General features: G+C 72.5%; 51 protein-coding genes (2 of these 51 cut by a window edge). 40 read left to right on the plus strand and 11 right to left on the minus strand.

Annotation, left to right across the window (positions count from 1 at the left end; genetic code table 11):
* The 13 genes from AB0F77_RS28085 to AB0F77_RS28145 all read left to right on the plus strand — a co-directional run.
* Nucleotides 1–786 carry the 3' end of a polyamine aminopropyltransferase gene (locus AB0F77_RS28085; protein WP_361954362.1) on the plus strand. The gene continues 855 nt to the left of window position 1, outside the view, so 786 of the gene's 1641 nt are visible here — the last part of the coding sequence; its start codon lies off the left edge, out of view; its stop codon occupies nucleotides 784–786.
* A 52-nt stretch (nucleotides 787–838) separates the two neighbouring features.
* Complete coding sequence (locus AB0F77_RS28090; protein ID WP_361954364.1) at nucleotides 839–1732, plus strand: SRPBCC domain-containing protein; 894 nt, start codon at nucleotides 839–841, stop codon at nucleotides 1730–1732.
* Nucleotides 1733–1759: 27 nt separating this feature from the next.
* Nucleotides 1760–2548 carry an aldose 1-epimerase gene (locus tag AB0F77_RS28095; RefSeq protein WP_361954366.1) on the plus strand — a complete coding sequence of 263 codons (789 nt, stop codon included), beginning with the start codon at nucleotides 1760–1762 and terminating at the stop codon, nucleotides 2546–2548.
* Between the two features lie 10 nt (nucleotides 2549–2558).
* Nucleotides 2559–3107, plus strand: a complete 549-nt coding sequence (gene pyrE / locus AB0F77_RS28100) for an orotate phosphoribosyltransferase (RefSeq protein ID WP_361954368.1) — start codon at nucleotides 2559–2561, stop codon at nucleotides 3105–3107.
* Between the two features lie 168 nt (nucleotides 3108–3275).
* Nucleotides 3276–4298: a class II fructose-bisphosphate aldolase gene (fbaA, locus tag AB0F77_RS28105; RefSeq protein ID WP_361954370.1), complete on the plus strand. Its 1023-nt coding sequence runs from the start codon at nucleotides 3276–3278 to the stop codon at nucleotides 4296–4298.
* A gap of 62 nt (nucleotides 4299–4360) precedes the next feature.
* Complete coding sequence (locus tag AB0F77_RS28110) at nucleotides 4361–5812, plus strand: MFS transporter (protein WP_361954372.1); 1452 nt, start codon at nucleotides 4361–4363, stop codon at nucleotides 5810–5812.
* A 45-nt stretch (nucleotides 5813–5857) separates the two neighbouring features.
* Nucleotides 5858–6271 carry a DUF3151 domain-containing protein gene (locus AB0F77_RS28115; protein ID WP_361954374.1) on the plus strand — a complete coding sequence of 138 codons (414 nt, stop codon included), beginning with the start codon at nucleotides 5858–5860 and terminating at the stop codon, nucleotides 6269–6271.
* Between the two features lie 146 nt (nucleotides 6272–6417).
* Nucleotides 6418–7266: a tryptophan 2,3-dioxygenase family protein gene (locus tag AB0F77_RS28120; protein ID WP_361954376.1), complete on the plus strand. Its 849-nt coding sequence runs from the start codon at nucleotides 6418–6420 to the stop codon at nucleotides 7264–7266.
* Nucleotides 7259–8440 (plus strand): kynureninase, encoded by a 1182-nt coding sequence (gene kynU, locus AB0F77_RS28125; protein ID WP_361954378.1) that lies wholly within the window; start codon nucleotides 7259–7261, stop codon nucleotides 8438–8440. The genes AB0F77_RS28120 and kynU overlap by 8 nt, the downstream gene beginning before the upstream one ends.
* A gap of 109 nt (nucleotides 8441–8549) precedes the next feature.
* Nucleotides 8550–9428 (plus strand): alpha/beta hydrolase, encoded by an 879-nt coding sequence (locus AB0F77_RS28130; RefSeq protein WP_361954380.1) that lies wholly within the window; start codon nucleotides 8550–8552, stop codon nucleotides 9426–9428.
* Between the two features lie 96 nt (nucleotides 9429–9524).
* On the plus strand, nucleotides 9525–10865 hold the full coding sequence (locus AB0F77_RS28135) for a histidine kinase (protein ID WP_361954382.1): 1341 nt from the start codon (nucleotides 9525–9527) through the stop codon (nucleotides 10863–10865).
* Nucleotides 10862–11527, plus strand: coding sequence for a response regulator transcription factor (locus AB0F77_RS28140; RefSeq protein ID WP_361954384.1), 666 nt, complete (start codon nucleotides 10862–10864; stop codon nucleotides 11525–11527). The genes AB0F77_RS28135 and AB0F77_RS28140 overlap by 4 nt, the downstream gene beginning before the upstream one ends.
* 43 nt (nucleotides 11528–11570) lie before the next feature.
* Nucleotides 11571–12791, plus strand: a complete 1221-nt coding sequence (locus tag AB0F77_RS28145; protein ID WP_361954386.1) for a cytochrome P450 — start codon at nucleotides 11571–11573, stop codon at nucleotides 12789–12791.
* Between the two features lie 20 nt (nucleotides 12792–12811).
* On the opposite strand, the gene AB0F77_RS28150 is transcribed toward AB0F77_RS28145, so the two are convergent.
* Nucleotides 12812–14428 carry an ABC transporter permease gene (locus AB0F77_RS28150; RefSeq protein ID WP_361954388.1) on the minus strand — a complete coding sequence of 539 codons (1617 nt, stop codon included), beginning with the start codon at nucleotides 14426–14428 and terminating at the stop codon, nucleotides 12812–12814.
* Entirely contained in the window at nucleotides 14425–15378 is a 954-nt protein-coding gene (locus AB0F77_RS28155; RefSeq protein ID WP_361954390.1) for an ABC transporter ATP-binding protein, read from the minus strand. The genes AB0F77_RS28150 and AB0F77_RS28155 overlap by 4 nt, the downstream gene beginning before the upstream one ends.
* Nucleotides 15379–15482: 104 nt before the next feature.
* Here AB0F77_RS28155 and AB0F77_RS28160 point away from each other — a divergent pair, with 104 nt between their 5' ends.
* Nucleotides 15483–15974: a MarR family transcriptional regulator gene (locus AB0F77_RS28160; protein WP_361954392.1), complete on the plus strand. Its 492-nt coding sequence runs from the start codon at nucleotides 15483–15485 to the stop codon at nucleotides 15972–15974.
* Between the two features lie 80 nt (nucleotides 15975–16054).
* On the opposite strand, the gene AB0F77_RS28165 is transcribed toward AB0F77_RS28160, so the two are convergent.
* Nucleotides 16055–16873 carry a diacylglycerol kinase family protein gene (locus AB0F77_RS28165; RefSeq protein WP_361954394.1) on the minus strand — a complete coding sequence of 273 codons (819 nt, stop codon included), beginning with the start codon at nucleotides 16871–16873 and terminating at the stop codon, nucleotides 16055–16057.
* 211 nt (nucleotides 16874–17084) lie between these two features.
* On the opposite strand from AB0F77_RS28165, the gene AB0F77_RS28170 reads away from it, so the two are divergent.
* Nucleotides 17085–18368 carry an adenylosuccinate synthase gene (locus AB0F77_RS28170; protein ID WP_361954396.1) on the plus strand — a complete coding sequence of 428 codons (1284 nt, stop codon included), beginning with the start codon at nucleotides 17085–17087 and terminating at the stop codon, nucleotides 18366–18368.
* Nucleotides 18369–18414: 46 nt separating this feature from the next.
* On the opposite strand, the gene AB0F77_RS28175 is transcribed toward AB0F77_RS28170, so the two are convergent.
* The 3 genes from AB0F77_RS28175 to AB0F77_RS28185 all read right to left on the minus strand — a co-directional run bounded on the left by AB0F77_RS28175 (nucleotide 18415) and on the right by AB0F77_RS28185 (nucleotide 21383).
* Entirely contained in the window at nucleotides 18415–19065 is a 651-nt protein-coding gene (locus AB0F77_RS28175) for a hypothetical protein (RefSeq protein ID WP_361954398.1), read from the minus strand.
* 170 nt (nucleotides 19066–19235) lie between these two features.
* A complete protein-coding gene (locus AB0F77_RS28180) occupies nucleotides 19236–19928 on the minus strand; it encodes a GntR family transcriptional regulator (protein WP_361954400.1) in 693 nt (230 codons plus the stop codon).
* Nucleotides 19929–20021: 93 nt separating this feature from the next.
* Nucleotides 20022–21383, minus strand: a complete 1362-nt coding sequence (locus AB0F77_RS28185) for an aspartate aminotransferase family protein (RefSeq protein ID WP_361954402.1) — start codon at nucleotides 21381–21383, stop codon at nucleotides 20022–20024.
* Between the two features lie 197 nt (nucleotides 21384–21580).
* Here AB0F77_RS28185 and AB0F77_RS28190 point away from each other — a divergent pair, with 197 nt between their 5' ends.
* Both AB0F77_RS28190 and AB0F77_RS28195 read left to right on the plus strand, forming a co-directional pair.
* Nucleotides 21581–24445: a protein kinase gene (locus AB0F77_RS28190; RefSeq protein WP_361954404.1), complete on the plus strand. Its 2865-nt coding sequence runs from the start codon at nucleotides 21581–21583 to the stop codon at nucleotides 24443–24445.
* A gap of 130 nt (nucleotides 24446–24575) precedes the next feature.
* Nucleotides 24576–26105, plus strand: a complete 1530-nt coding sequence (locus AB0F77_RS28195; protein ID WP_361954406.1) for a substrate-binding domain-containing protein — start codon at nucleotides 24576–24578, stop codon at nucleotides 26103–26105.
* A 204-nt stretch (nucleotides 26106–26309) separates the two neighbouring features.
* On the opposite strand, the gene AB0F77_RS28200 is transcribed toward AB0F77_RS28195, so the two are convergent.
* Complete coding sequence (locus AB0F77_RS28200; RefSeq protein ID WP_361954408.1) at nucleotides 26310–27062, minus strand: SLATT domain-containing protein; 753 nt, start codon at nucleotides 27060–27062, stop codon at nucleotides 26310–26312.
* A 248-nt stretch (nucleotides 27063–27310) separates the two neighbouring features.
* On the opposite strand from AB0F77_RS28200, the gene AB0F77_RS28205 reads away from it, so the two are divergent.
* From AB0F77_RS28205 to AB0F77_RS28215, 3 genes are all read left to right on the plus strand, one after another.
* Nucleotides 27311–27655 (plus strand): YbaB/EbfC family nucleoid-associated protein, encoded by a 345-nt coding sequence (locus tag AB0F77_RS28205; RefSeq protein WP_361954410.1) that lies wholly within the window; start codon nucleotides 27311–27313, stop codon nucleotides 27653–27655.
* A gap of 95 nt (nucleotides 27656–27750) precedes the next feature.
* Nucleotides 27751–28350 carry a recombination mediator RecR gene (gene recR, locus AB0F77_RS28210; RefSeq protein WP_361954412.1) on the plus strand — a complete coding sequence of 200 codons (600 nt, stop codon included), beginning with the start codon at nucleotides 27751–27753 and terminating at the stop codon, nucleotides 28348–28350.
* A complete protein-coding gene (locus AB0F77_RS28215; protein ID WP_361954414.1) occupies nucleotides 28343–29002 on the plus strand; it encodes a DUF5063 domain-containing protein in 660 nt (219 codons plus the stop codon). Before recR ends, AB0F77_RS28215 begins: the two co-directional genes overlap by 8 nt.
* A 72-nt stretch (nucleotides 29003–29074) precedes the next feature.
* Here AB0F77_RS28215 and AB0F77_RS28220 read toward each other — a convergent pair whose 3' ends face one another.
* A complete protein-coding gene (locus tag AB0F77_RS28220; protein ID WP_361954416.1) occupies nucleotides 29075–29707 on the minus strand; it encodes a TetR/AcrR family transcriptional regulator in 633 nt (210 codons plus the stop codon).
* A 147-nt stretch (nucleotides 29708–29854) separates the two neighbouring features.
* Here AB0F77_RS28220 and AB0F77_RS28225 point away from each other — a divergent pair, with 147 nt between their 5' ends.
* The 5 genes from AB0F77_RS28225 to AB0F77_RS28245 all read left to right on the plus strand — a co-directional run bounded on the left by AB0F77_RS28225 (nucleotide 29855) and on the right by AB0F77_RS28245 (nucleotide 35525).
* Entirely contained in the window at nucleotides 29855–30769 is a 915-nt protein-coding gene (locus AB0F77_RS28225) for an NmrA family NAD(P)-binding protein (protein ID WP_361954418.1), read from the plus strand.
* Between the two features lie 171 nt (nucleotides 30770–30940).
* On the plus strand, nucleotides 30941–32218 hold the full coding sequence (locus tag AB0F77_RS28230) for an aspartate kinase (protein WP_361954420.1): 1278 nt from the start codon (nucleotides 30941–30943) through the stop codon (nucleotides 32216–32218).
* On the plus strand, nucleotides 32218–33297 hold the full coding sequence (locus AB0F77_RS28235) for an aspartate-semialdehyde dehydrogenase (protein ID WP_361954422.1): 1080 nt from the start codon (nucleotides 32218–32220) through the stop codon (nucleotides 33295–33297). Before AB0F77_RS28230 ends, AB0F77_RS28235 begins: the two co-directional genes overlap by 1 nt.
* Nucleotides 33298–33774: 477 nt before the next feature.
* Nucleotides 33775–34362, plus strand: coding sequence for a SigE family RNA polymerase sigma factor (locus AB0F77_RS28240; RefSeq protein WP_361954487.1), 588 nt, complete (start codon nucleotides 33775–33777; stop codon nucleotides 34360–34362).
* Nucleotides 34363–34475: 113 nt separating this feature from the next.
* On the plus strand, nucleotides 34476–35525 hold the full coding sequence (locus tag AB0F77_RS28245) for a hypothetical protein (protein WP_361954424.1): 1050 nt from the start codon (nucleotides 34476–34478) through the stop codon (nucleotides 35523–35525).
* 456 nt (nucleotides 35526–35981) lie between these two features.
* Here AB0F77_RS28245 and AB0F77_RS28250 read toward each other — a convergent pair whose 3' ends face one another.
* Nucleotides 35982–36794, minus strand: coding sequence for an SURF1 family protein (locus AB0F77_RS28250; RefSeq protein WP_361954426.1), 813 nt, complete (start codon nucleotides 36792–36794; stop codon nucleotides 35982–35984).
* 197 nt (nucleotides 36795–36991) lie between these two features.
* On the opposite strand from AB0F77_RS28250, the gene AB0F77_RS28255 reads away from it, so the two are divergent.
* Nucleotides 36992–38779, plus strand: coding sequence for a prolyl oligopeptidase family serine peptidase (locus AB0F77_RS28255; RefSeq protein WP_361954428.1), 1788 nt, complete (start codon nucleotides 36992–36994; stop codon nucleotides 38777–38779).
* A 72-nt stretch (nucleotides 38780–38851) separates the two neighbouring features.
* Here the strand turns inward: AB0F77_RS28255 and AB0F77_RS28260 are convergent, their stop codons facing one another.
* Nucleotides 38852–40744 carry an NAD-binding protein gene (locus tag AB0F77_RS28260; protein WP_361954489.1) on the minus strand — a complete coding sequence of 631 codons (1893 nt, stop codon included), beginning with the start codon at nucleotides 40742–40744 and terminating at the stop codon, nucleotides 38852–38854.
* Nucleotides 40745–40905: 161 nt separating this feature from the next.
* Between AB0F77_RS28260 and AB0F77_RS28265 the strand changes: the two genes are divergently transcribed.
* From AB0F77_RS28265 to AB0F77_RS28305, 9 genes are all read left to right on the plus strand, one after another.
* Nucleotides 40906–41916, plus strand: a complete 1011-nt coding sequence (locus AB0F77_RS28265) for a permease (protein WP_361954430.1) — start codon at nucleotides 40906–40908, stop codon at nucleotides 41914–41916.
* Nucleotides 41913–42701, plus strand: a complete 789-nt coding sequence (locus tag AB0F77_RS28270; protein ID WP_361954431.1) for a TIGR03943 family protein — start codon at nucleotides 41913–41915, stop codon at nucleotides 42699–42701. The genes AB0F77_RS28265 and AB0F77_RS28270 overlap by 4 nt, the downstream gene beginning before the upstream one ends.
* A 69-nt stretch (nucleotides 42702–42770) precedes the next feature.
* Nucleotides 42771–43574, plus strand: coding sequence for a Crp/Fnr family transcriptional regulator (locus AB0F77_RS28275; RefSeq protein ID WP_361954433.1), 804 nt, complete (start codon nucleotides 42771–42773; stop codon nucleotides 43572–43574).
* A gap of 138 nt (nucleotides 43575–43712) precedes the next feature.
* Nucleotides 43713–44417 (plus strand): hypothetical protein, encoded by a 705-nt coding sequence (locus AB0F77_RS28280; RefSeq protein ID WP_361954435.1) that lies wholly within the window; start codon nucleotides 43713–43715, stop codon nucleotides 44415–44417.
* Complete coding sequence (locus AB0F77_RS28285) at nucleotides 44410–46686, plus strand: hypothetical protein (protein WP_361954437.1); 2277 nt, start codon at nucleotides 44410–44412, stop codon at nucleotides 46684–46686. The genes AB0F77_RS28280 and AB0F77_RS28285 overlap by 8 nt, the downstream gene beginning before the upstream one ends.
* On the plus strand, nucleotides 46683–47756 hold the full coding sequence (locus tag AB0F77_RS28290) for a hypothetical protein (RefSeq protein ID WP_361954439.1): 1074 nt from the start codon (nucleotides 46683–46685) through the stop codon (nucleotides 47754–47756). Before AB0F77_RS28285 ends, AB0F77_RS28290 begins: the two co-directional genes overlap by 4 nt.
* Before the next feature lie 193 nt (nucleotides 47757–47949).
* On the plus strand, nucleotides 47950–49209 hold the full coding sequence (locus AB0F77_RS28295; RefSeq protein WP_361954441.1) for a DUF4407 domain-containing protein: 1260 nt from the start codon (nucleotides 47950–47952) through the stop codon (nucleotides 49207–49209).
* Between the two features lie 86 nt (nucleotides 49210–49295).
* Nucleotides 49296–49835 (plus strand): Pycsar system effector family protein, encoded by a 540-nt coding sequence (locus tag AB0F77_RS28300; RefSeq protein ID WP_361954443.1) that lies wholly within the window; start codon nucleotides 49296–49298, stop codon nucleotides 49833–49835.
* Between the two features lie 66 nt (nucleotides 49836–49901).
* Nucleotides 49902–50833, plus strand: a protein-coding gene (locus AB0F77_RS28305; protein WP_361954490.1) for an IS5 family transposase whose coding sequence is annotated in 2 segments (ribosomal slippage) — nucleotides 49902–50279 and nucleotides 50282–50833 — 930 coding nt in all. Because the reading frame shifts where the segments join, the coding sequence is not laid out codon by codon here.
* 383 nt (nucleotides 50834–51216) lie between these two features.
* On the opposite strand, the gene AB0F77_RS28310 is transcribed toward AB0F77_RS28305, so the two are convergent.
* Nucleotides 51217–51852 carry a LysE family translocator gene (locus AB0F77_RS28310; RefSeq protein ID WP_361954445.1) on the minus strand — a complete coding sequence of 212 codons (636 nt, stop codon included), beginning with the start codon at nucleotides 51850–51852 and terminating at the stop codon, nucleotides 51217–51219.
* 90 nt (nucleotides 51853–51942) lie between these two features.
* On the opposite strand from AB0F77_RS28310, the gene AB0F77_RS28315 reads away from it, so the two are divergent.
* From AB0F77_RS28315 to AB0F77_RS28335, 5 genes are all read left to right on the plus strand, one after another.
* Nucleotides 51943–53289, plus strand: a complete 1347-nt coding sequence (locus AB0F77_RS28315) for a PLP-dependent aminotransferase family protein (protein ID WP_361954447.1) — start codon at nucleotides 51943–51945, stop codon at nucleotides 53287–53289.
* Between the two features lie 495 nt (nucleotides 53290–53784).
* On the plus strand, nucleotides 53785–56181 hold the full coding sequence (locus AB0F77_RS28320; protein WP_361954449.1) for a glycoside hydrolase domain-containing protein: 2397 nt from the start codon (nucleotides 53785–53787) through the stop codon (nucleotides 56179–56181).
* The gene (locus AB0F77_RS28325; protein WP_361954451.1) at nucleotides 56182–56559 is read left to right on the plus strand and encodes a hypothetical protein; all 378 of its coding nucleotides are present in this window, start codon (nucleotides 56182–56184) and stop codon (nucleotides 56557–56559) included.
* Complete coding sequence (locus AB0F77_RS28330) at nucleotides 56556–57227, plus strand: hypothetical protein (protein WP_361954453.1); 672 nt, start codon at nucleotides 56556–56558, stop codon at nucleotides 57225–57227. Before AB0F77_RS28325 ends, AB0F77_RS28330 begins: the two co-directional genes overlap by 4 nt.
* Nucleotides 57224–57671: the 5' portion of a hypothetical protein gene (locus AB0F77_RS28335; protein WP_361954455.1), read on the plus strand. 476 nt of this gene lie beyond the right edge of the window; 448 of the gene's 924 nt are visible here — the first part of the coding sequence; its start codon is at nucleotides 57224–57226; its stop codon lies off the right edge, out of view. The genes AB0F77_RS28330 and AB0F77_RS28335 overlap by 4 nt, the downstream gene beginning before the upstream one ends.

Here is a 57671-nt window from a genome sequence, read left to right on the forward strand (position 1 = left end):
CGGCCGCTCGACCTGTTCCTGGACGGGCGGCTGCGGGTCGGCGGGCACGACGAACGCCGGTACCACGAGGCGCTGGTCCACCCGGCGATGAACGGTCCCCACGCACGGGTGCTGGTCCTGGGCGGCGGGGACGGGCTCGCGGCGCGGGAGGCGCTGCGCTGGAGGGACGTGCGCCGGGTCGACGTGGTCGAACTCGACGCGGGGCTGGTGCGGTTGGCGCGCGGCGACCCGGGTCTCTCCACGCTCAACGAGCACGTGTACGACGACCCGCGCGTGCACGTCACGATCGGCGACGCGTTCCGGTGGCTGCGCGGGGCGCCCCGGGCGTCGTACGACGTGGTGATCGCCGATCTGCCCGATCCCGGGATCACGGACAGCACGAAGCTGTACTCGCAGGAGTTCTACGGGCTCGCCCGGCAGGTGCTGCGGCCCGGTGGGCGGATCGCCGTCCACGCGGGGCCGGTGTCGACGCGCCCGCGCGTGTTCTGGACGGTCGAGGCGACGATGCGGGCGGCGGGACTGTGCGCACGGCCCTACCGGGTGCCGGGGCGCGACGCGGGGTTCCCGTCCGGGCCCGACCGCTCGGCGGGGGCGTCGGGGACACCGCACGACTGGGGGTTCCTGCTGGCGGGGGCCGGGGCGGTGCCGCCGAAGCTGCTGCTTGACCCGCGCGGGCCGCGGGCGCGCACGCTGACCGAGGCGGAGCTGAGCGCGGACGCGTCGGAGGCGGCGGGAACGCGGGTACGGGAGTTGCCGGCGTCGACGCTGGTGCACCCGCGGTACTGAGGGGGTGACGACGGGGGTACGTTCCGGCCACACGTGGGTAGGCTCAGCCGACATGGAGCACGAGGTCTTCGTTCCGGTTCCGGCCGAGCGGCTCAGGGAGGCGCTGGCCGATCCCGCGCGGGTCGCGCGGGCGGTGCCGGGGCTCCAGCAGGACGCGGGCGCGGACCCACTGACCGGCCGCCTGAAGGTGCGGTTCGGCAATCACTCGGTGACGTACCGCGGGACGCTGCGCCTCGACGAGCGGGCCGACGGCACGTACGTGATGGAGGCCGAGGCGACGGAGGCCCGGGGTTCGGGGACGGCGGCCCTGACCGTGACGCTCACCCTGACGGCGGCCCCCGGTGGCACGAACGCCCGGTTCACCACGGCGACGCGGGCCACGGGCAGGGCCACGGACCTCCGCCCGGACACCATCGCGACGACGACGGTCCGCCTCCTGACCCGCTTCACGGAGAACCTGGCGGAACAGCAGGGGCAGGCGGGGCAGCAGGGACAGGCAGAGCAGCCGGGGCAGCCGGAACAGCCGGGTCAGGCAGAGCGGCCGGGGCAGCCTGAACAGGCGGAAGAGTCGGGACGGCCGGGGCAGGCCGAGGAGTCGGAGCCACTGCCGCCCGCCGAAGCGGCTGCCTCGGCGGCGGACGAAACCCCCGAGACCGTCGAGAGCGAGCCCGCTCCCCAGGAGACCCCCGCTCCCCAGGAGCCCCCCGCTCCCACACCCGCCCCCACCCCCGCCGACGGCGGAGCCGAGGCGGGGCATGCGCGGCGGACCATGATCGGTCGCAGCGCCGAGGAAGTCGACCACGCCCCGCCCCGCGGCCGCTACGCCCCCGTCCCCGCCCCCCAGACCGTCGCCGCGACCAACACCCTCCGCTGGGCCGCCCCCGCCGCCGCCCTCGTCGTCGCCTCCGCGATCGTCGTTGGCCGGGCCCTGCGCAAACGCCGCTGAGGAACCGGCCCCCAGTAAAGTCGCCCCGTGAGCAACGAAGACATCACGCTGAGCGTGGGCGACGTGGAAGCGGCCGTACAACCCGGCAACGGCGGCCGTGTCGCGAGCCTCCGGATCGCCGGCACCGAACTCCTCCGTCAGGGCGACCGCTTCGGCTGCTTCCCGATGGTCCCCTGGTGCGGCCGGATCAGGGACGGCCGCTTCCTGAACGGCGCGACCCTCCACCGGATGCCGCTCAACTCCCCGCCGCACGCCATCCACGGCACCGCCCGCGACGGTGCCTGGAAGACCGCCCGCGTCACGTCCGACGAGGCCGTCATCACGTACGACCTGGTCGACCCCTGGCCGTATCCCGCCCGGGTGACCCAGGTCGTCGGCCTCACCGAGGACTCCCTGACGCTGACCATGTCCGTGGAGACGTACGACTCCTCCTTCCCGGCCCAGATCGGCTGGCACCCCTGGTTCAACCGCACCCTCGACGGTCGCGACGCACGGCTCGACTTCACCCCCGCCTGGCAGGAGGAGCGCGGCGACGACCACCTCCCCACCGGCAACCGCATCGACCCGGAGCCCGGCCCCTGGGACGACTGCTTCGGCATGCCCGGCGGCGTCGGCGTCACCCTCACCTGGCCGGGCCTGCTGGAGCTGGAGGTGACCAGCCCCGAGGAGTGGGTCGTGGTGTACGACGAGCAGGAGGCGGCCGTCTGCGTGGAGCCGCAGACCGGCCCGCCCAACGGCCTCAACACCCTCCCGCGCCTGGTCACACCGCTGGAGCCGCTGGAGGCCACCACCACCTGGTCCTGGCGCCGCCTCTAAGCTGGTCGGCATGACGGACGTGCGTGGGACGCTGCTTCAGCAGATCAAGGACAAGGCCGTGGTGCACGGCAAGGTGACCCTGTCGTCGGGCCTGGAGGCCGACTACTACGTCGACCTGCGCCGCATCACCCTCGACGGAGAGGCCGCCCCGCTCGTCGGCGAGGTGCTGCTCGACCTGGTCGCCGACCTGGAGTTCGACGCGGTCGGCGGCCTCACCATGGGCGCCGACCCGGTGGCCGCGGCGATGCTGCACGCCGCCGCCGCGCGAGGCCGCCGCCTCGACGCGTTCGTCGTGCGTAAGGCCGCGAAGGCGCACGGACTGCAGCGCCGGGTGGAGGGCCCGGAGATCAAGGGCCGCCGGGTGCTGGTCGTCGAGGACACCTCCACCACCGGCGGTTCGCCGCTGACCGCGGTGGAGGCGGTGCGCGAGGCCGGCGCCGAGGTGGTCGGCGTGGCGACCATCGTCGACCGGGCGACCGGCGCCGCCGAGAAGATCGAGCAGGGCACCGGAGTGCCCTACCGGTTCGCCTACTCCAAGGACGACCTCGGTCTCGACTGAGCTCCCTGGGAAACCGCCCCGTCCGCCCCTCGGCCGGGGCACCGGGCAGCGGCCCATGTCTGGAAAGATGGGGACGACGACGATGTCACCCCAAGGTTCTAGGTCAGGGCCGCAGCACGCAGCACGCAGCACGCAGCACGCAGACCCGCACACCCAAGGAGCGGACAGATGCCCATCGCAACCCCCGAGGTCTACAACGAGATGCTCGACCGGGCGAAGGCAGGCAAGTTCGCCTACCCGGCCATCAACGTCACCTCGACCCAGACCCTGCACGCGGCGCTGCGCGGCTTCGCGGAGGCGGAGAGCGACGGCATCGTCCAGATCTCCACGGGTGGCGCCGAGTTCCTGGGCGGCCAGTACAGCAAGGACATGGTCACCGGCTCGGTCGCCCTGGCCGAGTTCGCGCACATCGTCGCCGAGAAGTACCCGGTGACGGTCGCCCTGCACACGGACCACTGCCCCAAGGACAAGCTCGACGGCTACGTCCGTCCGCTGCTCGCGGTCTCCGCGGAGCGCGTGAAGGCCGGCCGCAACCCGCTGTTCCAGTCGCACATGTGGGACGGCTCGGCGGAGACCCTGGCCGACAACCTCGCGATCGCGCAGGAGCTGCTGGCCCAGGCCGCCGCCGCGAAGATCATCCTGGAGGTCGAGATCACCCCGACCGGCGGTGAGGAGGACGGCGTCTCGCACGAGATCAACGACTCCCTCTACACCACGGTCGACGACGCGATCCGCACCGCCGAGGCGCTGGGCCTGGGCGAGAAGGGCCGCTACCTGCTGGCCGCGTCCTTCGGCAACGTGCACGGCGTCTACAAGCCGGGCAACGTCGTCCTGCGCCCGGAGCTGCTGAAGGAGCTGAGCGACGGCGTCGCCGCCAAGTTCGGCAAGCAGTCCCCGTTCGACTTCGTCTTCCACGGCGGCTCCGGCTCCAGCGAGCAGGAGATCGCGACCGCGCTGGAGAACGGCGTCGTCAAGATGAACATCGACACCGACACCCAGTACGCCTTCACGCGTCCGATCGCCGACCACATGTTCCGCAACTACGACGGCGTCCTCAAGGTCGACGGCGAGGTCGGCTCCAAGAAGACCTACGACCCGCGCACCTGGGGCAAGCTCGCCGAGGGTTCGATGGCCGAGCGGGTCGTCGAGGCCACGCGGAACCTGCGCTCCGCGGGCAACAAGATCAAGTAGTTTCCCGCCTTTTCGCAGCGAGCCCGCGCCCCCACGGCCGGGCTCGCTGTATACCTGGGGGCATGCCAGACGTCCGGTTGGCCTCGCCCCAGGGCAGATGGATCCTGTTCACCACGGTGCTCGGCTCCAGCATGGCCATGCTGGACTCGACCGTCGTGAACGTCGCGCTGCCCACCATCGGCCGTGACCTCGGCGCCGACCTCGCCGCGCTCCAGTGGACGGTCAACGCCTACATGCTCACGCTGGCCGGGCTGATCCTGCTCGGCGGCTCCCTCGGCGACCACTACGGCCGGCGCAAGGTCTTCGTCATCGGCGTCGTCTGGTTCGCGGCGGCCTCCCTGCTGTGCGGGCTCGCCCCGAACGCGGTCGTGCTGATCGCGGCCCGCGCCCTCCAGGGCGTCGGCGGCGCCCTGCTCACGCCCGGCTCGCTCGCCCTCATCCAGGCGTCCTTCCACCCCGACGACCGGGCGCGCGCCGTCGGCCTGTGGTCGGGGTTCGGCGGCATCGGCGCGGCCGTCGGCCCGTTCCTGGGCGGCTGGCTGGTGGACGGCCCCGGCTGGCGCTGGGTGTTCCTGCTCAACGTGCCGCTGGCCCTGGTGTGCGCCCCCGTCGCGCTGCGGCACGTCCCCGAGTCGCGCGACAGCCGCGCCCACGGCCGCTTCGACGTTCTCGGCGCCGTCCTCGCCGCCCTCGCGCTGGCCTTGGTGACGTACGCGCTGATCGAGGCGACCGAGGGCTCCCTCGCCGTCGCGCTCACGGCGCTCGCGGGGGTCGTGGCCGGGGTGGCGTTCGTGTACGTCGAGCACCGCAGGGCCGACCCGATGATGCCGCCCGACATCTTCGCCTCGCGCCAGTTCACGGCTGTCAACCTGGTCACCCTGTGCGTGTACGCGGCGTTCGGCGGCTTCTTCTTCCTCACCGCGCTCCAGCTCCAGGTCGTGGCCGGCTACTCGGCGCTCCAGGCCGGCACGGCCCTGCTGCCGACCACCGCGCTGATGCTGCTGTTCTCGGCCCGCTCCGGTGCCCTCGCCGACAAGATCGGCCCGCGGATCCCGCTCACCGCGGGCCCGCTGCTGTGCGCGGCGGCGATGCTGCTGATGCTGCGCGTGGGCGAGGACGCCGACTACCTGGCCGACGTGCTGCCCGCGCTCCTCGTGATGGGCGCCGGCATGGTGACCCTGGTGGCCCCGCTGACCGCCACCGTGCTGGCCTCGGTCGACACCGACCGGGCGGGCCTGGCCAGCGGCATCAACAACGCGGCGGCCCGCGCGGCCGGCCTGATCGCGGTGGCGGCGCTGCCGCTGCTGGCCGGGATGGGCCCGGAGGCGTACCGCTCGGCGGCGGCCTTCGACGCCGCGTTCGACCGGGCCATGCCGATCTGCGCGGGCGTCCTCGTCGTGGGCGCCGTGATCGCCTTCACGACGGTCCGCAGGCCGACCCCGGACTGCCGCCACCCCGAGTGCCACACCCACGGCAACGTGACCTCCCCGCCCCTGGAACGGCCCCGCGGCTGACGGCCGGGGCTCCCCTTCGCCGCGTCGTGCACCAGACTGGAGGCCATGAGCATTCACGAGAACCTCCTCGGGGGCCCGCCCCCGACCCACCTGCCCGACGACCCGGAGCCGCGTGAGCTCCTGGCGGGCGGCACCGCCCCCGCGGACGTCGCCGCGAAGTACCCCACCTCCTCGCTCGCGTGGGCCCAGCTGGCCGACGACGCGTTCGAGCGCGGCTCGGTCGTCGAGTCGTACGCGTACGCCCGTACGGGCTACCACCGCGGCCTCGACGCGCTGCGCCGGGGCGGCTGGAAGGGCCACGGCCCGGTGCCGTGGGAGCACGAGCCCAATCGCGGCTTCCTGCGCGCCCTGCACGCGCTCGCCCGCGCCGCCCAGGCGATCGGCGAGCAGGAGGAGTACGAGCGCTGCACGCAGTTCCTGAAGGACTCCTCGCCGACCGCGGCCCAGACCCTGGGCTGAGCGGCGGGTGACCGGTGCGGCCCGTCCGGCACAGGGCGGGCCTTGCCGTATCCAGGGGGATTACGGAGGATGCCGGTGGGGACCGGGGCCCCCGTGCCGGAATCGGCAGGGGCGGACCGCCACCCGGAGTACAGCAGGAGACAGCGATGTCCCAACAGGCTCATCGGTCCGTGGAGACTCAGGAGCCCGAGACCCCGCATCTCGACTTCGCGGGCACGACCCCGTACGAGGACTACGTACGGGCGGACGTGCTCACCCATCTCCAGCACACCCTTTCGGACGATCCCGGAGAACTGGTCTTCCTGGTCACGACCCAGGTCATGGAGCTGTGGTTCACGGTGATCGTGCACGAGTGGGAGACCGCCTCGCGGGCGCTGCGGTCCGACGACGTGCCGGTGGCGATCGACGCGCTCAAGCGGTCGGTCCGTGAGCTGGAGGCGCTGAACGCCTCCTGGAGGCCGCTCGGGCAGCTCACCCCGGCCCAGTTCAACTCGTACCGCTCCGCCCTCGGCGAGGGCTCCGGCTTCCAGTCGGCGATGTACCGGCGCCTGGAGTTCCTGCTCGGCGAGAAGTCCGCGTCCATGCTGGTGCCGCACCGGGGCGCCCCGCGCGTCCACGCCGAGCTGGAGAAGGCCCTGCACGAGCCGAGCCTGTACGACGAGGTGGTACGGCTCCTCGCGCGCCGCGGGCACCGGATCCCCGACGAGGTGCTGACCCGGGACGTGGCACTGCGCCACGAGCCCTCGCCCGCCGTGGAAGCCGCCTGGACGGCGGTCTACTCCGGTGACCAGAACTCCGAACTCGCCCGTCTCGGCGAGGCGTTGACCGACGTCGGCGAACTGGTGTGGCGCTGGCGCAACGACCATCTGGTCGCCACCCGCAGGGCGATGGGCGCCAAGCCCGGCACGGGCGGCTCCGCCGGGGTGGCCTGGCTGGAGAAGCGCGCGCAGAAGAACGTGTTCCCGGAGCTCTGGACGGCGAGGTCCCATGTCTGAGATCGCCCTGCGCGCGGAGAAGCTGGACGCCGCCGACGAACTCGGCCCGCTGCGGGGGCGCTTCGTCCTGGACGACGTGGTGTACCTCGACGGCAACTCGCTGGGCGCGCTGCCCGCGCACGTCCCCGGCCGGGTCGAGGACGTGGTGCGCCGGCAGTGGGGCGACCTGCGCATCCGCTCCTGGGAGGAGAGCGGCTGGTGGACCGCGCCGGAGCGGATCGGCGACCGGATCGCCCCGCTGGTCGGGGCGGCGCCGGGGCAGATCGTGGTCGGCGACTCCACGAGCGTCAACGTCTTCAAGGCCCTGGTGGGCGCGGTGCGGATGGCGGGCGCGGGCCGGGACGAGATCCTGGTCGACGCCACCACCTTCCCCACGGACGGGTACATCGCCGCCTCGGCGGCCCGGATGACCGGGTGCGCGCTGCGCCCCGTGACACCGGACGAGGTGCCGGACGCGGTCGGCGGGCGGACGGCGGCGGTGCTGCTCAACCACGTCGACTACCGCACCGGCCGGCTGTACGACCTGCCCTCGCTCACCGCGGCGGTGCGCGCGGCGGGCGCGGTGTCGGTGTGGGACCTGTGCCACACCGCGGGCGCGCTGCCGGTGGGGCTCGACGAGCACGGGGTCGACCTGGCGGTGGGCTGCACCTACAAGTACCTGAACGGCGGCCCGGGTTCACCGGCGTACCTGTACGTCCGCCGGGGTCTCCAGGACCGCTTCGACTCCCCGCTGCCCGGCTGGAACTCCCACGCGGAGCCCTTCGGGATGCGGGCCGAGTACACCCCGGCGGACGGGGCGCTGCGCGGGCGCGTGGGCACGCCGGACATCCTGTCCATGCTCGCGCTGGAGGCGGCGCTGGAGGTCTGGGAGGGCGTGCCGGTGGCGGCCGTGCGCGCCAAGTCCCTCGCGCTGACGGACTTCTTCCTGGAGTGCGTCTCGGCGTACGTCCCCGAGGGCGCCGTGGAGTGCCTGACCCCGCTCGCCCACGCGGAACGGGGCAGCCAGATCGCGCTGCGCTGCGCCGGGGCGGCCGACGTGATGAAGCGGCTGATCGCCCGCGGTGTGGTCGGCGACCACCGGGAGCCGGACGTCCTCCGCTTCGGCTTCACCCCGCTGTACGTGGGCTTCGCGGACGCGGAGCGTGCGGCGAGGATCCTGGGGGAGGTGCTCTGACCCCGGGGCCGGCGTGACCACCGCCAGATCGGCCAGGTCGCTGGCCTGATACCGTCACCGCCATCTCACCTGGTCCGCCAACACCATTACGCCGCTGAGAGGTTGGAGCATGCCGGACGACGCCGCCGCTGCCCGGGCAGCCGCCGAAGAGGAGTCCGCCTTCTCGCACCCGCCCGTCGCCCCCGACGTCACGGCGGCGTACGGCGACCATCCCGACCAGGTGATCGACTTCTACGCCCCGCGCGCGGCGGAGCCGGCGGCCCCGGCCCCGCTGGTCGTGGTGCTGCACGGCGGCGCCTGGCGCGCGCCCTACGACCGCCGCCACATCACCCCCTTCGCCGGTTACCTGGCCCGCCGCGGCTTCGCCGTGGCGAACGTGGAGTACCGGCGCGGGGCGGCTCCGGAGCAGGCCGGAGGCGCCCCCGTCGCCGGCCGCTGGCCGGACACCTTCGACGACGTCGCCGACGCCCTGGACGCGCTGCCCGCGCTGGTCGGCGGTGCCCTCCCGCAGGCCGACCCGCGCCGCACGGTGATCACCGGCCACTCGGCCGGCGGCCACCTCGCGCTGTGGGCGGCGGCCCGCCATGTCCTGCCCGCCGACGCCCCCTGGCGCACCCCCGCCCCGGCCGCCCTGCGCGGTGTCGTCGCGCTCGCCCCGATCGCCGACTTCGCGACGGCCGGGCGGCTCGCCGTCTGCGGTGACGCGGCGCTCCAACTCCTGGGCGGGAAGGACCTGTTCAAGGAGCGCCAGCCGTACGCCGACCCGGCCCAGCTGCTGCCCACCGGCATCGCGACCACCCTGGTCCAGGGCCGCACGGACGACGTCGTGCCGCAGGAGGTGGCCGACGCGTACGCGGAGGCGGCCGCCGCGGCGGGCGAGGTCGTGGGCCTGACGCTGCTGGAGGACGTCGGCCACTTCCCGCTGATCGACCCGGCCGCCGACGCCTGCGCGGTCGTCGCCGAGGAGATCGCCCAGCTCGCCTGGTGAGGTCCGGCGTCGCCGCCGTAGTACCTGAGAAGGACCCCGCATGACCCGACTCACAGGTGACGACGGCGACCGCGGCCCCGGCCTACCGTTTCGGACGTGACCGAGACGACGCACACGCAGCCGATGCCGCCGCGTCCAGCCAGGCCGCGCAGCCCGGAGTTCCGGGCCGCCGCGGACGCCCTGCGCGGGCTGCGGCAGGACCTGTTCCACGACGCCTTCGCCTACCGCCCGCTGCCCCCGACGGGCGTCGACGGCCCGATCACCGGGCGGCTGCGGGGCCGGGCCCGGGAGTGGGCGGCCTGGACCCCGCACGCGGCGGTCGCCGCGTGCGGCGCGGTGGCGATGCTGGCCGCCCTGTCGAGCCTCGGCGGCGGCACGGACGCCCTGCTGTGCGGCCTGCTCGCCCTCGCCCCGGTCCTGCTCACCCTGGTCCGCCCGATCGGCGCGTTCTGGCTGTCGCTCGCGTCGACCACGATCGTCGCCCTGCTGGGCTCGTCCTGGGGCGGCTGGCCCTGGCAGGCGGGGAGCTTCGTCTCCCACCTGGTGGTGCTCACCGTCGTCGCCCTGCGCACCCGCCCCCGCACGGCGGGCTGGATGTGGGTGATGACCGGCGCGTACGGCTTCCTGCTCGACACCCTCTTCGGCTGGAGCCACTACGACAGCAACATCGCGCCCATGCTGGTCGTCTCCGCGCTCCTGCTGCTGGCGGTCACCGTCGGCCACATACGCCACGATGCCCGCCGGGAGATGACCGCCCAGCGCACGGTGACCGCGCACGAGCGCTCCCGCCGCACCCTGCTGGAGGAGCGCACCACCATCGCGCGCGAGCTGCACGACGTGGTCGCCCACCACATGTCGGTCGTCGCCATCCAGGCCGAGGCGGCGCCCTACCGGGTCGAGAACCCGCCCGAGGAACTGGAGAAGGCGTTCGCCACGATCCGGGAGAACGCGGTCGCCGCGCTCACCGAACTGCGCCGTGTCCTCGGCGTCGTGCGCGCCGAGGACTACGCGGCCCCGGACGCCCCGCAGCCCACCCTCGCCGACCTGGACGCGCTGCTCGCCAATGTGCGCGAGGCCGGCCTCGCGGTGGAGAAGGCGGTCACCGGCGCGGTGCGCGAACTCCCGCAGGGCGTCGAGCTGTCGGCGTACCGGATCGTGCAGGAGGCACTGAGCAACACACTGCGGCACGCGCCGGGCGCGAGCGCCCGGGTGGAGATCGGGTACGTCCTCGGGGGCCTCGGCGTCCGGGTCGTCAACACCGCCCCGCCCGCGCCGTCCCTCGTCAAGCCCTCGCCCGGCGCCGGGCACGGCATCACCGGGATGCGGGAGCGGGTGTCCATGCTGGGCGGCGAGATGACGGCCGGGCCGGTCGACGAGGGCGGTTACGAGGTGGCCGTGTTCCTGCCGGTCGCCCTGACGAGCGAGGGTGGGGCATGACGATCCGGGTCCTGATCGCGGACGACCAGATGATGGTCCGTGAGGGCTTCTCCGTGCTGCTGGGCGCGATGCCGGACATCGAGGTCGTGGGCGAGGCGGTCAACGGGCGGGAGGCGGTCGAGCGGGTGCGGGAGCTGGCACCCGACGTCGTCCTCATGGACATCCGCATGCCCGAGCTGAACGGCATCGAGGCGACCCGGGAGATCGTGGCGGCGGACGGCTCGGCGAAGGTGCTCGTCCTGACGACGTTCGACCTCGACGAGTACGTGTACGAGGCGCTGCGGGCCGGGGCGTCGGGGTTCCTGCTCAAGGACGCGTCGGCGCGGCAGCTCGCGGACGGGGTGCGGGTGGTGGCCGCGGGGGAGGCGCTGCTGGCGCCCTCGGTGACGAAGCGGCTGATCACCGAGTTCTCCAAGCTGTCCGACGGGCCGCGGCTCACGCCCACGGCGCAGGCGGCGTACGGCGACCTGACGGAGCGGGAGACGGAGGTCCTGGTCCTCATCGCCCAGGGGCTGTCCAACGCGGAGATCGCGGAGCGGCTGGTGGTGGCCGAGTCGACGATCAAGACCCATGTGAGCCGCGTCCTGGTGAAGCTGGGGCTGCGGGACCGGACGCAGGCGGCGGTGTTCGCCTACGAGGCGCGGCTGGTCACGCCGGGCTGAACCAGCCTGGTCAGGGGCGGGGACGGCGGGTTAACGTCCGCGTATGGGTGTTGTTTCCGAGCTCGTCTTCGATCCGTGGGACCCGGCGTTCCTCGCCGACCCGTACCCGGCCTACGCGGAGCTGCGCGGCAGGGGACGGGTCGTCCGCTACGAACCCACGGACCAGTGGCTGGTGCCGCACCACGCCGACGTCTCCGCGCTGCTGCGGGACCGGCGGCTGGGACGGACGTACCGGCACCGGTTCTCGCACGAGGACTTCGGGCGCACCGCACCGCCGGCCGCGCACGAGCCGTTCCACACGCTGAACGACCACGGGATGCTCGACCTGGAGCCGCCGGACCACACGCGGATACGGCGGCTGGTGTCGAAGGCGTTCACCCCGAGGACCGTGGAGCGGTTGCAGCCGTATGTGAACCGGCTGGCGAACGACCTGGTGGGGCGGCTCGTCGAGGCGGGCGGGGGCGATCTGCTGGCCGACGTCGCCGAACCGCTGCCGGTCGCGGTGATCGCCGAGATGCTGGGCGTCCCGGAGGCGGACCGGGGGCAGCTGCGGCCCTGGTCGGCGGACATCTGCGGGATGTACGAGCTGAACCCGTCCGAGGAGACGGCCGCGCGGGCGGTGCGGGCGTCGGTCGAATTCTCGGCGTTTCTGCGGGAGCTGATCGCGGCGCGGCGCGCGGAGCCGGGCGAGGACCTGATCTCGGGGCTGATCGCCGCGCACGACGAGGGCGACCGGCTGACCGAGCAGGAGATGATCTCCACGGTCGTGCTGCTGCTCAACGCCGGCCACGAGGCGACCGTCAACGCCACCGTGAACGGGTGGTGGGCCCTGTTCCGCAACCCCGGCCAGCTGGCCGCGCTGCGCGCCGACCACTCCCTGGTCCCGTCGGCGGTGGAGGAGCTGATGCGGTACGACACCCCGCTCCAGATGTTCGAGCGGTGGGTGCTGGACGACATCGAGATCGACGGGGTGACCCTGCCGCGCGGCGCCGAGGTCGCGCTCCTCTTCGGCTCCGCCAACCACGACCCCGAGGTCTTCCACGACCCCGCGCGACTGGACCTGGGCCGCGCGGACAACCCCCACATCTCCTTCAGCGCCGGCATCCACTACTGCCTCGGCGCCCCCCTGGCCCGCATGGAACTCACCGCCTCCATGACCGCCCTCCTCCGCCGGGCCCCCACCCTCCGCCCCACGACACCCCCCGAACGCAAACCCAACTTCGTCATCCGCGGCCTGGAGAGCCTGGACGTCGAGATGGGGTGATCATCCCTGCCCCGCCCCCCTCAGGTGATCAGGTCTCGTCTGCGCAGGGCGATCAGGCCGGTGGTCACCAGGGCTGCGGACAGTGCCGTCAGGGTGAGGACCGGGGGCCAGGACATGGCGGCGCCGGGGAGCTTCGGCAGGTGGGCGAAGGGGGAGAGGTTCAGGACGGCTCGGGGGGCGTTCAGGGCGGGGCCGACCCAGCCGATCAGGAGGACGGCTCCGGCGACGGCCCAGGACGCGGTGGCGGCCCGGGGGACGGCGCCGTGGAGGAGCACCGCCACGCCGCCGATCGTCCACACCGCCGGGACCTGGACCAGGCAGGCGGCCAGGATCGGGCCGGTGTCCTTGCCGTAGCCCGCCGCGAGGCCCAGGGCCGTGAGGACCATGAGCAGGGCCGCGCCGCCGAAGGCGATCACCAGATGACCCGCCGCCCAGCGCAGCCGGCCCACCGCGCCCGCCAGCAGCGGTTCGGCGCGCCCCGAGGTCTCCTCGCCGTACGGCCGCAGCACCGACGCGACCACGTACAGCGCCGCGACCAGGCCCATCAGACCGGTCATCGACGCCAGGAACGCGTCCGTGAGCGCCGCGTGGCCGCCCATGCGCTCGAAGACGTCCCGGGCCTGCCGGTTGTCGCCGACCAGGTCCGTGACCCCGTCCGTCAGCCCGCCGTAGACCACCCCGGCCAGGAAGAAGCCGACCGACCAGCCGAGGACGGACCCGCGCTGGAGCCGCCAGGCCAGGGCGGCGGCCGAGCCGAGCCGGCCGCGGGCGGGGCCCGGCCGGGTCGGCAGGAAGCTCATGCCCAGGTCACGGCGGGCGGCGAGGGCGTAGGCGACCCCCGCCTGCACGGCCACCGCCGCCCCGAAGAGGAGCAGGACCCACCACCGCTCGCCCGCGAAGGCCCGTACGTTCTCCAGCCAGCCCAGCGGGGACACCCACGTCAGCACCGAGGACCCGTCGGCCGCCGCCGAGTCGCCCGCCGCGCGCAGCACGAACGCCGCGCCCAGCAGCCCCGCCGTCAGCCCCCGGGCCAGCCGGGCGCTCTCGGTGAGCTGGGCGACGATCGCCGCCATGGTCGCGAAGACCATGCCCGCGCCCGCGATGCCCAGCCCGAAGGCGAACGCCCCGGCCGTGCCCTGGGCGGCCAGCCCCGCGGTGATCAGCAGGGCCAGGGCGGTGTTGCCGGCCGCCGCCGTCAGCAGGGCCGCCGTCAGCGGGGCGCGGCGGCCCACCATGCCGGACGACACCAGTTCCTGACGGCCGCTCTCCTCCTCGTCCCGGGTGTGCCGGACCACGACGAGCAGACTGGTCACGGCCGCCAGCGCGCCCGCGTACACCCCCACGCGCCAGGCCGTCAGCGCGCCCAGCGAGTCGTCGAAGGCCGGGCCGATCAGCGCGCGCAGCGAGGCGTTGGCCGCCAACTGGTCCAGCAGGTCGGCGCGTTCGGCGGGCGTGGCGTACAGGGTCCGCAGGGACTGCGGCATGGACAGCACCATGAGCAGGTTCACCGCGGTCCACACCGGGAGCATCAGCCGGTCGCGGCGCAGCGCGAAGCGCACCAGGACGGCGGTGCCCGCGAGGGGGCGGGTGCCGCCGGACCGTACGGCGAAGGCGGTCGACGGCGCGGCGGCGGTCATCGGGTCACCTCGGCCGGGGCGGAGCCGGCCGGGTCGGCGCCCTCGGCGTTTTCGGCGCCCTCGGCGCCCTCTTCCTGGTAGTGCCGCAGGAACAGCTCCTCCAGGGTCGGCGGGGTCGACGTCAGCGAGCGCACGCCCGACGCGCTCAGCGCCCGCAGGACGCCGGTCAGCTTGTCCGTGTCGACCTGGAGCCGGACGCGTCGCCCCTGGACGTCGAGGTCGTGCACACCGGGCAGGGCCGCCAACCCGTCGGGCGGGGCGGCGAGTTCGGCGGTGACGCTGGTGCGGGTGAGGTGGCGCAGCTCGGCCAGCGAGCCCGACTCGACCGTGCGGCCCCCGCGGATGATGCTCACCCGGTCGCACAGCTCCTCCACCTCGCTGAGGATGTGCGAGGACAGCAGGACCGTACGGCCCCGCTCGCGCTCCTCCTCCACACAGCGCTGGAAGACCTCCTCCATCAGCGGGTCGAGTCCCGAGGTCGGCTCGTCCAGGATCAGCAGGTCCACGTCCGAGGCGAAGGCGGCGACCAGGGCGACCTTCTGGCGGTTGCCCTTGGAGTAGGTGCGGCCCTTCTTGGTGGGGTCCAGCTCGAAGCGTGCTACCAGGTCGGCGCGGCGCCGCTCGTCCAGGCCGCCGCGCAGCCTGCCGTACAGGTCGATGACCTCGCCGCCGGAGAGGTTGCGCCACAGGGTGACGTCGCCGGGGACGTACGCGATGCGGCGGTGCGCCTCCACCGCGTCGGCCCACGGGTCGAGGCCGAGGACCTGGGCGGCGCCCGAGTCGGCCCGCAGCAGGCCCAGCAGGACGCGGATGGTGGTGGACTTGCCGGCTCCGTTGGGGCCGAGGAAGCCGTGGACCTCGCCCGTCTCGACGTCCAGGTCGAGGCCGTCGAGGGCGTGGGTGCGGCCGAAGGACTTGTGCAGTCCCGAGACGGTGATGGCCTTCGTCATGGTTCAGAACGTACGCTTCTTTCAGAAATTTGTGAAGTTAAGGAAGCGTATAAAGCGCTGGATAGACTGGGGAACGGCGCCTGAGCAGGGGAGATGATCAGACGATGACGGACCTCGCGGGACGGGACACGGAGGCGGTCTCGAAGTTCGTGGAGGGCTTCGCGGCGCAGCTGGTCGAGGCCGGGATGCAGCGGATGCCGGCCCGGGTCTTCGCGGCGCTCCTCGCCTCCGACTCCGGCTCCCTGACCTCGGCCGAACTGGGCGAGCAGCTCAGGGTCAGCCCGGCCGCGGTCTCCGGCGCGGTGCGCTACCTCGCCCAGCAGCACATGGTCTCCCGCGAACGCGAGCCCGGCTCCCGGCGCGAGCGCTACCGCGTGCACAGTGACCAGTGGTACGAGGCCCTGACCAGCCGTGACGCCATCCTCCAGCGCTGGGAACGGGCTCTGCGCGAGGGCGTCGAGAGCCTGGGCGAGACCACCCCGGCGGGGCGCCGCCTCGCCGAGACCCTCGCGTTCTTCGAGTTCATCGAGGGCGAGATCACGAAGATGATGGAACGCTGGCGCGCCCACCGCGCCGACCTCTTCGGCGAGGACTGAAGGAGGACCGAAGGAGGGTTGAAGGAGGGCTGACGAGGGGGCGAGGACCGAAGAGCGCCCGGACCCCTCGGCGCCCCGGGTCAGCCCGGGGACGGGACCGTCAGGGCCCAGGCCGACTCCCGTACGGACCAGGTGCGGCGGCGGACCGGTCCGGTGACCGTCGCGTCGGCCCGGTAGCGGAAGTCGGTGCCCGTGACCGTCACCGTGCGGCCGGTCGCGCGCAGGGCCGGGGCGCCGGGGACCGTCGGCCGGACCTCCACCTCCGCCAGGCCGCAGGACCCCGGCGTCACCGAGACCGCCGAGACCGGGTGGTCCAGGTCCGCGAGCGTCGTGCCGTCCACCTCCACCCGCAGCCGCGCGGGCACCGGCGGGGACTCCGGCGGCGCGGGGCGGGTCGCCAGGGTGCGCACCAGGGACTCGTAGCGCGTGCGCAGCCAGGGCCGGGCGGGCACCGCGGGCACCGCGACCCCGTCCACGCCGAGCGGCGGAATGCTCAGCTCGCCGAGCACCACCCCGTCGCTGTCGTCGACCAGCAGGTCCAGCCGGCGCTCCACCCCGTCCAGGACCGCCCGCGCCGCCGCCACCGCCCCCGTCGGCACCCCCAGCCGCTCGGCCAGCGTCACGGCGCCCCCGACCGGCACCACGGACAGCGCGCATCCGGCCAGCTCCCGCTGCCGGTGCAGCAGCGACACCGCCCGCACCAGCGCCCGGTCGTCGCCCACCACCACCGGCCGGCGCGCGCCGCGCCGCGCCAGCGCGCGGGCGAATTCCTCGGGCCCCTCCGGCAGGCACACCTTGGTGGTCGCCCCCGCGCTGAGCACGTCTTTCGCGATCCGCACCGACTCGCCGTCCGTCCGCCGGGCGACCGGATCGATGATCACCAGCAGCTGATCGGACATCGCGAAAGTCGCCACCTCGGTCCTGCCTCGCTTCCTCGGGTAGCATCTTTGTGCAAGAGCCCCTTGCGCTATTGCGCCAGGGGCTTCGTCTATTCCGGGGCATCCGGTCCGACGGTTTGCGGCCAACGACGGCCGCGGTGGTGCGCGGCGGTGAACCCTACGCGTACGCCCCTGACCTTGGACATGCCCCGCCCGGAAGGGGTGTACGCGCGTGCCCGCACTTGTGCTGCTCGGTGCTCAGTGGGGTGACGAAGGCAAGGGGAAGGCCACCGACCTGCTCGGTGGTTCGGTGGACTACGTCGTCCGTTACCAAGGCGGCAACAACGCCGGCCACACGGTGGTCGTCGGTGACCAGAAGTACGCCCTCCACCTTCTCCCCTCCGGGATCCTCTCGCCCGGATGCACGCCTGTCATCGGCAACGGAGTCGTCGTCGACCCGTCGGTCCTGCTCTCCGAGCTGAGCGGTCTGAACGAGCGGGGAGTCGACACGTCGAAGCTCCTCATCAGCGGAAACGCACATGTCATCACGCCGTACAACGTCACCGTGGACAAGGTGACCGAGCGCTTCCTCGGAAAGCGCAAGATCGGCACGACCGGGCGCGGCATCGGCCCGACCTACGCCGACAAGATCAACCGCGTCGGCATCCGCGTCCAGGACCTCTACGACGAGTCGATCCTGACGCAGAAGGTCGAGGCGGCCCTCGAAGCCAAGAACCAGATCCTCACCAAGCTCTACAACCGGCGCGCGATCGCGGTCGACCAGGTCGTCCAGGAACTGCTGGGCTACGCCGAGCAGCTCAAGCCGTACGTCGCCGACACCGTCCTGGTCCTCAACCAGGCCCTGGAGCAGGACAAGGTCGTGCTGTTCGAGGGCGGACAGGGCACCCTGCTCGACATCGACCACGGCACGTACCCCTTCGTCACCTCCAGCAACCCCACCGCGGGCGGCGCCTGCACCGGCTCCGGCGTGGGCCCGACGAAGATCAGCCGGGTCATCGGCATCCTCAAGGCGTACACCACCCGCGTCGGCGCGGGCCCCTTCCCGACGGAACTGTTCGACGAGGACGGCGAGGCGCTGCGCCGCATCGGCGGCGAGCGGGGCGTCACCACCGGCCGTGACCGCCGGTGCGGCTGGTTCGACGCGGTGATCGCGCGCTACGCGACCCGGGTCAACGGCCTCACCGACTTCTTCCTCACCAAGCTCGACGTCCTCACCGGCTGGGAGCAGATCCCGGTCTGCGTGGCGTACGAGATCGACGGCCGCCGGGTCGAGGAACTCCCCTACTCCCAGACCGACTTCCACCACGCCAAGCCCGTCTACGAGAACCTGCCGGGCTGGTCCGAGGACATCACGCAGGCCAAGTCGTTCTCCGACCTGCCGAAGAACGCCCAGAACTACGTCAAGGCGCTGGAGGAGATGTCCGGCGCCCCGATCTCCGCGATCGGCGTGGGTCCGGGCCGGGACGAGACCATCGAGATCAACTCGTTCCTGTAGGAACGGCGTGACCCGGGGCCGGCCCGTACCGGCCCCGGGTGTCGCGTCAGCTGAACACGATCATCGAGCCCTGGGCCAGGCTGCGGGTCGCCGCCGCGTGCAGCCCGAGCCAGACGTGGCGCTCACGGGCGAAGGGGCTCGGGTCGTACGGCGGGGCGAGCGCCGGCTCCTCCAGCTCCGTGGGGGCGCGCGGCGGCTCGGGGGCGGCGGGCGGGTTGGCCGGGTCGATGCCGATGGCCGGCGCCACGAACTCCAGTTCCCGCAGCAGGGTGTGCGAGGAGCCCAAGGGGCCGCCGCCCGCGAGGAGTTCGTCGTTCGACAGCGGGTGCGGGAAGTCCACCGGGACGTAGGCGCCCGCGTGGTCGTAGTGCCACACCAGGTGCGACTGCTGGGCCGTCGACTCGAACATCTCCAGCAACTGCTCGTAGTCGCCGCCCAGTTCGTCCACCGGCGCCACCGGCAGCCCGCACATCTGGAGCAGGTAGATCCGGCGCAGGAAGTGCAGGGCGTCGTAGTCGAAGCCGGCCACCGGGGCGACGTCACCCGACAGGCCCGGCATGTACTGGTACACCGGTACGGGTGGCAGCCCGGCCTCGGCCAGTGCCTTGTTGTATTGCGCGAGTTCCTCGGCGAAGGGGTTGTCGGGGGTGTGGCACAACACGTCGACGAGCGGTACCAGCCACAGGTCACAGGCCAAAGAAGGGCTCCTCACACAGCGCGGTGCTCAAGGCACGGACAAGCAGAGTAATCGGTGCGGCGCGAGGTCAGCTCCCCTCGTGCAGGTCCCATACCCACACGCCGCCGCTCCACCTACCCGACCGGCCAAGGTTCCCGGCGCGGCCCGGCAGTTCGCGCGTCCGCCGTTGATCAGGGCCGGGCGAGGTTCGCGATCAGGGTGAGCGAGTGGTCGTTGTACTCGGCGACCACCGTGCGGGCCTCGTCCGCGTCGCGTCGGCTCAGTGCGTCCACCAGTCGGGTGTGGTCGGCCCACAGCCTGCCGCGCAGGTCCGGTGTCCGGCGCAGGTGCTGCACCGCGCACACCCAGGACTGCACCCGCAGCCGGTGCAGGAAGTCGCTCAGATAGGGGTTGCCGAACAGGGTGCTCAGCTCGCGCCAGAAGCGCAGGTCGTAGCCGATGAGGACCCCGAGGTCGCCGGCGTTCGCGGCGCGCTGCGCCTCCTCGCCGCGCCGTCGCACCGCGGCCAGCGCCGCCGTCGTACGGGAGTCCTGCGGGTCCTTGAACGCCGGGTGGCCGGCGACGAGTGCGTGGAACATGCCGTCCGTGACCAGGCTGCGGGCCTCGACGATGCCCCGGAAGTCGTCGAGCGTGTACTCCGGGACGCGGAAGCCGCGGTGCTGGTCCGCCTCCAGGACCCCCTGCGCGGACAGATCCACCAGCGCCTCCCGGACCGGGGTGGCCGAGACGCCGTACTGGTCGGCGATCTCCTTGACCGTGAACTCGCGTCCCGGCTGGAGCCGCCCGGCCAGCACCTCGTCACGAAGCGCGTCCGCGATCTGCTGGCGCAGGGTACTGCGGGTCACGGCACCGTTGCCGGGCATGGTCGGGCCCTCTCCTCACACGAACGGGTGACGCACTCGCCTATGTCTACGAGCACGCCACCTTACGCGTTCGAGTTGCCCGAGTTGATGCCCCTACTGCCGGCCGGTGTACTCGTCGGCCACGGCCAGGGCCGCGTCCAGGGCCGCTAGGCCCTCCTTCAGTTCCGCTTCCGTGACGGTGCACGGCGGCACGACGTGCGTGCGGTTCATGTTCACGAACGGCCACAGCCCGTGCCGCTTCGCGGCGGCGGCGAACGCCGCCATGGGGGCGTTCGCCTCGCCCGTGGCGTTGTACGGCACCAGCGGCTCCCGCGTCTCGCGGTCCCGGACCAGTTCCAGCGCCCAGAACATGCCGACACCGCGCACGTCGCCGACGCTCGGGTGGCGCCCGGCCAGCTCGCGCAGCGCGGGTCCGAGGACGGTGTCGCCGAGGTTGCGCGCGTGCTCGACCGTGCCCTCCTCCGCCATCGTGTTGATGGTGGCGACGGCGGCGGCGCACGCCAGCGGGTGCCCGGAGTAGGTGAGGCCGCCGGGGTAGGGGCGGCGGGCGAAGGTCGCGGCGATCCGCTCCGAGATCGCGACGCCGCCCAGCGGCACGTACCCCGAGTTGACGCCCTTGGCGAAGGTCATCAGATCGGGCACCACGTCGTACAGATCGGCCGCGAACCAGGTGCCGGTGCGTCCGAAGCCGGCCATCACCTCGTCCAGGACGAACACGATGCCGTGCCGGTCGCACAGCTCGCGCACCCCGGCGAGGTAGCCCGGCGGCGGCACCATGATCCCGGCCGTGCCGGGGACGGTCTCCAGCACGATCGCGGCGACGGTGTCAGGACCCTCGAAGGCGATCGTCGTCTCCAGGTGCTCCAGCGCCCGCGCGCACTCCTCCCCCTCCGTGCGCGCGTAGAAGCGGGAGCGGTACAGGAACGGCGCCCAGAAGTGGACGGTGCCCGCGGTGCCCGTGTCGGAGGCCCAGCGGCGCGGGTCGCCGGTGATGTTCACCGCCTGCTGGGTGCCGCCGTGGTACGAGCGGTACGCCGACAGCACCTTGGGCCGGCCCGTGTGCAGCCGGGCCATGCGCACCGCGTGCTCCACGGCGTCGGCGCCGCCGTTGGTGAAGAAGATCCGGTCCAGGTCGCCGGGCGTGCGCCCGGCGATCAGCCGGGCCGCCTCCGAACGCGCCGCGACGGCGAACGCGGGCGCGAACGTGGTCAGGGTGGCGGCCTGCTCCTGGATCGCGGCCACGACCCTGGGGTGCTGGTAGCCGAGGTTGGTGAAGACGAGCCCGCTGGTGAAGTCCAGGTACCGCCTGCCGTCGAAGTCCCAGAAGTACGAGCCCTCCGCGCCGGCGACGGCGAGCGGGTCGATGAGGTCCTGCGCGGACCAGGAGTGGAACACATGGGCACGGTCGGCGGCCAGCACGGCCGCGCCGTCGGCGGGGTTGGGCTGAGGGGTCATGCCGGGGAGCGTAGGGGCGGGCGGCGCGGCGGCGACATCGGCGGTCTGTGCCGGGGCCGGGGCGTTTTCGCGACAAGGTGTCGAGCGTGGCGCGGGCGGGTGCGGCCGGAACCGGGGGCACCTCGCGCCGCGACTCCTCTCGGGGCGGCACTATTGTCTGGCTGTTGCTCACGGGCGGGGGGAAGGCGGCGCGGCCGATGGAGAAGCTGGGGACCGGGGATCCGAAGAAGATCGGGGCGTACCGGCTGCTGGCGCGGCTCGGCGCGGGCGGCATGGGGTACGTGTACCTCGCGCGCTCGGACCGGGGGCGCACGGTGGCGGTGAAGCTCGTGCGCGAGGAACTGGCCGCGCAGGAGGAGTTCCGGGCGCGGTTCCGGCACGAGGTGCGGGCCGCGCGGCGGGTCGGCGGGTACTGGACGGCGCCCGTGCTCGACGCGGACACCGAGGCGGCCGTGCCTTGGGTGGCCACCGGGTACGTCGCCGGGCCGAGCCTCCAGCAGGTCGTCGGCCAGGACCACGGCGCGCTGCCCGAGCGGTCGGTCCGCATCCTCGCGGCGGGGCTCGCGCACGCGCTGGGGGACATCCACGCGGCCGGGATCGTGCACCGGGACCTCAAGCCGTCCAACGTGCTCGTCACCATCGACGGGCCGCGGGTCATCGACTTCGGGATCGCGCGGGCGCTGGAGACGTCGGCCGGGGACGGGCTCACCCGTACCGGGTCGCTCATCGGCTCGCCCGGCTTCATGGCGCCCGAGCAGGTGCGCGGGGACCCGATCACGCCCGCGTGCGACGTGTTCTGCCTGGGGTCCGTGCTCGCGTACGCGGCGACCGGGGCGATGCCGTTCGGGGCGGCGGCCAGCGGGGTGCACGCGCTGATGTTCCGCATCGCGCAGGAGGAGCCCGACCTCACGGGTGTCCCCGGGGGCATCGCCGACCTCGTCCGCCACTGTCTGCGCAAGGACCCCGCCGCCCGGCCGAGCCTGGCCGACGTCCTCGACCGCACGGGTGCGGAGGACACGGTCGCCGAGGGCCGCTCCAAGGACCCCTGGCTCCCCGGCACCCTGGTGGCCCAACTGGGCCGCCACGCCGTCCACTTGCTGGAGGTGGAGAACCCGGAGGCGACAACGGCCGCCACCGACTTGCCGAGCGCCCCGGCCCCGGGCACCCCGACTACCACCGGCCTCCCCGGCGGCCCGACTGTTCCGGAGTTCCCGGGCGGGGTGGTTCCGGGCAGCCCGGTTTCGGGTGGGCCGGTGGCTCCCGGGCTTCCTGGTGGGCCGGTTCCTGGCGGCCCGGTGGCTCCCGGGTATTCCGGTGGGCCGGTTCCTGGCGGATCGGCTGCTCCCGGGCTCCCGGGCGGCGCGGCTGCCGCCGGGCTTCCCGGTGGGTCGGTTCCGGGTGGACCAGCTGCTCCGGGGTCTCCGGGTGGGGTGGTTCCTGACGGGCCGGCCGCCGCCGGGCTTCCGGGCGCCTCGGTTCCGGGTGGGCAGGTCGCTCCTGGGCATTCCGGTGGTCAGGTTCCGGGTGGGGCGGGTGCTCCCGGGTATCCCGGTGGCCAGGTTCCGGGCGGCCCGGTTGCTCCTGGGCTTCCTGGCGGCGCGGCTGCTCCTGGGCTTCCTGGCGGCGCGGCTGCTCCTGGGCTTCCTGGCGGCGCGGCTGCTCCCGGGCTTCCTGGCGGCGCGGCTGTTCCGGAGTTTCCGGGTGGTCCGGTCGGTCCGGGGCTTCCTGCTGGGGCGGATTCCGGTTTCGGTGGGGGGAGTTGGGGCGTGGACCGTGCGGGTGTCGGTGGGGGTGATGTCGTGTCCGGTGGTGGTGACGGTGTTCCCGGTGGCAACTCGGGCGCGGGCGCCGCACCGGCCGGGCCGTCTCCCTCCGCCGCGTCCGCCGGTCCGGGGCCGCTTCCCGCGCTCGGTCCGGGACCGGTGTCCGTGCCCGCGTACGGTTCGCCTCCCGGGCCGGTCGGCGCCTGGGGGCCGTCGTCGTCCGCCCCCGGCCACACCCTGCCGTCTGGGCACGCTCCGGCGTCCGGTCAGACCCCGCCATCTGGGCATACGCCGGCCCCCGGTCAGACCCCGCCGTCTGGCCACACCCTGCCGTCTGGGCACGCTCCGGCGTCCGGTCAGATCCCGCCGCCCGGCCACACCCTGCCGTCTGGGCACGCTCCGGCCGCCGGTCAGGCCCCGCCGCCTGGGTACACCTTGGCGCCCGGCCATGCCTCGGTGCCCGGGCACACCCCGCCGCCCGGTGTCGGGTCGCCCGAGCATGCCGCTGTGTTCGACGGGGGGTTGCCGCCGGAGCAGTTTCCGACCGTGGTGCGGCCCGCGCATCCCGCCTATGGGGGGCCGCAACCGCATCCGCAGGGGCCGTACGGGTATCCGCAGCCGCCCGTCGCCCAGAACCCGTACGCCGACGGGCCGGGGTTCCCGCCCGCGGGGGCGACGCAGTCGTACGGGCCCGGAACGTTCCCGCCCCCGGAGCCGCAGCGCGGCAGCGGGCGGTCCACCGCGCTGCTCGTCGTCGTCGCCCTCGTCGTCGCGCTCGCCGCGGGCGGTTCGGTGTACGCGCTGATGCAGGGCGGCGGCACCACCCACGACAACAAGGGCGCGGGCAAGGTCACCCCGGCCCCGGCCACCTCCGCGCCCGCGAACCCCACTCCCACGCCCACCCCCACGACCTCCGCGCCCGCCTCGAAGACCCCGTCCGCCGGGACGATCCCCGACTCCTACCTCGGCACCTGGGAGGCGTCCATCGACAACGCCAACGGCCACAGCACCCGCCGACTCACCCTCACCCAGGGCGCGGTGGGCGACACGGTGCTGCGGCTGGTCGCCGAAGGACCCACCGACGGCGGCGGCACCTACCACTGCGTCTTCGCGGCCGACCTCGCCGTCCGGCCCGACGGCGACGGCCCGTTGCACATCGGCCCGTCCACCGTCACCTCCGGCGAGCCCGCCGCGTCGTGCAGCCCCGGCGAGGCCACCGAGATCACCCTCCTGTCCGACGGCCGGCTGCGCCGCGAGCGGGAGGGCGGCGGGGAGAACCTGACGTACACCCGGCGCTGACCTCGGATTCCCGTTCCCCGCAAGCCCGTTGAACGTCCGGCGAACTTCAGCCGACGAGACCGGAATGTCCCCCGGCGTCCCCGTACGGTGACCCCACCATCCGACTCCGGGGAGTAGCGGGGGCACCCACATGGAGTGGCTGAGCGCGGAGAACGTCGTGGCCGTGGGGACGGCGCTGCTGGGCATCGTGGCGTCGGCCGGCATGGTCTGGTACGAGCGCCGGGTGCCGCGCCGCAAACGCGTCGGCTACCGCGTCCAGATGGACAACCCCATAGGCGACGACGTCCGTTCGGGCCGCGCCAACCGCCGCCTCGGCCTGTTCGACGAGGCGCCGGACATGACGGACGCCACGCTCGTCCTGGTGCGCGTCGAGAACGACGGCTCCCAGGGCATCGACCGCGACGACTACACCAGCCCCGAACGGCACGGCCTGACCGCGGTGTTCACCGACCGCACCATCCGCGGCGTGTCCGTGACCCAGCCGGCCCACACCGACCACCTGATGGACCACTTCACCCCGGAACGCGGCTTCGGCTACGAGGGCAACACCCTGCGCATCCCGCGCGTCCCGCTCAACCGGGGCGACCACTTCAAGCTCCTCGTGCTGCTGTCCGGCGGGGACGTGGGCGCGGAGATCCGGCTGGTCGGCGGCATCCGCGACGGCGAGGTCCATCCCAACCGCAGTGCCACGCCGGACGACAAGCCGCCGCTGTTCAGCCGGGCCTCCCGGCTCATCACGATCATGCTCACGGTGTGTGTGGTCACGCTCGCGACGATCGTCGTGGCCCGCGACGACACCCCGCCGCCGATCGGCTGCGCCAAGGGCGAGCTGACGGTGACGGGGTCGACGGCGTTCGCGCCCGTGATGCGGGAGGTGGCGCAGAAGTACGAGGCCGACTGCGAGGGGTCGTCGGTCACGGTGGACCCGCACGGCTCGACCGCGGGGCTGCGCGAGCTGGACGAGGCCGGGACCCGGTGGAGGAAGACCGGTTCACCGCCGGTCGTGGCGCTCTCCGACGGGCCCAAGCCCCCGGACATGCCCCAACTGCGGGAGAACCGGATCGCGTTGTCGGTGTTCACCCTGGTGGTGAACGACGACGTGCCCCTGAAGAACCTCTCCACCGACTCGGTGCGGCGGCTCTATCAGGGGAAGATCACCAACTGGCGGCAGGTGGGCGGGTCCGACCTGCCGGTCCACCTCGTGAGCAGGGACGCCAACTCCGGTACCCGGCAGGTGTTCCAGCGGCGGGTGCTGGGGCGGGGCGAGATGGCGAACTCGTCGGTGGACTGCGTGCACAAGGACGATCCGACGGCCCCGGTCACCCGTTGCGAGCTGGACTCCACCGACCAGGTGCTGTCCGAGGTCGCGCAGTTGCCGGGCGCGGTCGGCTACAGCGAGCTCAACCTCGCGACGTCCGCGAAGGGGCTGCACGTGATGAGCCTCGACGGCAACGCGCCCTCGGTGGACACGATCGAGCACGGCGCGAGCACGTACCCCTACCGGGAGATCGAGTACGCGTACACCTACGGTCAGCCGCCCGCCGACTCCCTGGTCTCCAGCTTCCTCACCTACCTCGCCCGGGGCAGCGGCCAGGACATCATCCGCACCCACGGCCACGTCCCGTGCTGGACGCCGGAGGGCCTGAAGCTCTGCGCCTGACGCTCCGCTGACTGGGCCGCGAAGGGGGGCCTGGGCCGTCGGTCGGGTGCGGGCCCGCTGTGGTTGATCGCGCAGTTCCCCGCGCCCCTTCAGGGCGCAGTGCGGCAGCGCCCCTTCAGGGGCGCGGGGAACTGCGCGACAAGCCACGACGCACCCGCACTCACCGACGCACCCCAGCCCTTCGCGGCCCAACCAGCGGAGCGCCTAGCGGGGCTCTGGGGGGCGCTGGCGGGGCATGTTGGGGCGGGTGGGGGTGCCCGGGGGCGCGGGGAAGCGGCCGGGGGCGGTGGTGGAGTCCGTGCGGGTGCCGGAGGCCACCGTCCCCTGCAACCCCAGCGGCGCGGACCCCGTGCGGAACTCCACCATCCAGTCCGCCGTCTCCGCCCGCACCAGCTCCGTCACGTCCTCGGAGAACCGCCGCAGCACGCCCAGGCACCGCTCCGTCGCCTCGCTCGCCGTCCCCTCCGCGGGCCCCAGCACCTCCCGCACGCACTCCGACGCCCAGTCGAACTGGAGCACCTGCAACCGCCGTTGCACGGCCTGCGCGGTCGCCACGTCCCGCATCCACCCTGACGTCACCCCGAAGAAGCGGTCCGCCCCGACACACGCCACCGCGACCAGCAGGGCCAGATACCCCCACGGCGCCACCCCGCCCACCGCCCCGGTCAGGTCCAGCACCGGGAGCGCCGCCCCGCACACCGCGCCCGCCGCCGCCCCCACCCGCAGCACCCGCGCACCGCGCCGCTTCCACACCCGGTCCGCCAGGTACCACGCGGCCGTCTCCAGCGCCCCGCGCTCCACCCACCGGTACAGCTCGTCCAGCCGCTCGGCCGGCTCCCCCCAGTCGCCGAGCGGGAACGCCCGCCCGGTCAGATCGCCCGGCCTGGACCCGGCCGCACCCTCGCCCCGCCCGTCCCGACGGGGCGGACGCTCGGGCTGCATCTCCGGCTGACCCACCCCGTACTCCCCACATGATCCCGACCGGTCACGTTCCGTGACACCGGATGCCGACGCGCGGGACCCTTCCTACCGCCCAATGGGTGGCCGTGCCGGGCGTTCCGCCGCTTTTACTCCGGGAAGGGGGCCTTGATCAGGTATAGGGCCCTCGTCGTTCTCACTCGAAAGAGTGGCGGGGCGACGGCTGCGTGGACCACGTAGGCTCATGCACAGCGGAGGAAGTCGGACAACCGAACCAGGAGCTGATCGTGATTCCCGGTGGTGGCCAGCCCAACATGCAGCAGCTGCTCCAGCAGGCCCAGAAGATGCAGCAGGACCTGGCGAAGGCCCAGGAGGAACTGGCGAACACGGAGGTCGACGGGCAGTCGGGCGGCGGCCTGGTGCGGGCGACCGTGACCGGGGCCGGCGAGCTGCGCGGCCTGCGGATCGACCCCGAGGCGGTGGACCCGGAGGACACCGAGACCCTCGCGGACCTGATCGTCGCCGCCGTGCACGCGGCCAACGAGAACGCGCAGACCCTCCAGCAGCAGAAACTGGGCCCCCTCGCCCAGGGCCTGGGCGGCGGCAGCGGCATCCCGGGACTGCCGTTCTGACTCCCGCCACCCGCGCGTCATCCATACCGCCTTCCTAGGACAGGCGGCAGCCAACTACCGTACGTACCGGGAAAGCTTCCAGGAAGGGCAGTCCGTTGTACGAAGGCGTGGTCCAGGACCTGATCGACGAGCTCGGGCGGCTGCCCGGCGTCGGTCCCAAGAGCGCGCAGCGGATCGCCTTCCACATCCTCCAGGCGGAACCGACGGACGTACGGCGGCTCGCCCAGGCGCTCATGGAAGTGAAGGCGAAGGTCCGCTTCTGCGCGACCTGCGGCAACGTCGCGCAGGAGGAGCTGTGCGGCATCTGCCGGGACAGCCGCCGCGACCCGTCGGTCATCTGTGTGGTCGAGGAGCCCAAGGACGTCGTGGCGGTCGAGCGGACCCGTGAGTTCCGCGGGCGCTACCACGTCCTGGGCGGCGCGATCAGCCCGATCGAGGGCGTGGGCCCGGACGACCTGCGGATCAGGGAGCTGCTGGCCCGTCTCGCGGACGGCACGGTCACCGAGCTGATCCTCGCCACGGACCCCAACCTCGAGGGCGAGGCCACCGCCACGTACCTCGCGCGCATGATCAAGCCCATGGGCCTGAAGGTCACCCGCCTGGCCAGCGGCCTCCCGGTGGGTGGCGACCTGGAATACGCGGACGAGGTCACGCTCGGCCGCGCCTTCGAGGGGAGACGACTCCTAGATGTCTGACGCCACGCTGCACGCGACGACACAGAACCCGGACGACTTCGCGGTCCAGATCGCGGACCAGGTGGAGAGCTTCCTGGTGGCCGTCACTGAGGTCGCGAAGGGCGACGAGCCGGACTCGGCCGTGCCCTTCCTGCTCCTGGAGGTCTCCCAGCTCCTGCTGGCCGGCGGCCGTCTGGGCGCGCACGAGGACATCGTCCCGGACGAGCGCTACGAGCCGGACCCCGGTCCGGAGGCGGACGTCGACGAACTCCGTGAGAACCTCGCCCGGCTGCTGGAGCCGATCGACGTCTACTCGGAGGTCTTCGACCCCTACGAGCCCCGCAAGGCACCGGTCCCGGCGCGGATCTCGGACGACCTGACGGACGTCATCACCGACCTGCGCCACGGCATGGTCCACTACCGCGCGGGGCGCACCACCGAGGCCCTGTGGTGGTGGCAGTTCTCGTACTTCTCCAACTGGGGCTCCACCGCCTCCGCCACCCTGCGCGCCCTGCACTCGGTGCTGGCCCACATCCGCCTCGACCAGCCCCTCGAGGAGCTGGACGGCCTGGACACGGACCAGGACATGGGCGACGAGACCCTGGAGTTCGAGGCCGGCCGGGTCATGGCCCAGGAGATCGGCGGTCCCCTGGGCATGGCCCAGGGCACGTAGCGGACCCGCCCCGGCGGACGGCGCGTCCGCCGGGTTGCCGGGGCGTGCCGGACGTGCGGTCCGTCGTGGGGCTCACAGGCGTCCGGCCCCGGCCAGGGCCAGGAGGTCGGCCGCGGCCCGGCCGGCCTGCTCCCGCAGCGCCGCCTCGTCGGGCACCGGTCCGCCGAGCAGCGCCGTGTCCACGACGCCCGCCTGCACCAGCGCGGTGAACGTCCGCGCCGCCCGGACGGGGTCGCCCACCTTGGCGCGCAGTTCCTCCGGCCACCCGGCCAGATGCCGGGTGAACAGGGCGACGCGGTCGCCGAGGATCTCCTCCTGGTAGCGCCGGCCCAGTTCCGGGAAGCGCTGCGCGTCCCGCGCCACGACCCGGAAGAGCGCGAGCTGCCGCTCGGACAGCACGTGCCGCAGCAGTTCGCGGCCCGCCTCCGTCAGCCCCTCCAGCGGCGGCAGACCCACCCACGCCGGGTCCGCGCTCCCGCCCGCCGTGTCGCACGCCTCCTGGATGACGGCGACGAAGAGATCGTCCTTGCTGTCGAAGTGCCGGTAGAGCGTGGTGATCGAGACACCCGCGTCCGCCGCGATCCGGTTGACCGAGCTGCCCCCGTACCCCTCGTCGAGGAAGGCCGTGAGCGCGGCGCCGACGATCGCCGCGCGCTTGCGGGCCATCAGACCTGCCTTCGGGTCGTTCTCCGCCCAGGTGCGCACCGCTCCTCCTCCGCTCCCGCACTCCCGTTGCCGACTTGACAGAGCATACGACAGTACTCACTATCGTGTCATGCGAAAGCGAGTGCTTTCGTATGGGTCCTGGAGGCTCCGGACGGGTCCCGGGGCCCCGACGGAAGGGAGAAGAAGATGACGCACACGGACGCCGCGCGCGTACTGGTCCTCGGGGCCACCGGCCGTACCGGGGGCGCGGTCGTCAGGGAGCTGGAGGCGCTGGAGGGGCGGGTCGCCCCGGTGCGCGCCTCACGCAGCGCGGAGAAGGTCCGGCGGTGGACCGAGGAGGGCAAGGACGCGGTCCGGGTCGACCTCGACGACCCCGACACCTTCCCGGCCGCCCTCGACGGAGTCGACCGCCTCTTCGTGGTGACCGGCTACACCTCCGCGATGACCCACCAGACCAAGAGCCTGGTGGACGCCGCCGAGGACGCCGGGGTGGGCTTCGTGGTGCACCTCGGCGTGTACACCGACGGCCGCTCCACCGACCCCCACTTCGCCTGGCACGAACTGGTCGAGCGCTACATCGCCGGCTCCCGGCTGGCCTGGGCGAACATCCGGCCGCACGTGTTCATGGAGAACCTGTTCGGCATCAACCGGCTGGTCGACGGGCGGATGGTGGTGCCCATCGGCGACAAGCGGGTCGGCTGGATCGCCAACGACGACATCGCGGCGGTCGCCGCCAAGGTCCTGTCCGAGGGCCCCGGGCCGCACGCGGGCAAGGACTACTACCTGTCCACCGACCTGCTCAGCGGCACCGAGGTCGCCGAGACCCTCACCACCGCCCTGGGCCGGGAGGTCCCGGCCCTGGTCGTCACGCCCGGCGACCTGCGGGCCATGGCCGAGGCCGATCCGGGCGCCGCCCCCGAGGGCATGGACGCCGCCTACTTCGCCAGCACGCTCATCGCCGTCCGGCAGATCCACGAGGGCCGCCTGGACTACGCGGCGACCACCACGACCACCGTCCGGGACCTCCTGGGCCGCGAGCCCCTCCACTTCGCCGACTGGGCCCGCGCCCACCGCGGGGAACTGCTCGCCCAGCTCCCCTGATCGCACCGCCGGCCGGCGGTGCAACGCAGCTCACAGTCATCACTCGCGCGTCTTTGGGCAGGAAGCCTGCGGAGCGGGCGGCCCGACATCTCACGATGCGGTACTTCGGAGGGGTTTTTCGGGCCCTCGTTAAACTGAGCACGTTATCGACGGACTGAGCGAGGAGCGCACGTGGGCCTTGTCGTGCAGAAGTACGGAGGCTCCTCCGTAGCCGATGCCGAGGGCATCAAGCGCGTCGCCAAGCGGATCGTGGAAGCGAAGAAGAACGGCAACCAGGTGGTTGTCGTCGTTTCCGCGATGGGCGACACGACGGACGAGCTGATCGATCTCGCCGAGCAGGTGTCCCCCATGCCTGCGGGGCGGGAGTTCGACATGCTGCTGACCGCCGGTGAGCGCATCTCCATGGCGCTGCTGGCCATGGCGATCAAGAACCTGGGCCACGAGGCCCAGTCGTTCACCGGCAGCCAGGCAGGCGTCATCACCGACTCGGTCCACAACAAAGCCCGGATCATCGACGTCACACCGGGCCGCATCCGGACCGCGCTCGACGAGGGCAACATCGCCATCGTCGCCGGCTTCCAGGGCGTCAGCGCCGACAAGAAGGACATCACCACCCTGGGCCGCGGCGGCTCCGACACCACCGCCGTCGCCCTGGCCGCCGCCCTCGACGCCGAGGTCTGCGAGATCTACACCGACGTCGACGGGGTGTTCACCGCCGACCCGCGGGTGGTGAAGAAGGCCCGGAAGATCGACTGGATCGCCTTCGAGGACATGCTGGAGCTGGCCGCGTCCGGCTCCAAGGTGCTGCTCCACCGCTGTGTGGAGTACGCCCGCCGCTACAACATCCCGATCCACGTCCGCTCGTCCTTCAGCGGGCTCAGGGGCACGTGGGTCAGCAGTGAGCCGATCGAGCAAGGGGACCAGAAGGTGGAGCAGGCCATCATCTCCGGTGTCGCGCACGACACCTCCGAGGCCAAGGTCACGGTCGTCGGTGTGCCCGACAAGCCGGGCGAGGCCGCCGCCATCTTCCGTACGATCGCCGACGCCGAGATCAACCTCGACATGATCGTGCAGAACGTCTCCGCCGCGGCCACCGGGCTCACGGACATCTCCTTCACGCTGCCCAAGACCGAGGGCCGCAAGGCCATCGACGCCCTGGAGAAGAGCCGGGCCGGCATCGGCTTCGACTCGCTGCGCTACGACGACCAGATCGGCAAGATCTCCCTGGTCGGCGCCGGCATGAAGACCAACCCTGGCGTCACCGCGGACTTCTTCACCGCCCTGTCCGACGCGGGCGTCAACATCGAGCTGATCTCCACCTCCGAGATCCGCATCTCGGTGGTCACCCGCGCCGACGAGGTCGCCGAGGCGGTCCGCGCCGTGCACACCGCCTTCGGGCTCGACTCGGACAGCGACGAGGCCGTGGTCTACGGGGGCACCGGCCGCTGATGGCCGTGACCGGGCGGACCGCCCCGCGCACGGCACGTCCGACGCTCGCGGTCGTGGGCGCGACCGGGGCCGTCGGCACGGTCATGCTCCAGATCCTGTCCCAGCGCGCGGACGTCTGGGGCGAGATCAGGCTGCTCGCCTCCCCGCGCTCGGCCGGCCGCAAGCTGGCCGTGCGCGGCGAGGAGGTCGAGGTGGTGGCCCTCTCGGAGGCCGCCTTCGACGGGGTCGACGTCGCCATGTTCGACGTGCCCGACGAGGTGTCCGCGCACTGGGCGCCCCTCGCCGCCGCCAAGGGCGTCGTGGTGGTCGACAACTCCGCCGCCTTCCGGATGGACCCGGACGTGCCCCTCGTGGTCCCCGAGGTCAATCCGCACACCGCGCGGGTACGGCCGCGCGGGATCGTCGCCAACCCCAACTGCACCACCCTGTCGATGATCGTCGCCCTGGGCGCGCTGCACGCCGAGTTCGGGCTGCGTGAGCTGGTGGTGTCCTCGTACCAGGCGGTGAGCGGGGCCGGGCGGGCCGGCGTGGACACGCTGCGGGCCCAGCTCGCCCTGGTCGCGGGCACGGAGCTGGGGACCAGCCCCGGTGACGTGCGGCGGGCCGTCGGCGACAGCACCGGACCCTTCCCGGAGCCGGTCGCGCTGAACGTCGTACCGTGGGCCGGATCGCTCCGGGACGACGGCTGGTCGTCGGAGGAGATGAAGGTGCGGGACGAGTCCCGCAAGATCCTCGGACTGCCCGCGCTGCCGGTCGCCGTGACCTGTGTGCGCGTCCCGGTGGTCACCACGCACTCCCTCACCGTCCACGCCCGCTTCCAGGGCGAGGTCACCGTGGACGGCGCCCGCGAGATCCTCGCGACCGCGCCCGGTGTGGTGCTGTTCGACAACCCGGCGGCCGGCGAGTTCCCGACGCCCGCCGACGTGGTCGGCACCGATCCGACGTGGGTGGGGCGGGTGCGGCGGGCGCTCGACGACCCCACGGCGCTCGAACTCTTCGTGTGCGGGGACAACCTGCGCAAGGGGGCCGCGCTCAACACCGCGCAGATCGCCGAGCTGGTGGCGGCGGAGTTCGCGTGAGGCCGCCGGAGCACGGGAAAACCCGTGGCGGGAAGCGGATTCATTTGTAGGATCTGCGTAAGAATGTGGTCAGGAGCATGGTCCTGACCACTTGTGATCCGCCCCTCGACGCCCGAGGATTTTCCTCCCAGCCCCCCGCAACCGCGCGGGGGGCTGGGAGCGTCTTTGCGGTCGCCGTTTCGGGGGTGTGGGACGCGGGATCCTGGCGTGGGGACGCCGTGATCGGGGCGTGGGGACGCCCGTTCATATGGGACATGAGGGAAGAGCGGGGCGCATGACGGCATCTGAGGCACCGTCGGCTGTACCGCCCGGGGCGGAAACGCCGGCGGGGGCGTCACCTGACGCAAAAGTGACGCGCGGCACGTACAACCCCAACGGGGGGAAGCGTGTCCAACTGGCGTGGCAGAGGTACTCGAATTCTCCGCGACGACGCGCGGCCCGGCCCTTCGGCCCCGCCCCGCGCCGCTCCGCACCCGCATGCCCGGAGGCATGCCGGTGATCGCGCCCATGCCCGCAGCCCGGCCCGCCCGCATCCCCGGTCAGCGCGAGGGCGCCGAGGAGACCCAGGCGGCCGGCACCACCGTCGACCATCTCACCGAGACCTACCGGGCGCACTACCGCTCCCTCCTCGGTCTCGCCGCGCTCCTCCTCGACGACACCGCCTCCTGCGAGGACGTCGTCCAGGAGGCGTTCATCCGCGTCCACTCGGCCCGCAAGCGGGTCCGCGACCCGGAGAAGACCCTCGCCTATCTGCGTCAGACGGTCGTCAACCTCTCCCGCTCGGCCCTGCGCCGCCGCATACTCGGCCTGAAGCTCCTCTCCAAGCCGATGCCGGACATGGCCAGCGCGGAGGAGGGGGCGTACGACCAGCTGGAGCGCGACTCCCTCATCAAGGCGATGAAGGGACTCCAGCGCCGCCAGCGCGAGGTCCTCGTCCTGCGCTACTTCGCCGACATGACCGAGGCCCAGGTCGCCGAGACCCTCGGCATCTCGCTGGGCTCGGTGAAGGCGTACGGCTCGCGCGGCATCGCGGCCCTGCGCATCGCCATGGAGGCGCCGGCATGAGCGAGCGCGCCCAGGGAGGCGACTCCCACGAACGGCACGAACCCTACGCCTGGCACGAGCCGACGAGGCGCAACGGTACAGAGCACACGTCATCGCACGCAGGGAACGGAACAGTGAACCACGGCCCCGACGAACAGGGTCCCGAGGGACTCGACTCGGACGAGCTGGACCTCCGCCGGATGCTGCACTCCGCCGTCGAGGACATCGAACCGGTCGACGGCACCCTGGACCACCTGCGGCGCGCGGTGCCCGCCCGGCGGGCGCGCAAGCGGCAGGCCACGGTCGGCATGGCCGCGGCCGCCCTGTTCATCGGCACGGCGATCCCGGCCCTGCTGCACGTCTCCCACTCCGGCGGCTCCGACCCCAACACCTCGATCGCCGGCCAGGCGTCGCAGGCCCAGGGCGGCGCCGGACAGGGCAGGACTCCGGGCGGCGCCACCGGTACGCCCGGTTCGGGCGACAGCACCCGGGTCTCCGCCGACCCCCAGGGCGACAAGAAGGACGGCGACAAGGAGAAGGGCGGCGGCACCAGCTCGGCCACGGCCGGCGTGGGCAACCCCTCGGCCACCCCGGGCACGGGCGTCCCGTCCTGCACCCCCGCGCAGCTCGGCTCCCCGTCCGCGAGCGCAGGGACCGCGGACCCGGCGGGCGTCGTCTACGGCACCTTCCGCGTCACCAACGTCTCCACCACCGGCTGCGCGGTCGACGGCCCCGGCACCGTGAACATCCTCGCCCAGGGCGCCGCGGACCAGACCAAGCTCGGCACGGCCCGGCACGTCGCCGGCGACGCCGCGTCCGGGCTGCCCGACCCGTCCACGGAGGCCACCGGCCTGGTCCTCCAGCCGGGCGCGGCCTACGAGGAGAAGTTCGCCTTCGTGCCCTCGGAGACCTGCCCCACCGCGGGCGGCGGCAACGGCGGCACGAACCCCGGCGGCGACCCCTCGACCGACCCGAGCCCCAGCGGCGACCCGAGCGCGTCCGGCGGTACGTCGACGGGCTCCTCCCAGGGCATCACCAGCCAGTTCGCCACGGCCGACGGCCTGGCCGACGGAAGCGTCCAGATCTCGCACACCCCCGCGGCGGGCGCCCCGACGGCCGCCACGACGGTGCCGGGCGTCTGCGCGGGCACGGTGTACTGGACGGGCCCCCTGACGAGCGCGTAGCGCCTGCCGGCGGCTCGGCCGGTCGGTCGCCTTGTCCCGACCGGTGGCTCGCTCGACCGGCGGCTTGGTTGCCCGTCGGCGGCTCGTCCGACCGGTGGCTCGCTCGACTGGCGGCTCGGATGTCCGTCGACGGCTTGTCCCGACCGGTGGCTTGGTTGCCCGTCGACGGCTCGTTCGACCGGTGGCTCGGACGCTCGACCGGCGGCTCGCCCGACCGACCGCTCGGACGCCCGTCGCTCGCTCGCCCGGCCGATGGGCCGGATGCCCGACTGGTGGCTGCTCGACCGATGGGCCGGATGTCCGACTGGTGGCTTGCTCGACCGATGGGCCGGACGCCTGACTGGTGGCTTGCTCGGCTGGTGGGCCGGATGCCCGACGGCCCGGACGCCCGACAGTCCGGACGGCGGCCCGGATTTCCGGCGGGCCGGAGACCCGGTGACGGCCCCGGCCCGGTGTTCAGACGCCGGACGGGCTGGAGACCTCGGGTTCCTCCGTCTCGGCGGGCTGCTCCTCGGGGACCAGGCCCAGTTCCGCGTCCCGGACGAACTCCGCCTCGCGGCGCAGCAGCCGGAACCACATGAAGACCACGAAGCCCGCGAAGACGAACCACTCACCGGTGTAACCGAGGTTCTGGAACGCCTTCAGGTCCAGTCCGGTGTTGTCGGGCGCGGTCGCGGGCACGGCCGTCATCCCCGAGTCGGCCCGGTCCAGGGTGATCCAGGCGTCGTACAGCCGGTACGGCACGAGGTTGACCAGCGACGCCGAGCTGATCGCCGCCGTCTGCCCGCGCGGCAGCCCGCCCTGCGCGCTGACGCCGTTGTCCCCGGGCGTCTCGGACGCCTGGAGCGACCCGGTGACGGTGACCTCGCCCACGGGCGCCGCCGGTGCCTTCGCCTGGTCCGCCCTGCCCGGCAGCCAGCCGCGCACGACGGGCAGCGCGCGGCCGGAGTCGGTGCGCAGCAGGGTCAGCACGTAGAAGCCGTCGCGGTCGTCGAGCTGCCGGCCGGGCACGAGGAGCTGCTCGCCGTACCGGCCGCTCACGGTGGCCCGGCGGCCGGAGGTGGCCTTGTCGACGGGCAGCAGCTCGGCGAGCGGCCTGGCCGCCTCATGGGCGCCGGCCGCGGCCTGCTCGGTCGCGCTGCGGTGGTCCTGCACCCGGTCCTCGAACCGGCTCAGCTGCCACGACCCCATGAAGACGCAGAACGGGATGGCGAGCAGCACGAAGACGTTGATGCCCCACCAGCGGGGAGTCAGCAGAAACCGGTACACGCCTCCACGGTACGGGTCCGCCGCCCGTCGCCCGGGCGCGGGGTGCGCGGCCCGGCGGGGTGCGCGGGGTGCGCGGGCCCGGGAGGGTGCGGGCGGCGCCCCGGGAGCGCGCCGGCGGGCAAAGTTGTCCACAGGCTGGGGCGGGCGGCAGCGGACAGGCGGTCGGGGCAGGCAGTATGGGGCCCATGACTGGGGCCATGACTGAGAGCAATATGCCGGACTGGGAGAAGCGCTTCCGCGCGCCGCGGGTGTCGCTGCCGGACTGGGCGGAGGACGCGCCGGACCGTTCCCTGTTCGTGTCGAACGCGACGGGGACGTACGAGCTGTACGCCTGGGACCGCGCCACCGGGAAGCAGCGCCAGGCGACGGCCCGGCCGAACGGCACGACGGACGGCGTGCTCTCCCCGGACGGCGCGTGGATCTGGTGGTTCGACGACAAGGACGGCGACGAGTTCGGCGTCTGGCGCCGCCAGCCCTTCGAGGGCGGCCCGGACGAGGTCGCGGCGCCCGGTCTCGACGCCTCCTACCCGGCGGGCCTGGCCCTCGCGCGGGACGGCCGCACGGCGATCGTGGGCCGCTCCACGGACGAGGACGGCACGACGATCTACGTGACCCGCACCGGCGAGGCCCCCTTCGAGCTCTACCGCCACCGTGAGTCCGCCGGCGTCGGCGACATCTCCCACGACGGCTCGCTCGTCGCGATCGAGCACACCGAGCACGGCGACGCGATGCACTCCGCGCTGCGCGTCCTGCGCCCGGACGGCTCGACGGTCGCCGACCTGGACGACAGCAGGGGCGGCACCGAGGAGCTGGGCCTCGAGGTGCTGGGCTTCGCGCCGGTCGAGGGCGACACCCGGCTGCTGATCGGGCACCAGCGCCGGGGCCGCTGGGAGCCCCTGGTGTGGGACGTGGCGACGGGCGAGGAGACGGATCTGGTCCTCGACCTGCCGGGCGACGTGAGCGCGGAGTGGTATCCGGACGGCTCCGCCCTGCTGATCGCGCACGGCTTCGAGGCCCGCAGCGAGCTGTTCCGCTACGACCTCGGCACGGCCGCCCTGACGCCCATCCCGACCCCGAAGGGCTCGGTCTCCGGGGCGACGGCCCGGCCGGACGGCAGCGTGGAGTACCTGTGGTCGTCGGCCGCGCGACCGCCGGCGGTCCGCTCCACCAAGGGCGGCGTCGTCCTCGACCCGCCGGGGCTGCGCTGCCCGCCGTCGGTGCCGGTGGAGGACGTGTGGGTGGAGGGGCCGGGCGGCCGCATCCACGCGCTGGTCCAGAAGCCGGCCGGGGCGACGGGACCGCTGCCGACGGTCTTCGACCTGCACGGCGGCCCGACCTGGCACGACAGCGACGCCTTCGCGGCGGGCCCGGCGGCCTGGGTCGACCAGGGGTACGCGGTGGTGCGCGTCAACTACCGCGGTTCGACGGGGTACGGGCGGGCGTGGACGGACGCGCTCAAGCACCGGGTCGGTCTGATCGAGCTGGAGGACGTGGCCGCGGTGCGGGACTGGGCGGTGGCCTCCGGCCTCGCCGACCCCGCGCGGCTGGTCCTGACCGGCGGGTCGTGGGGCGGCTACCTCACGCTGCTGGGCGTGGGCACGCAGCCGGACGCGTGGGCGCTGGGTATCGCCGTGGTCCCGGTCGCCGACTACGTCACCGCGTACCACGACGAGATGGAGGCGCTGAAGGCGATGGACCGCACACTGCTCGGCGGCACGCCGGAGGAGGTGCCCGAGCGGTTCGAGGCGTCGTCCCCGCTGACGTACGTCGACCAGGTCAAGGCACCCGTCTACATCTCGGCCGGGGTCAACGACCCGCGCTGCCCGATCCGCCAGATCGACAACTACGTCAAGCGCCTGGAAGCGAGGGGCGCGGAGCACGAGGTCTACCGCTACGACGCGGGCCACGGCTCCCTGGTGGTCGAGGAACGCATCAAACAGGTCACCCTGGAACTCGACTTCGCGGCCCGCCACCTGACGAAGTAGCCGGCGTCTGCCGTCGGACCGGTCCGCGGTGTCCCCGGCGCCCCAGGGGTGTCGTGGACTCGGTTCCGACGCTCACCCGCCCCGAGGGCGGTTCGGGGGGCGGGTGAGCGGGGGTGCGGGGCGGCGCAGGAGGTCGGCGAGGCCGCGGCGGGTCGCGGCCAGGACGACCCGGTCGCCCGGCCGCAGGACGTAGTCGGGGGACAGCTCCTGGCGGCCCTCCAGGGCCAGCACCCGCCACGCCCCCGCCCGGAACGCGTCGTCCACGCTGCGCCCCTCCAGCTGCGGATGCCCGGCCACGTCCACCGCGGCCACCAGCAGCACCCGCCGCTCGACGGGGATCGCCCCCAGGATCTGCCGCCCGAACATCGCCCCGGCGAACGCCGGTGCGGCCAGGTGCGTCACGCTCCGGCTCCGGGTCAGCGCCCGCGGATGCGCGGCCCGCAGGGTGCGGTACACGGCGGTCGCGAAGTCGTCGTCGTACAGCCGCAGCACCACCCGCAGGTCGGGGCGCACGGACCGGGCGTACAGCACGGCCTCCAGGTTCGTGGTGTCCGCGCTGGTCACCGCGAGCAGCGCGTGCGCCCGGTGGATCTTGGCCGACTCCAGCACCCCCTCCTGCGTGACGTCCCCGAGCACCACCGGCACCCGCAGCCGCCGCGCCGTCGCCATCCCGCGCGCGTCCGGGTCCGACTCGACGCACACCACGGGGATGTTCAGCTCCCGCAGCCGGGTCAGCACCCGGGTGCCGATCTTCCCCAGCCCGAGCAGCACCACGTGCCCGCCCAGCCCCCGGGGCGGCTTGCGCAGCGTGGACGCCGTGCGGAACGTACCCAGCGCCTCAAGCACCGCGGCGAGGAGCACCGGCAGCAGCAGCAACCCGACGAGCCCGGACAGCAGTTGGAGGATCTGCCGGCCCAGCGACAGCCCGAGCGCGGGATCGTCGATCGCGAACAGGTCGAGCAACGTCAGATAGAACGCCCCCAGCGGATGGATGCCCGTCACCAGCCACAGCGCCACCGCCAGCGCGATCACACACCCCACGATCCCGGCCAGCGACCACCGCAGCCGCCGCGAGAACAGCGAGGCGAACGGCGGCACGACCCCGACCCCGGACCGCCGGGCGGACACCGTCGCCCCGGTGGCGTACGACACCTGCTCCAGCACCACCGAGCCGCGCCCGGTCGCCGCCGCCACCTCCGCGTCGTCCGGCAGCAGCCGCGGCCCCTGCTCACCGCTGCCCTCGGCCCCGTCCGCGCCCGCCGGGTCGCTGCTGGTCGCCGAGAGCAGCGCGAGCGTGCACAGCCCCGGATCGGCGACCTGCCCCGGCGCGGGCGGCGTCCGCTCAACCGCGCGCAGCAGCAGCCCGTCCGTCTGGACGACCTTGCTGGTCCCGGCCAGCGCGGTCGCGGCCAGCGCCGGCGCGGCGGTGTCGGCGTCGGACAGCACGGTCGTGGAGGCGTCCACGCCGGCCGCCCCCTCCCCGCCTCCGGTCGCCAACGCGGCGGCCTGGTCGAGGAGTTCCTCGATGTGCTGGCCGAGCCGCCGGTTGTAGAGCCGCAGGACGAGCCGCAGCCGGGGGTTGAGCCGCCGTGCGGTGAGCGCGGCGCGGATGTTGGTCTCGTCGTCGTCGTACACCAGCGCCAGCGCCCTGGCGCGGTCCACACCCGCCTCGGCGAGCACCGCCTCGGTCGGCTCACCCGCCTCCACCAGCGGTTCGCCCGGCCCGGGTTCGGCGGAGGAGCCGCCCGTGCCGCCCGTGCCGCCCGTGCCGTTGCCGGTGGCCCGGCCGACGGCCGCGTTCACCCGGCCCAGCAGCGCCGCCGACGCGGCCCGCGCCCGCCCCACGACCGGGGTGCCCGCCGTGCGCGCGGCGGCAGGCACGACGAGGGTGACCTGCTCGCCGTACACACCGCGCAACTCGGCCGCGAGCCGGTGCGCGAGACCGTCGTCCCCGCACACCACCATGTGCGCCGCCGTACCGCCGTATCCGCCTTGACCAGGAACACTGCCCACGAGGGCAAAGACTGCCCCAACGAGGCGGGTGGTTCCAGCACGGGTTGAACGCGGTCGACCGGCCCGCCGTATCCCGAAAAGAGGCAACAACGCACGCCGGAGGTGTTCCACCCGTGGCCGTCACCGAAGAAGCCCCGCCCCGCGCACCGGCGCCCGCGCCGGGCGGCGAGCGGGAGGGCAGGCGCCTCAGTTCGCCGCTCCTGCTGACGCTGCTGCTGCTCGTCGTGGTGCTGCTCCAGGGGCCGATCCGCGGTGCGCTGTCCACGCCCGTGATGCAGAGCTGGATGACGGTGTTCGTCGCGGTGGTCGTCCAGGCGCTGCCGTTCCTCGTGCTCGGTGTGCTGCTGTCGGCGGCGATCGCCGTGTTCGTCCCGCCGTCGTTCTTCGCCCGCGCCCTGCCCGGCCGTCCCGCGCTCGCGGTGCCGGTCGCGGGCCTCGCGGGCGCGGTCCTGCCGGGCTGCGAGTGCGCGTCGGTGCCGGTCGCCGGGGCGCTCGTCCGACGGGGCGTCACCCCGGCCGCGGCGCTGGCCTTCCTGCTGTCCGCCCCCGCGATCAACCCGGTCGTGCTGACCGCGACGGCCGTGGCCTTCCCGCGCGACCCGGAGATGGTCGTGGCCCGGTTCGCGGCCAGCCTGCTGGTGGCGTGCGTGATGGGCTGGCTCTGGCAGCGCGTCGGCCGTACCGACTGGCTGCGCCCGCCCGCCCACAGCCATGAGGGGGAGAGCAAGGGGCAGGCGTTCTGGGGGTCGGTGCGGCACGACCTGATGCACGCGGGTGGCTTCCTGGTGCTCGGCGCGACGGCCGCGGCGACGCTGAAGTCGGTCGCCCCGGCGAGCTGGCTGCGGACGGCGGCCGACAATCCGGTGTTCTCCGTGCTCGCCCTCGCGGTCCTCGCCGTCGTCCTGTCCATCTGCTCGGAGGCGGACGCCTTCGTGGCGGCCTCGCTGACCCAGTTCTCGCCGACGGCCAAGCTGGTGTTCCTGGTGGTGGGCCCGATGATCGACCTCAAGCTGTTCGCGATGCAGACGGGTACCTTCGGCCGCGGCTTCGCCCTGCGCTTCGCCCCGGCCACCTTCGCCCTCGCGATCGCGGGCGCGGTCCTGACCGGGGCGGTGCTGCTGTGAACCGGCAGGCGCAGTCGGCGGTGCTATTCCTCATCGGCGTGGCCCTGCTGCACGCGGGCCTGACCGACCTGTACCTGCGTTACGTCAAGGCCGGGCTGCGCCCGCTGCTGCTCGCGGCGGGCGTGCTCCTGATCGTGGCGGCGCTGGCGACGGCGTGGTACGAGTGGCGCGGCGGCCGCAGTGGCAGTGGCGGCGGTGATGTTGACAGTCACGGCGAGGGCGAGGGCGAGGGCGAAGGCCAGGGCGGAAGCGGGGGAGGGACCGGCGGCGGGGTGCACCGCGAACCCCGGATCGCCTGGTTGCTCGTCCTGCCGATCCTCGCGCTGATCCTGGTCGCGCCGCCCGCGCTCGGCTCGTACAGCGCGATCCGCACCGGTACGGCGCTCCAACAGCCGTACGGCTACCTGAAGTTGCCCGCGGGCGACCCCGTGCCGCTCAACCTGGTCGACTACGCGGGCCGCGCGGCCTACGACCACGGACGCTCCCTGGAGGGCCGCAGCGTGCGGATCACCGGCTTCGTCGCCCTGGACGGCGCGGGCGCACCGTACTTGGTGCGCATGGCCCTCAACTGCTGTGCGGCGGACGCCCAGCCGGTGAAGGTCGGGCTGACCGGGAAGATCCCGCCGGTGCTGCGGCCGGACGCCTGGTTGGAGGTGACGGGCACCTACACCCCGAAGCGCACCAGCGACCCGGTCAACGGCGGCCCGATCCCGTACCTCCGGGTCACCTCGGCCCGCCCGGTACCGGAGCCGCGCGACCCGTACGACGAGACCTGGAACACCTGACCCGGCGGGTGTTCTTGTAAAGAACACCCATTCGGTCAATTCCGGCTGCGAAGCGAGAGAACAGGCCACATGCTTCCCTGCCTGTTCGCGGGAACACGGCTCGACGGCACCATGGGTGGGCGTTTGAACGGCGTGCTGCGCCGTGCGGTGACGTCGTCGGGGGTGCTGGTGAATCGCACATGGCCGCCGTCCACTTTTCTCGGCCGGTTGCGGAATGCGACACGCGAAGAACTCCTCACTCAAGGCACCCCTATCACCTATCCGTCGCATCGAGCGCTGCTGCAGCAGGGCGACGAGAGCAGACACGTCCTGTTGATCACAAGTGGTGTGGTGAAGGTCGTCGGCAGCGCGGAGAGCGGATACGACATGCTGCTCTCCGTCCGGATAGCCGGCGACCTGGTCGGCGAGATGGCGGCCTTCGAGGAGCGTCCCCGGTCCGGCACCGTCATCGCGTGCAGTGATGTGACCGCCCGGATCATCCAGGTGCGAGCGCTGGAGACCTTCCTCTCCCGGCACCCGGACGCCACGCGGGCCATCCTCCACATGCTGAGCGCCCGGCTGCGCTGGGCCAACCGGCGCCGGATCGACTTCCAGGCCTATGACTCGCTGACGCGCTTGGCTCGGGTCCTGGCCGAGTTGAGCCAGGCCTATGCCCAGCCGGCGCCGGACGGCGATGGCACGCGGTGCGACCTCGGTGTGACGCTCACCCAGAAGGAACTCGCGTCCCTGGCCGGTCTCGGTCTCAACACAGCCGAAAAGAGTCTGGCGGCTTTGACCGCCATGGGGCTGGTGGAGCGCAGCTATCGGAACATAACCATCTGTGACGTTCCGAAACTGCTTGAATTCGCCAAAGTTGTTGCCGACAACCCGTAGTCCTACGGGATCACTTCTCGTGCTCTCTCCTAGCCTCTCGGGCAGCACTTCGTGGGCCCATCTCCGCCCACACCCTGTCCAGAGAGGAATGATCCGGTGCTTGAGTGGTCCGGGTTCCGTCATTGCGCCTGCATAGCCGTGGACGCACAGGCCTACGGAAGCAAGAACGACCGTGGGCAGTCCGAAATCCAGCACGACCTGCCGCGACTCCTCGATCGAGCCGCCAGGGGCGCCGGCCTGGACCGTGCGCAGTGGCAGATCCAGCGCAAGGGCGACGAACAGCTCGCGGTGCGTCCCCTGGACGGAGCCGAGCCGCGTCTGGTCGACGACTACGTCCGCCATCTCGTCGCCGAGCTGCGTGAGTACAACGCTCAGCGAGTGCCCGGGGCCCGGATGCGACTGCGGGCAGTCATCCACCAGGGGCTCGTGGAGCTGGCCGAAAATGGATTCGCCGGTTCGGCCGTGGTGGCCACGGCACGTCTGCTGAGCGCACATCAGCTCTACGACGCCCTGGCCGCGCATCCTGACGTCGATCTCGTGCTGTTGCTGTCCGACGACGTCTTCCGGTCCACGGTGGCGGGCGGTCATACGACTCTGACCACGGATGACTTCACCCGCGTCACCGTCCGGGTGAAGGAGTACGAGGCGTCGGCCTGGTTGCGCGTTCCCGCACTCGGCGTACCGGCCGCCGCCTCGTACGAGCGACCGGACGTCGAGGGAGGAGTTGTCGGTGGGACGGGGATCAGCAACGAGTACCAGGCCGACAAGATCAATGTCACCAATGTGAACGGTTCCGTTGATGCCAGGGGCGCCGTCTTCGGCTTCGGGGGCACCAGTGGATGACGCTTCGGACCTGGACGACGGGGCGGCCGTACCCCTCGCCCAGGCTTTCGACGAGTACGCCGTGCCGTCCGCGCCCGACGGCGTGGACGGCAGCACACCAGGGGCGGAGGAGGAAACCCCCGGTCCGGAGCCCGGAAAAAACTCAGCCGCGGAACGGCGCGAGGAGTCGGACGAGCGGGAGGCTGACAACCAGGGCTACGACGACCTGGGCCGTGTCCACCAACTCGTCAACAACAACTTCTACGGTGTCGTCGACGCCTCGGGAGCGGCATTCGGTTTCGCCGCCTCTTCCCCCGGACTTGCCCCCGGCACCATCGATGTCGAGGACGCGGACCAGGCCCTGCAGTTCTACGTTCCGCCGCAGCCCTGCTTCGACGAGGCACTTGGTCGGCTGCGCGAGGACGCCCTCGTAGTGCTGACCGGACGGGACAACTGCGGCAGGGGCGCGGGCGCCCTCGCCCTGCTCAGGAGCATCCTGGGTGAGGAGGCGAAGCTGCGCAGCCTGTCGCCCGCCAATGCCCTCGCCGAGCTCGCCGCCTCGCGGGACCTCAGGTCCGGGCAGGGCTACGTCATCCTCGACTACGTCGGCGAACTGCATCCCGAGTCCGTGCAGGCGTACGAGATCGGACGGTTGAGCGAGGAACTCGGCCGCAAAGGGTCCTACCTGGTGATCACGGCGGGCGACACGGTCCGTCGTCGGCTGGCACTGCGCGACCACTGTGTGCCGTGGCGGGCTCCGGATCCCGAGGAGCTGTTGCAGCACTGCAAGGATCAGCTGCCGCACGTCGACCTCGAGCCGGAAGCCGAGAAGGAGCTGCGGGAACGGGTCGCTGAGCAGCGGCGGCCGGCGGACGTCGTCGCGGCGGCCGTGGCGCTGTCCCGAGAGGGCGTGGAGGCGGCGCTGGACACCATGCGGGACCGGCACCGCGAGCAGGTCCAGGAGTGGTTCCGTGGTCGGCCGGACGCCGACGACCTGCTTCCGCTGGCGGCCCTGGCCTTCTTGGCGGGCATCCCCGAGCGGACGTTCGAGAAGGAGTGCGCCGCTCTCGCCTCTCACGTGCGCAACTGGGAGCAGAGCGGCGAGACGCCGGTCGTGGAGTCGGCGGGCCCGACCGGGGCCTCGTTGAGCGGTGCGGTCACCGATCAGTCCAGGGCCCGGTGGCGGGAGCGGGCGGTAGGGCTCGTGACGACCGAGTACCGGCTTGGTCCGGGCCGGGACGCCGACCGCAGCGAGCGGTGCCTGGTCTTCACCTCGCCGCGCGTCCGTGAACTCGTCATCGCGGAACTGCACGACCTGTACGGCTACGAGCTCTGGTATCCGCTGCGCCAGTGGCTGGGGGAGCTGGCCTTGCGGGGTGACCTGGACACCCGCACGGAGGTGGCCCGGGGCGTCGCGCTCCTGGCCCGGTACGCGCTGGTCGAGGTCGACGAGAATCTGTTGACGGTGTGGTCCGAGGGCATCACCAGCCAGCGGGTCACCGCCGCGCTGACTCTTCAGTTCATGTGCGATGTCGAGCATCTCGCCCCGCGGGCCCTGAACATCGTCCTGAGCTGGGTGGACAATCGCGGTGCCGGGCGCGCGGTGACGGCGGCCATGGCGCTGACGGGTCGTCTGGGCTCGCTCTACCGCATGGAGTCGCTCAAACGGCTCTGGTTCCTGGCCAACCGCGGTGAGCGAGTCGCTTTCTCGGCCCGTCGCTCGCTGGCCCTGCTGCTGCAGACCGCTGAACAGGAACCGGAACGTGCCCTGTTGATCCTTCGCTATGCACGGACCGTGATCGTAAGGGCCGCGCCCGGGTCACGGGAACGGTCGATCGCTCTGAGGATCGCCGTCCAACTCCTCGAGACCACCCGGCTGGAGGCCGCCGAACCTGTCGCCGCGGCGCTGCTGCGCACCGTACCGGAGAGCGTCCGGCATCTCGGATCGCTGTGGGCCGACGCGCTGCACAGCAGTAACCGCAGCCGTGCGGTGAGCGCGCTCTGCCGGTCGCTGGCGCAGTTGCGGGACGACCCGTCCGTGACCAGTGCCGTACGCGAACTCGGCGAGGCCATGCGCGAGGCCATGAGTCCCCGGCAGTGGGCAGCGCTGCGCCGCCACCTGTCCCTCGCCCTGAAACACCCCGACTACGCGATTCCCGGTACGAGCCAGCTGGCACAGGTGCTCCTCGGATCGCTGCGCGGCCGAGCGCCGGCGGACTCCCGGCGTTTCACCGCGTCCCTCATATCCACCGCTCCCTTCCCTTCAGTTCAAGGAGGCCGAAGCAAGTGAACTACCCGGTCATCGCCGAGCACATCCTGGCCACGGTGCAGAGCACCTGGTGGTCCCGGCGCCGTCACCGCGAGGACGTGCCGCCGCTGCCGCCCGGTGCGGTTTATGTCTTCAGGGTCGGCGGGAACTACCGCACGTTCCCCGAGGGCATGGTGTTCGACCCGTCCCACCCGGACGTGCTCGACGCCTCCTCGGTCAGCCTGGTCGACACCAGGGCCCGCCTCGTCGATGTGGAACGCCTCCTGCCGTCGGTGAGCGAGGCGGACAACTTCATGATGCGGGCGTCCTTCACCTGCCAGGTGACCGACCCGACCGTCATCGCCCGGCAGGGCATCATCGACGTCGCCGTTCCCCTGCGGGCCTATCTGATGGGCGACAGCGACCTGCCGAGGGTGAGCGCGGGGCACCGTGTGGAGGAGGTCAACGCCGTACGTACCGAGACCGGCCACCGCATGACGGCCTACAGCGCGATAGTGCCACCGCGCGTCGCGGGCATGAGCGTCGAGTTCGTCAGCGCGGAGGTGCACGCTTCGGAGGACCTGAGGGACTGGGAGCAGAAGCTGCGGGACGAGCGGCGTTCCCAGGAACTCCAGCGGGGACAGCGCGACTTCGAGACCCAGGACGCGCTCCGGATCGCGGAACTGCTCTCCCAGGGATCCGACCATGTGGACGCCTTCGGCATCGCCCGTAAGGAGATCGACGTCACCGAGGTGGCGGCTCGTGTCCACCGGATCACCGCGGAGGAGTCGGGCCACCGTCACAAGGCCGAGACCACGGAGCGGACCCACGCGCAGGCGCTGGAGGCGGCTGAGGTGCAGATGCGCCGCGACACGGTGCTGACGCTGCTGCGGCAGATGGCCGGCAGCGAATTCGTCGACTACCAGCAGGTCCTCGAACAGATCCTGCGGGAGCGGGGCGACCAGGCCGCGCCCGGCATCGGAGCCGCCGCGGAATCCGTCCGCATGGTGGAGTCCGGACAGCCGCGCCCCGGTCGTGGGGCAGCGGGCCGGGACGGCTCAGGTGATGTGCGAAGCGGATTCGTCGAGGACGAGGACGATCTTGTTGACTGACTTCCTGACGACCCCTGTGAGGGCATCCGGTACGGCGGACGACCCGGGCACGGACGACGGGGGCCCCACGCGCATTTCGGGTGGCCGAAGCACTGCCGGCGCTCTCTCTGCCCACACCTCCGACGATCCCTCTTTCCGCGCCGACGATGGCGCGACCGCCATTCGTACGTCTCGTCGTCCCTTCCACCCCGACGTGGCGCGTCGCCTGCGTGCCCTGACGGGTGTCGACGAGGAACTGCTGGCCAGGATCAGGTACGAGCGGAGCAAGTACACGGCCCTTGGCGGGGTGGTGCTCGGAACCTCCGTCATCGCGGCGTTCTCCATGTGGAACTTCGCAACCGAGGCGCTGGGCCGGATCTCCTTCGTGGCTCTGGTCCCGACGGTCATCTGGATGCTGTTCGTGCTCAACCTCGACCGCTGGCTGGTCACACCTCAGCCGAACGCGCGCCGACGGGTCGGACCCCTTCTCACGCGCCTGCTGATCGCCCTGCTGCTCGGCGCGGTAATCGCCGAGCCGCTGGTCCTGCGCATCTTCGAGACGGCCATCGAGGAGCGTGTCGCGGATGAACGCACCGGCGACCTCGATCAGTTGCGGACGAATCTGGTCCGCTGCAACCCCGTGCCGTCCGCGACGCGGACCACGGTCCCAGAGGGGTGCGACAGGACGTACGTCCTGTCCTTCCGCGCGACACCCGGCGAACGGGCCGAAGAATTGGCCGCCCTGCGTTCGGACGCCGGCGTCCTGCAGAAGCGGGTCGACCAGGACACCACCAGGCTGGAGGCCATCGACTCCGAGGTGCGGGACGAGTGCCGCCGGCTGGTCCGCATCGCTGCCACCGGCCTGTACCAGCGGACGTCCGAATGTCTGCGGCTGCGTGACAAGGCACAGGACTACCGGACCACGCACCGTACCGATGAGAACGAGAAGCGACTCGCCGGTATGAACGGCCGTATCTCGAAGATCGAGGCCGACCTGGCCTCGTCACGTGGCGCCTTTCTCAAGGCCCGGGCCGACGGCATTGAGCAGCGTCTGGACCAGGAGCGTGCCCAGCAGCAGGAGGTCGGTGTCCTGGAACGGATGCGGGCGCTCGACGAGCTCGCGAGCGGGAACCCGGTGTTGTTCGTGGGTATTTGGCTGGTCCGTCTGCTGTTCGTACTCCTCGACGTGCTCCCTGTTCTGGTGAAGTACCTCAGCGGCGAGACCGCGTACGACCGGATGCTCACCAGCGAGAGCAACAGCGCGGTCAAAATCCACAGCGAGGAGGTCCGGATCGCCGAGCGCAGGGCCATGGCGAGCCTCGAGATCGCCCAGGACACCGTCGAACAGGAAGTGCGGCGCCATCGTGCCGAGTCGGAGGCGGCGTTCAGGGAACACACGGCCGCAATGAACATCAGGGTCCGGCAGGCGGTGAACGCGCTGGAGGACGAGATCCGTCGCTCGTCGACGGTCTGACGCAGCCGCCCGCACCAGGAACACAGCACCACGGCCGCCCCGCACGTCGGGGCGGCCGCCTGACACCCACGGCAAGGAGGGGAAACATGACTACGCCCGGAGGCGACGCCGACCCGGAAACGGACAACAGCACGGCAACCGGTCGCGGCGCGGATCTTGCCAGGGCCCTGCTGTCCGAGGTCCGCGAGGAACTCGTGAGGGCGGACAACAAGGCGGGCCTCATGCTGGCATCCCTGGGTGCGGCCCTGACCGCCCTGCTCGGCGCGATCGGCAGCGGCATCATCGCCCCACGGCACTACCCGGTGGTGCCGCAGCTCCTTCTCTGGGTGGGCTGCGCCGCCTGCGCACCGGCGCTCGCGCTGCTGGGCCTGGCCGTGCTCCCGAGGCTCGGGCGCCCCCACCACTCCCGAACGCACTACTTCGGTGATGTGAGGCTGGCGACATCGGTGGCACATCTGGAGCAAGAGGTCGGCCGGACAGACCCCGTCTCCCGGGACCTGAACCAGTTGGCGACCCTGTCACAGATCGCCTGGGCCAAGTACCGGTGCATCCGCCACTCGCTGGCCTGGGGCACGGCCTTCCTGACACTCACGCTGCTGGGCATAGTGACGGGCGTGACCGCTTAGGCCGTTTCTGATGGCTCTTGGTGGGCTGGGTGGATCTCGTGGTTGGCCGGGCAGGACGTCCGTATGGTGCGGCGACATGAGCTCACGGACGTGCAGTGGCGGAAGATCGAGCCCCTGCTGCCTGGTAACGGGAAGCCGGGTGGGCAGTGGGCGGATCACCGCAGGGTGATCAACGGGGTGCTGTTCCGGGCGCGGACCGGGGTGCCCTGGCCTGATCTGCCGGAACGGTACGGTCCCTGGCAGACCGTCTACGAGCGTCATCGTCGCTGGTCGGCGGACGGCACCTGGAAGGCCGTCCTGGAGGAACTGCAGATCGAGGCGGATGCCGGCGACCCGGACGGGACGCTCGCCCGCCAGGCGGACCGGCAGGAGTGGGCCGTGAACATCGACTCGACCTCCTGCCGGGCGCATCAGCACGCGGCCGGGGCGCCCCGCAGGCCTCCGGCCGACCACCCGCAAAAGGGGGCGGGGTGCGTGAGGAGGCAGATGGGCGTGAGGCGTTGGGGCGCTCGCGGGGCGGGCTGACCAGCAAGGTCCATCTGCTCTCCGACGACCGGGCGCGCCCGCTGCACTGGCTGACCTCGCCCGGTCAGCGGGGTGACAGCCCGATGTTCGCCCCGGTGCTGGACGGCTTACGCATCCGGCGCCACGGGGCGGGCCGCCCGCGCAGCCGACCGGACCGGGTGCGCGGCGACAAGGCGTACTCCAGCCGGGACAACCGTGCCTACCTGCGACGGCGCGGCATCAAGGCCACCATCGCGCAGCCCGACGACCAACGGGCCCACCGCGGACGCTCCGGCGGCCGGCCCCCGGCCTTCGACAAGGCCCAGTACCGCCACCGCAACGCGGTCGAGCGATGCGTGAACAAGTGGAAGCAGTTCCGCGCGGTGGCCACCCGCTACGACAAGCGGGACTACATCTTCAACGGCACCCTCACCGTCACCGCGATCGTCATCTGGCTCCGCAACACCGTCCAAGAGCCATCAGAAACGGCCTAGCCGCCCCGGATTGTATCGCCCGGTGCTGCGGGTTCCGTCGTTCAGCGGTATCCGCTTTGTGTTCGTGCTGTCGGACGAGCGGGTACTGGCGCGTTACGGCGGGGACGGTGCGCAGATCTGCACCGGATCGGGACCGCCACCTGAACGGGACCGTTGGCACGCCGACCGACGTGTCGCCCTGCATTCAGCGCGAAGTGGACACGTTCCAGACGGCGTTGACCAACCTGCGGATGTGGTCACCGGCGACGAGGTTGTGCGGGGAGCCGAGCTCGATTGCGCCCCTCGCCGAGGCGGGCCAGTCGGGAGGCGGTGAAGTCGACCTCCAGAGCTCCCCAGGTTGTCCTCCAACTGCGCGCCGGTACGGGCGTCGACCACCGGTGCCGTCACGTCACCCCGTCGTCGACGGCGAGCGAGACCGCGAGGCCGCCGAGCACCGTGCCCATCAGCCACCGCTGCGCCCTGAGCCAGGACGGACGGCGGGAGAGGAAGGCGGAGATCGTGCCGGCCGCGAGCACGATCCCGAGGTTGACGCCGATGCTCACGGCAATTTGCACCGAGCCGAGGACCAGCCCCTGGAGCAGGACGTGCCCCCGGTCGAGGTCGACGAACTGCGGGATGAGCGACAGGTACATGAGGGCGATCTTGGGGTTGAGCAGATTGGTCGTCAGCCCCATCGTGAACAGCCGGCGCGGCGAGTCGTACGGCACCCGCCGCGGCGCGAAGACGGAGACGCCGCCCGGCCGCAGCGCGTTCCAGGCGAGGTACGCCAGGTAGGCGGCGCCGGCCAGCTTCACCGCGACGTACAGCTCCGGCACCGCGAGGAAGACCACCGACAGGCCGAGGCCCGCGGCGAGCAGATAGACGAGGAAGCCCAGCGCCACCCCGCCGAGGGAGATCATTCCGGCGCGTCTGCCCTGGGTGACGCTGCGGGAGACGAGGTAGACCATGTTCGGTCCGGGCGTGAGCACCATGCCCAGGGCCACCGCGGCGACCCCGAGCAGGCCGTTGATGTCGACCATGGGCAGCAGCGTAGGAAGCCCTGTGGCTCGGTGCAATAGGGCACGTAAAGGAATATTGCACTCGGTGCAATCCTGTGCTGTGATGCCGGGATGAACGCCGCGAAGGACTACCGGAACGTCGCCGACGAGGTGGCCGCCTCCATCACCGCCGGCACCCTCCGCCCCGGCGACCGCCTGCCCCCGCAGCGCGACTTCGCCCGCCGGCACGGCATCGCCGACTCCACGGCCGCGCGCGTCTACCGGGAACTCGGCCGCCGCGGCCTGACCGTCGGCGAGGTGGGCCGCGGCACCTTCGTCCGCGCCACCGCCCCGGCCGTCGCCCCCGCCCTCACCGAACCCGCCGCCGGCCGGATCGACCTGGAGCTCAACTACCCGGTCGTCCCCGGGCAGAGCGCGCTCCTCGCCGACGGCCTCGCCGGCCTGCTGCGCCCCGACACCCTCGCCGGCGCCCTGCGCCCGGTCGGCGCGACCGGCACCGCCGCGGCCCGCGACTCGGCTGCCGGCCTGCTGACCCGGGGCGACTGGCGCCCCGACCCCGAGCGCGTCCTCTTCGCGGGCAACGGACGGCAGGCCGTCTCCGCCGCCCTCGCCGCCCTGGTCCCGCGCGGCGGCCGGCTCGGTGTCGAGGAGCTGACGTACCCCGTGGTCAAGGCGGTCGCCGCCCGGCTCGGCATCACCCTCGTCCCGCTCGCCCTGGACGGCGCAGGACTCGTCCCCGAGGCCCTGGCACGGGCGCACGCCGAGACCCCCCTCGACGCCGTCTACGTCCAGCCCCGCCTGCACAACCCGCTGGCGCTCTCCATGCCCGCGCACCGCGTCGAGGAACTGGCCGGCGTCCTGCTGCGCCTCGGCCTGCCCGTCGTCGAGGACGCCGTCTGGTCCTTCCTGCACGACGACCTCCCGCCGCTCGCCGCCTACGTCCCCGAGCGCACCGTCCTGATCGACAGCCTCTCCAAGCGGGTGGCACCCGGCCTGACCGTGGGCTTCGCGGTCACCCCCGCCGCCCTGGCCGGCGACGTCACCGCGGCCCTGCGCTCGGGCGGCTGGACCCCGGCGGGCTACGCACTGGAGGCCATGGACCGCTGGCAGCGCGCCGGCACCCTGCGGGCCCTGACGGAGGCCAAGCAGCGCGACGCGGCCCACCGCCAGCGGCTGGCCGCCCGTCACCTCGCGGACTTCACCGTCCGCACCGACCCCCGCTCCTACCACTGCTGGTGGGAACTCCCGCCGCCCTGGCGCGCGGACACCTTCGTGGCCGCCGCCGCCCGCCAGGGCATCGCGGTCGTCCCCTCGGCGGCGTTCACGGCATCCCCGCACCAGGCCCCCAACGCCGTGCGCCTGGGCCTGGCGACCCCGCACCCCGACACCCTCGACCGGGCCCTGACGACCCTGACGGCACTGGCCCGTTCACGGCCCGAGGACCTCGTCGCCGACTAGGCGGACGGCCGAAACGGCTTGATCCATACGCCTCGCGCCCACCGCCCCCCGACGGCATCGGGCGTCAATTCCCCAGCTCTCCAGGGAAATCGGCCGACCGGGGACCGCACGCGGAGGGTCGCCGCTTTCCGGCCACTTCTGGCTCGGTTCGGAAAACGTCCTTGATCGACAAGATTGGTCCATGCCTATAGTGACCCACCGGTAAGGCGGCCCGGTGGGCCCGCCGCACAGGCTCATCAACGACGGGGGGTCGTCGCCTTGGGGGGAAGCGTCGTCGTGCCGGGCACCGTGCCGCCCGTCTCCGCGGGATCGGCCCCGCCCCCGGTCCTCCGCCCGTCGCGGCACCCCTGACGCCGGACGGTCCGGCACTCGCACGCAGCACTCGCACGCAGCACTCGCACCCAGCACTCTCCCCGGACGGGGCCGCACTGTCGCGCCCGTCCGCTCCCGTACGCGTTTCCTCGTGAACTCCGCCTGCTGAAGGAGAGCCGCTCCATGGCCGACGAGAAGGTTCTTGCTGCCCAGAAATGGGTGAACGCCACCTACGGCACCGTGTCCGGCTACGTGCGGTGCCCCGAGGACGGCCGCACCGGCTGGGCCACCATGTACAGCCTCACCATGGGCCTCCAGCGCGAGCTGGGGATCAGCCCCGTCGTCGCCAACTTCGGCGCCGGCACGCTCTCCAAGCTCGCCGCCCTCGGCACCATCGGCATCGGCTGGAACAAGAACAAGAACATCGTCACGATCCTGAGGCACGGCCTGTTCTGCAAGGGCTACTGGGGAGGCGACACAGGCGTCGAGTCCTACGACCCCGTGGCGGCCTCCTCCGTCGACCAGTTGAAGGGCAACATGGGCCTCGCCCAGGACGGCGGAGTCGTCCAGGCCAAGGTCTTCAAGGCGATCCTCAACATGGACGCGTACGTCGTGCTCGCCGGCGGCACCGACAAGGTGAGGTCCATCCAGCAGTGGCTCAACGGGCGTTACTGGTCCCGCAGCAACTTCTCCGTCGGACCCGCCGACGGGCACTACTCCCGTGACGTCCAGCAGGCGCTGATGAAGGCCATCCAGCTCGAACTGGGCATCCCGGAGGACCAGGCGACCGGCAACTTCGGCGACGGCACCAAGGCCGGCCTCAGGTCCCACACCGTCGGACCGGGTTCGTCGGGCATCTTCATGCAACTGTTCTCCGCCGCCTGCGTGTTCAACGAACCCGTGCCGAGCGCGCCCGAGGACGACCAGCGGACCCACTTCACCGACGGCTGGGACTCGGACGTCGAGGGCTGGGTGCGGGGCTTCCAGGAGTTCTCCGCCTTCCCGTCCCCGGTCTCCGGCCGGGGCGACTACCAGACCTGGGCCCAGCTCCTCGTCTCCATGGGCGACCCCGACCGCCCGGCCGACGCCTCCGACACCGCCTACACGATCACCCCGTCACGCGGCGCGCGCATGTACGCCGACGGCTACCGCTACGTCGGCAGGTACCTCAACGAGGCGTCCGGCGGCGGCGGTTCGAAGATGCTCGAAGAGGGTGAGCTGGAGGACATCTTCGGCAGCGGGCTCAAGGTCTTCCCGATCTTCCAGGACAACGGCCGCAGCCTGGCCGAGTACAAGTGGGGCAACGGCTACGCCCACGGCCGGCTGGCCCACGACCAGGCCGTGCACTTCGGCTTCAACCGGGGCACCGTCATCTACTTCGCCGTCGACTACGACGCCACGGTCGAGGACATGCCCCAGATCCTGGACTACTTCCAGGGCGTGACCTCGGGCCTGGCATCCAAGGGCAAGCGCTACCTCCACGGCGTGTACGGCTCGCGCAACGTGTGCGCGCAGGTGACGCAGGAGACCTACGCCGCGTACTCCTTCGTGTCCGGCATGTCCTGGGGGTTCTCCGGCAACCTCGGCTTCCCGCTGCCGCTGAACTGGTCCTTCAACCAGATCAAGGAGTACCAGGTCACCAACGGCAGCGACACGTTCGCCCTGGACCGCGACGTGCACCGGCCGGGGTCCGACGACGGCCAGTGGGACGTCAACCGGACCGTGTCGCCCGCCGGCGACCTCATCGCCGACATCGACCAGCTGTACAACCTGGCCGAGAGCTACGGCCAGGGCGATCCGAACCGGCTCGTCTGCGACTTCTACCGCCAGCTCCGGTACGCGGGACTGGACTGGAAACTCCTCGTCGGCGACGTCGACCGGTCGTTCATCAACTATGCGAAGGACCACGGCGCCGAGCTGAGGTCCGACTTCACCGACCCGTTCACGGGCCAGGTCATGGGTCCCCAGCACATGCTGGCCACCGCGGGCGGACACCTGGCCCGGCCCCCGGCGGACGACCTCGGCACGGCCAACGAGGGCGACGTCGCCGGCTGGGCCGGAGACCTCATGACGTTCTACGGCGAGTGGCGCCGCGACAGCGACTCCTACGCCTCCGGCCACACCTACTGCACCGAACGCCTCGGCAAGCCCGAGGTGACCTCCTCCTTCGGCTTCGGCGACCTCCTGGAGGACGTCGACGGATTCCTCCTGGCCCAGCGGATGCGGGTGGACAAGGTGCCCATCAACACGGCGATCCGCGACCACTATGAGAAGACCGGTGGAGTGACCCGCTTCCGGGACTACCTCACCGAGCGGTTCGGCGGCTCGACGACGGTGGCCACCGACGCCGCGTTCGACGTCCTCACGACGCCGAACAACCTCATCGCCGTCGGCCGCACGAAGCTCGTGATCAGCACGGCCGGAGCGGCCGTCGTCCTGCCCAACCTGTTCCCGCCGGACCAGCTGAGGGAGTACTGCCGGGGCTTCGCGGACAGCCTCGCCTCCCGCGCGGGAATGGAGGCCCGCAGCCGCGCGAAGCTCCTCGCCAACCACCGGGAACTCTTCCGCAGGGCGACCTGAATGAGCAGCTGGGTCATCGCCGCGGTTATCGTCGTGCTCGGCTCGACATGTCTCAGGTTCCGCACCGGAAGACGCCTGCGCAGCATCGCCGTCGCGGGTGTCGTCGTGGGAGTCCTGAGCTATGTGTCCGGCGCGGTCGACGTCGTGTTCGCCGACCCGGCCCGCATGTGTGACCCGCCCTCCTGGCCCCGGCCCGACTGGGACCGCTTCGACTACGGCTTCCTCCCGCCCCACGCCACCTGCCGCTGGGACGACGGACGCACGTACGAGCTCGTCGCGCCCTGGGTCGACCCCCTGCTCCTCATCAGCATCAGCCTGACCGTCGTCTGCGCGATCGCGGCGGTGGCCGGGCACCACCGGAAGGGAGACGCATCATGAGCGATGCGCCCAGCACCGCGCTCACCCGCCGCCGCGCTCTCGGCCTGGGCGCCGGCCTCGTCGCCGGCGCGGCCCTCTGGGACGGCGGCACCACGACGGCGAGCGCCGCCGGCCGAACGTGGCGGAGCGGCACCACCGCCAACGGCTGGCCCGTCGTCGACGACGCCCCGAGCCACCGGGTCGAGGGCGCCTGCGGCGTCGAGGTGCCCCTGCTCGACGGCGACGTGGCCACCGTGCTGCTCTACGTGGCCCGCAGGTTCACCTACGAGATCGACATGCTGCGGCCCGGCGACGTCCAGGGGCACACCACCGACCGGCACACGGGCGCGGCCTTCGAGTCGAACCGTCTCTCCGGGACGGCCGTCACGATCCGTCCCCTCTTCTATCCGCTCGGCGCGCAGCGGGACACGGGCATGTCGGAGCAGGAGCGCACCGTGGTGCGCGACATCCTCGCCGACTGCGCCGGTGTCGTCGCCTGGGGCGGTGACCTGAAGCCGGTCAAGGAGTCCCACTTCCAGATCGACGTACCGCCCGGGGACGCGCGGCTGTCCGCCCTGGCCGCCCGGGTCCGCGGCTGGAACGACACCCCGGGGCAGGGCGCCGGGACCATCGACGCGTTCGCCCCGGCCCGGGTCCGCCGGGCCGGGAAGGCGACGGCGGCGCGATGAGGACGAGGGCCGTGGCCGTCGCCGCCGGGGCGACGCTGTGCCTGCTGCTGACGGCGTGCGACACGGCAGGGTCCGCCGCGCCGTCGGCGGACGTGCGGCGCGGTGGGGGCGCGGCCGAGGCGGACCGGAGCGACTGGCCCGAGGCGGTCGTCGGCGCGGGGCTCGCCAAGGGGCTCGCGCTGCCGGTCGAACCGTACCTGGAGACCTATCCGCAGCTCGTGGAGATCCAGCGGGCGCAGCTCGCGGTGCAGCGGACGTGCATGTCCGGGTTCGGGCTGCGCTTCGACCCGCCGCGGCCCGGCCTGCATCCGCCCTCGGTCGGCTACAACGCGGCGAACATGAAACGCCGTTACGGCCTCACCGATCCCGACGAGGCGAGACGGTACGGGTACCGGCCGCCGCCCGAACCCCACGGCCCCGCGACCCCGTACGAGGTGAAGGGCG

This window comes from Streptomyces sp. NPDC026672, assembly GCF_040638185.1.
In the GTDB taxonomy this organism is placed as follows: domain Bacteria; phylum Actinomycetota; class Actinomycetes; order Streptomycetales; family Streptomycetaceae; genus Streptomyces.

Bases quoted from the DNA above. Each gene is read 5' to 3' on its own strand.
- AB0F77_RS28160 (WP_361954392.1), top strand. From the start codon at position 15,483: ATGACGGACCTCGCGGGACGGGACACGGAGGCGGTCTCGAAGTTCGTG.
- AB0F77_RS28235 (WP_361954422.1), top strand. From the start codon at position 32,218: ATGGCCGTGACCGGGCGGACCGCCCCGCGCACGGCACGTCCGACGCTC.
- AB0F77_RS28185 (WP_361954402.1), bottom strand. From the start codon at position 21,383: ATGACCCCTCAGCCCAACCCCGCCGACGGCGCGGCCGTGCTGGCCGCC.
- kynU (WP_361954378.1), top strand. From the start codon at position 7,259: ATGTCTGAGATCGCCCTGCGCGCGGAGAAGCTGGACGCCGCCGACGAA.
- AB0F77_RS28120 (WP_361954376.1), top strand. From the start codon at position 6,418: ATGTCCCAACAGGCTCATCGGTCCGTGGAGACTCAGGAGCCCGAGACC.
- AB0F77_RS28255 (WP_361954428.1), top strand. From the start codon at position 36,992: ATGACTGAGAGCAATATGCCGGACTGGGAGAAGCGCTTCCGCGCGCCG.
- fbaA (WP_361954370.1), top strand. From the start codon at position 3,276: ATGCCCATCGCAACCCCCGAGGTCTACAACGAGATGCTCGACCGGGCG.
- AB0F77_RS28195 (WP_361954406.1), top strand. From the start codon at position 24,576: ATGGAGTGGCTGAGCGCGGAGAACGTCGTGGCCGTGGGGACGGCGCTG.
- AB0F77_RS28325 (WP_361954451.1), top strand. From the start codon at position 56,182: ATGAGCAGCTGGGTCATCGCCGCGGTTATCGTCGTGCTCGGCTCGACA.
- AB0F77_RS28320 (WP_361954449.1), top strand. From the start codon at position 53,785: ATGGCCGACGAGAAGGTTCTTGCTGCCCAGAAATGGGTGAACGCCACC.
- AB0F77_RS28090 (WP_361954364.1), top strand. From the start codon at position 839: ATGGAGCACGAGGTCTTCGTTCCGGTTCCGGCCGAGCGGCTCAGGGAG.
- AB0F77_RS28145 (WP_361954386.1), top strand. From the start codon at position 11,571: ATGGGTGTTGTTTCCGAGCTCGTCTTCGATCCGTGGGACCCGGCGTTC.
- AB0F77_RS28130 (WP_361954380.1), top strand. From the start codon at position 8,550: ATGCCGGACGACGCCGCCGCTGCCCGGGCAGCCGCCGAAGAGGAGTCC.
- AB0F77_RS28190 (WP_361954404.1), top strand. From the start codon at position 21,581: ATGGAGAAGCTGGGGACCGGGGATCCGAAGAAGATCGGGGCGTACCGG.
- AB0F77_RS28110 (WP_361954372.1), top strand. From the start codon at position 4,361: ATGCCAGACGTCCGGTTGGCCTCGCCCCAGGGCAGATGGATCCTGTTC.
- AB0F77_RS28315 (WP_361954447.1), top strand. From the start codon at position 51,943: ATGAACGCCGCGAAGGACTACCGGAACGTCGCCGACGAGGTGGCCGCC.
- AB0F77_RS28140 (WP_361954384.1), top strand. From the start codon at position 10,862: ATGACGATCCGGGTCCTGATCGCGGACGACCAGATGATGGTCCGTGAG.
- AB0F77_RS28275 (WP_361954433.1), top strand. From the start codon at position 42,771: ATGCTTCCCTGCCTGTTCGCGGGAACACGGCTCGACGGCACCATGGGT.
- AB0F77_RS28310 (WP_361954445.1), bottom strand. From the start codon at position 51,852: ATGGTCGACATCAACGGCCTGCTCGGGGTCGCCGCGGTGGCCCTGGGC.
- AB0F77_RS28115 (WP_361954374.1), top strand. From the start codon at position 5,858: ATGAGCATTCACGAGAACCTCCTCGGGGGCCCGCCCCCGACCCACCTG.
- AB0F77_RS28180 (WP_361954400.1), bottom strand. From the start codon at position 19,928: ATGCCCGGCAACGGTGCCGTGACCCGCAGTACCCTGCGCCAGCAGATC.
- AB0F77_RS28330 (WP_361954453.1), top strand. From the start codon at position 56,556: ATGAGCGATGCGCCCAGCACCGCGCTCACCCGCCGCCGCGCTCTCGGC.
- AB0F77_RS28260 (WP_361954489.1), bottom strand. From the start codon at position 40,744: ATGGTGGTGTGCGGGGACGACGGTCTCGCGCACCGGCTCGCGGCCGAG.
- AB0F77_RS28155 (WP_361954390.1), bottom strand. From the start codon at position 15,378: ATGACGAAGGCCATCACCGTCTCGGGACTGCACAAGTCCTTCGGCCGC.
- AB0F77_RS28165 (WP_361954394.1), bottom strand. From the start codon at position 16,873: ATGTCCGATCAGCTGCTGGTGATCATCGATCCGGTCGCCCGGCGGACG.
- AB0F77_RS28215 (WP_361954414.1), top strand. From the start codon at position 28,343: ATGTCTGACGCCACGCTGCACGCGACGACACAGAACCCGGACGACTTC.
- pyrE (WP_361954368.1), top strand. From the start codon at position 2,559: ATGACGGACGTGCGTGGGACGCTGCTTCAGCAGATCAAGGACAAGGCC.
- AB0F77_RS28150 (WP_361954388.1), bottom strand. From the start codon at position 14,428: ATGACCGCCGCCGCGCCGTCGACCGCCTTCGCCGTACGGTCCGGCGGC.
- AB0F77_RS28300 (WP_361954443.1), top strand. From the start codon at position 49,296: ATGACTACGCCCGGAGGCGACGCCGACCCGGAAACGGACAACAGCACG.
- AB0F77_RS28240 (WP_361954487.1), top strand. From the start codon at position 33,775: ATGCCCGGAGGCATGCCGGTGATCGCGCCCATGCCCGCAGCCCGGCCC.
- AB0F77_RS28225 (WP_361954418.1), top strand. From the start codon at position 29,855: ATGACGCACACGGACGCCGCGCGCGTACTGGTCCTCGGGGCCACCGGC.